Annotated in this window: 54 protein-coding genes, 1 pseudogene and 2 riboswitches (1 of these 57 running past the window's edge); of the genes and pseudogenes, 20 read left to right on the forward strand and 35 right to left on the reverse strand. The window is 73.0% G+C overall.

The annotated features are described in order from the left end of the window. Window positions 1-138 precede the first annotated feature (138 nt). Both BSB02_RS27385 and BSB02_RS27390 read left to right on the forward strand, forming a co-directional pair. A complete protein-coding gene (locus tag BSB02_RS27385) occupies window positions 139-477 on the forward strand; it encodes an ArsR/SmtB family transcription factor (RefSeq protein ID WP_084963383.1) in 339 nt (112 codons plus the stop codon). Then, window positions 474-1379 (forward strand): SRPBCC family protein, encoded by a 906-nt coding sequence (locus tag BSB02_RS27390; RefSeq protein ID WP_206184919.1) that lies wholly within the window; start codon window positions 474-476, stop codon window positions 1377-1379. The genes BSB02_RS27385 and BSB02_RS27390 overlap by 4 nt, the downstream gene beginning before the upstream one ends. A gap of 55 nt (window positions 1380-1434) precedes the next feature. Here BSB02_RS27390 and BSB02_RS27395 read toward each other — a convergent pair whose 3' ends face one another. The 4 genes from BSB02_RS27395 to BSB02_RS27410 form a co-directional block, all read right to left on the reverse strand. Beyond that, entirely contained in the window at window positions 1435-2466 is a 1032-nt protein-coding gene (locus BSB02_RS27395) for a DUF4037 domain-containing protein (protein ID WP_084963385.1), read from the reverse strand. A gap of 234 nt (window positions 2467-2700) precedes the next feature. Beyond that, window positions 2701-3438, reverse strand: a complete 738-nt coding sequence (locus tag BSB02_RS27400) for a GNAT family N-acetyltransferase (protein ID WP_206184920.1) — start codon at window positions 3436-3438, stop codon at window positions 2701-2703. Between the two features lie 8 nt (window positions 3439-3446). Next, window positions 3447-4910 carry an adenylosuccinate lyase gene (gene purB / locus BSB02_RS27405; protein WP_084963387.1) on the reverse strand — a complete coding sequence of 488 codons (1464 nt, stop codon included), beginning with the start codon at window positions 4908-4910 and terminating at the stop codon, window positions 3447-3449. Between the two features lie 41 nt (window positions 4911-4951). Next, the gene (locus BSB02_RS27410; protein WP_084963389.1) at window positions 4952-8116 is read right to left on the reverse strand and encodes an efflux RND transporter permease subunit; all 3165 of its coding nucleotides are present in this window, start codon (window positions 8114-8116) and stop codon (window positions 4952-4954) included. Window positions 8117-8202: 86 nt separating this feature from the next. Between BSB02_RS27410 and BSB02_RS27415 the strand changes: the two genes are divergently transcribed. After that, window positions 8203-8640: a MarR family winged helix-turn-helix transcriptional regulator gene (locus BSB02_RS27415; protein ID WP_084963587.1), complete on the forward strand. Its 438-nt coding sequence runs from the start codon at window positions 8203-8205 to the stop codon at window positions 8638-8640. Window positions 8641-8697: 57 nt separating this feature from the next. On the opposite strand, the gene BSB02_RS27420 is transcribed toward BSB02_RS27415, so the two are convergent. Continuing rightward, complete coding sequence (locus tag BSB02_RS27420) at window positions 8698-10983, reverse strand: HelD family protein (RefSeq protein WP_084963588.1); 2286 nt, start codon at window positions 10981-10983, stop codon at window positions 8698-8700. Between the two features lie 119 nt (window positions 10984-11102). On the opposite strand from BSB02_RS27420, the gene BSB02_RS27425 reads away from it, so the two are divergent. Next, complete coding sequence (locus BSB02_RS27425) at window positions 11103-11864, forward strand: SDR family NAD(P)-dependent oxidoreductase (protein WP_084963391.1); 762 nt, start codon at window positions 11103-11105, stop codon at window positions 11862-11864. A gap of 208 nt (window positions 11865-12072) precedes the next feature. Here BSB02_RS27425 and BSB02_RS27430 read toward each other — a convergent pair whose 3' ends face one another. Next, entirely contained in the window at window positions 12073-12777 is a 705-nt protein-coding gene (locus BSB02_RS27430; RefSeq protein WP_084963393.1) for an SDR family NAD(P)-dependent oxidoreductase, read from the reverse strand. 51 nt (window positions 12778-12828) lie between these two features. Beyond that, window positions 12829-13155, reverse strand: coding sequence for a cyclophilin-like fold protein (locus tag BSB02_RS41615; RefSeq protein ID WP_084963395.1), 327 nt, complete (start codon window positions 13153-13155; stop codon window positions 12829-12831). 237 nt (window positions 13156-13392) lie between these two features. Between BSB02_RS41615 and BSB02_RS27440 the strand changes: the two are divergent. Continuing rightward, window positions 13393-13872, forward strand: a pseudogene (locus BSB02_RS27440) (SDR family oxidoreductase); the annotation flags it as partial. 24 nt (window positions 13873-13896) lie between these two features. On the opposite strand, the gene BSB02_RS27445 reads toward BSB02_RS27440, so the two are convergent. From BSB02_RS27445 to BSB02_RS27455, 3 genes are all read right to left on the reverse strand, one after another. After that, window positions 13897-15099: a hypothetical protein gene (locus BSB02_RS27445; protein WP_084963396.1), complete on the reverse strand. Its 1203-nt coding sequence runs from the start codon at window positions 15097-15099 to the stop codon at window positions 13897-13899. A gap of 170 nt (window positions 15100-15269) precedes the next feature. Then, window positions 15270-15740 carry a pyridoxamine 5'-phosphate oxidase family protein gene (locus BSB02_RS27450; protein ID WP_084963397.1) on the reverse strand — a complete coding sequence of 157 codons (471 nt, stop codon included), beginning with the start codon at window positions 15738-15740 and terminating at the stop codon, window positions 15270-15272. A gap of 49 nt (window positions 15741-15789) precedes the next feature. Next, window positions 15790-16341 (reverse strand): CGNR zinc finger domain-containing protein, encoded by a 552-nt coding sequence (locus BSB02_RS27455; protein ID WP_240506678.1) that lies wholly within the window; start codon window positions 16339-16341, stop codon window positions 15790-15792. Window positions 16342-16437: 96 nt separating this feature from the next. Here BSB02_RS27455 and BSB02_RS27460 point away from each other — a divergent pair, with 96 nt between their 5' ends. Continuing rightward, complete coding sequence (locus BSB02_RS27460) at window positions 16438-17343, forward strand: SCO6745 family protein (RefSeq protein ID WP_084963399.1); 906 nt, start codon at window positions 16438-16440, stop codon at window positions 17341-17343. A gap of 31 nt (window positions 17344-17374) precedes the next feature. On the opposite strand, the gene BSB02_RS27465 is transcribed toward BSB02_RS27460, so the two are convergent. Genes BSB02_RS27465 through BSB02_RS27475 form a run of 3 tightly spaced genes read right to left on the reverse strand, consistent with a single transcriptional unit; the run spans window position 17375 to window position 19277 of the window. Further along, window positions 17375-17587 (reverse strand): hypothetical protein, encoded by a 213-nt coding sequence (locus BSB02_RS27465; RefSeq protein WP_084963401.1) that lies wholly within the window; start codon window positions 17585-17587, stop codon window positions 17375-17377. Window positions 17588-17618: 31 nt separating this feature from the next. Further along, a complete protein-coding gene (locus tag BSB02_RS27470; RefSeq protein ID WP_084963403.1) occupies window positions 17619-18254 on the reverse strand; it encodes a LysE family translocator in 636 nt (211 codons plus the stop codon). 51 nt (window positions 18255-18305) lie between these two features. Continuing rightward, window positions 18306-19277, reverse strand: coding sequence for a helix-turn-helix transcriptional regulator (locus tag BSB02_RS27475; protein WP_084963589.1), 972 nt, complete (start codon window positions 19275-19277; stop codon window positions 18306-18308). Window positions 19278-19321: 44 nt separating this feature from the next. On the opposite strand from BSB02_RS27475, the gene BSB02_RS27480 reads away from it, so the two are divergent. Both BSB02_RS27480 and BSB02_RS27485 read left to right on the forward strand, forming a co-directional pair. Further along, window positions 19322-20071: a DeoR/GlpR family DNA-binding transcription regulator gene (locus BSB02_RS27480; protein ID WP_206184922.1), complete on the forward strand. Its 750-nt coding sequence runs from the start codon at window positions 19322-19324 to the stop codon at window positions 20069-20071. Between the two features lie 120 nt (window positions 20072-20191). After that, window positions 20192-21358 (forward strand): MFS transporter, encoded by a 1167-nt coding sequence (locus BSB02_RS27485; protein ID WP_084963407.1) that lies wholly within the window; start codon window positions 20192-20194, stop codon window positions 21356-21358. Between the two features lie 42 nt (window positions 21359-21400). Here the strand turns inward: BSB02_RS27485 and BSB02_RS27490 are convergent, their stop codons facing one another. The 4 genes from BSB02_RS27490 to BSB02_RS27505 form a co-directional block, all read right to left on the reverse strand. Then, on the reverse strand, window positions 21401-22162 hold the full coding sequence (locus tag BSB02_RS27490) for a TSUP family transporter (protein ID WP_143591229.1): 762 nt from the start codon (window positions 22160-22162) through the stop codon (window positions 21401-21403). Window positions 22163-22255: 93 nt separating this feature from the next. After that, window positions 22256-23017 carry an ATP-binding cassette domain-containing protein gene (locus tag BSB02_RS27495; protein WP_084963411.1) on the reverse strand — a complete coding sequence of 254 codons (762 nt, stop codon included), beginning with the start codon at window positions 23015-23017 and terminating at the stop codon, window positions 22256-22258. After that, entirely contained in the window at window positions 23014-24057 is a 1044-nt protein-coding gene (locus BSB02_RS27500) for an ABC transporter permease (protein WP_084963413.1), read from the reverse strand. The genes BSB02_RS27495 and BSB02_RS27500 overlap by 4 nt, the downstream gene beginning before the upstream one ends. Before the next feature lie 55 nt (window positions 24058-24112). Further along, a complete protein-coding gene (locus BSB02_RS27505) occupies window positions 24113-25096 on the reverse strand; it encodes a sugar ABC transporter substrate-binding protein (protein WP_084963415.1) in 984 nt (327 codons plus the stop codon). 170 nt (window positions 25097-25266) lie between these two features. On the opposite strand from BSB02_RS27505, the gene BSB02_RS27510 reads away from it, so the two are divergent. Next, a complete protein-coding gene (locus tag BSB02_RS27510; protein WP_240506679.1) occupies window positions 25267-25902 on the forward strand; it encodes a TetR/AcrR family transcriptional regulator in 636 nt (211 codons plus the stop codon). Window positions 25903-25978: 76 nt separating this feature from the next. Here BSB02_RS27510 and BSB02_RS27515 read toward each other — a convergent pair whose 3' ends face one another. Beyond that, on the reverse strand, window positions 25979-26848 hold the full coding sequence (locus BSB02_RS27515; RefSeq protein ID WP_084963419.1) for an HpcH/HpaI aldolase/citrate lyase family protein: 870 nt from the start codon (window positions 26846-26848) through the stop codon (window positions 25979-25981). Next, window positions 26845-28032 (reverse strand): CaiB/BaiF CoA transferase family protein, encoded by a 1188-nt coding sequence (locus tag BSB02_RS27520; RefSeq protein WP_084963421.1) that lies wholly within the window; start codon window positions 28030-28032, stop codon window positions 26845-26847. The genes BSB02_RS27515 and BSB02_RS27520 overlap by 4 nt, the downstream gene beginning before the upstream one ends. Window positions 28033-28052: 20 nt before the next feature. Between BSB02_RS27520 and BSB02_RS27525 the strand changes: the two genes are divergently transcribed. After that, window positions 28053-28712 carry a GntR family transcriptional regulator gene (locus tag BSB02_RS27525; protein ID WP_084963423.1) on the forward strand — a complete coding sequence of 220 codons (660 nt, stop codon included), beginning with the start codon at window positions 28053-28055 and terminating at the stop codon, window positions 28710-28712. On the opposite strand, the gene BSB02_RS27530 is transcribed toward BSB02_RS27525, so the two are convergent. Beyond that, a complete protein-coding gene (locus BSB02_RS27530; protein ID WP_084963425.1) occupies window positions 28709-29479 on the reverse strand; it encodes a phosphotransferase family protein in 771 nt (256 codons plus the stop codon). The genes BSB02_RS27525 and BSB02_RS27530 overlap by 4 nt on opposite strands. Before the next feature lie 52 nt (window positions 29480-29531). On the opposite strand from BSB02_RS27530, the gene BSB02_RS27535 reads away from it, so the two are divergent. Further along, entirely contained in the window at window positions 29532-30272 is a 741-nt protein-coding gene (locus BSB02_RS27535; protein WP_084963427.1) for a GntR family transcriptional regulator, read from the forward strand. An 11-nt stretch (window positions 30273-30283) separates the two neighbouring features. Here the strand turns inward: BSB02_RS27535 and menD are convergent, their stop codons facing one another. Next, window positions 30284-31945, reverse strand: coding sequence for a 2-succinyl-5-enolpyruvyl-6-hydroxy-3-cyclohexene-1-carboxylic-acid synthase (gene menD / locus BSB02_RS27540; RefSeq protein ID WP_084963429.1), 1662 nt, complete (start codon window positions 31943-31945; stop codon window positions 30284-30286). A gap of 217 nt (window positions 31946-32162) precedes the next feature. Between menD and BSB02_RS27545 the strand changes: the two genes are divergently transcribed. From BSB02_RS27545 to BSB02_RS27560, 4 genes are all read left to right on the forward strand, one after another. After that, window positions 32163-33296, forward strand: a complete 1134-nt coding sequence (locus BSB02_RS27545) for an AMP-binding protein (RefSeq protein WP_169729443.1) — start codon at window positions 32163-32165, stop codon at window positions 33294-33296. A gap of 26 nt (window positions 33297-33322) precedes the next feature. Then, a complete protein-coding gene (locus BSB02_RS27550; protein ID WP_084963431.1) occupies window positions 33323-33643 on the forward strand; it encodes a hypothetical protein in 321 nt (106 codons plus the stop codon). A gap of 215 nt (window positions 33644-33858) precedes the next feature. Further along, complete coding sequence (locus BSB02_RS27555) at window positions 33859-35241, forward strand: RNA polymerase sigma factor (protein WP_084963433.1); 1383 nt, start codon at window positions 33859-33861, stop codon at window positions 35239-35241. A gap of 61 nt (window positions 35242-35302) precedes the next feature. Further along, entirely contained in the window at window positions 35303-36373 is a 1071-nt protein-coding gene (locus tag BSB02_RS27560; protein ID WP_084963435.1) for a DmpA family aminopeptidase, read from the forward strand. Window positions 36374-36403: 30 nt separating this feature from the next. Here the strand turns inward: BSB02_RS27560 and BSB02_RS41620 are convergent, their stop codons facing one another. Beyond that, window positions 36404-36835, reverse strand: a complete 432-nt coding sequence (locus BSB02_RS41620; protein WP_084963437.1) for a hypothetical protein — start codon at window positions 36833-36835, stop codon at window positions 36404-36406. 117 nt (window positions 36836-36952) lie between these two features. Here BSB02_RS41620 and BSB02_RS27570 point away from each other — a divergent pair, with 117 nt between their 5' ends. Beyond that, window positions 36953-37522 (forward strand): TetR/AcrR family transcriptional regulator C-terminal domain-containing protein, encoded by a 570-nt coding sequence (locus BSB02_RS27570; RefSeq protein ID WP_084963439.1) that lies wholly within the window; start codon window positions 36953-36955, stop codon window positions 37520-37522. A 193-nt stretch (window positions 37523-37715) separates the two neighbouring features. Further along, window positions 37716-37910, forward strand: coding sequence for a DUF5999 family protein (locus tag BSB02_RS27575; RefSeq protein WP_084963441.1), 195 nt, complete (start codon window positions 37716-37718; stop codon window positions 37908-37910). Here BSB02_RS27575 and BSB02_RS27580 read toward each other — a convergent pair. Further along, window positions 37870-38484: an alpha/beta hydrolase family protein gene (locus BSB02_RS27580; protein ID WP_084963443.1), complete on the reverse strand. Its 615-nt coding sequence runs from the start codon at window positions 38482-38484 to the stop codon at window positions 37870-37872. The genes BSB02_RS27575 and BSB02_RS27580 overlap by 41 nt on opposite strands. An 82-nt stretch (window positions 38485-38566) precedes the next feature. Here BSB02_RS27580 and BSB02_RS27585 point away from each other — a divergent pair, with 82 nt between their 5' ends. Beyond that, entirely contained in the window at window positions 38567-38911 is a 345-nt protein-coding gene (locus BSB02_RS27585) for a hypothetical protein (RefSeq protein ID WP_206184924.1), read from the forward strand. A gap of 30 nt (window positions 38912-38941) precedes the next feature. On the opposite strand, the gene BSB02_RS27590 is transcribed toward BSB02_RS27585, so the two are convergent. From BSB02_RS27590 to clsA, 9 genes are all read right to left on the reverse strand, one after another. Further along, window positions 38942-39652: a hypothetical protein gene (locus BSB02_RS27590; protein WP_084963447.1), complete on the reverse strand. Its 711-nt coding sequence runs from the start codon at window positions 39650-39652 to the stop codon at window positions 38942-38944. 130 nt (window positions 39653-39782) lie between these two features. Continuing rightward, the gene (locus tag BSB02_RS27595) at window positions 39783-40601 is read right to left on the reverse strand and encodes a tetratricopeptide repeat protein (protein ID WP_084963449.1); all 819 of its coding nucleotides are present in this window, start codon (window positions 40599-40601) and stop codon (window positions 39783-39785) included. 87 nt (window positions 40602-40688) lie between these two features. Continuing rightward, a complete protein-coding gene (gene gcvP / locus BSB02_RS27600) occupies window positions 40689-43526 on the reverse strand; it encodes an aminomethyl-transferring glycine dehydrogenase (protein ID WP_084963451.1) in 2838 nt (945 codons plus the stop codon). Window positions 43527-43700: 174 nt separating this feature from the next. Continuing rightward, window positions 43701-43792: riboswitch (glycine riboswitch) on the reverse strand. A 25-nt stretch (window positions 43793-43817) separates the two neighbouring features. Then, window positions 43818-44441, reverse strand: coding sequence for a MerR family transcriptional regulator (locus BSB02_RS27605; RefSeq protein ID WP_084963453.1), 624 nt, complete (start codon window positions 44439-44441; stop codon window positions 43818-43820). Window positions 44442-44587: 146 nt separating this feature from the next. Continuing rightward, a complete protein-coding gene (locus BSB02_RS27610) occupies window positions 44588-45058 on the reverse strand; it encodes a bifunctional nuclease family protein (RefSeq protein WP_143591249.1) in 471 nt (156 codons plus the stop codon). A gap of 172 nt (window positions 45059-45230) precedes the next feature. Next, on the reverse strand, window positions 45231-45884 hold the full coding sequence (gene ftsR, locus BSB02_RS27615; protein ID WP_169729444.1) for a transcriptional regulator FtsR: 654 nt from the start codon (window positions 45882-45884) through the stop codon (window positions 45231-45233). After that, window positions 45881-46393 carry an FHA domain-containing protein gene (locus BSB02_RS27620; protein WP_084963458.1) on the reverse strand — a complete coding sequence of 171 codons (513 nt, stop codon included), beginning with the start codon at window positions 46391-46393 and terminating at the stop codon, window positions 45881-45883. The genes ftsR and BSB02_RS27620 overlap by 4 nt, the downstream gene beginning before the upstream one ends. 206 nt (window positions 46394-46599) lie before the next feature. Next, window positions 46600-49095 (reverse strand): mannose-1-phosphate guanyltransferase, encoded by a 2496-nt coding sequence (locus BSB02_RS27625; protein ID WP_084963460.1) that lies wholly within the window; start codon window positions 49093-49095, stop codon window positions 46600-46602. A gap of 4 nt (window positions 49096-49099) precedes the next feature. Further along, on the reverse strand, window positions 49100-49831 hold the full coding sequence (gene clsA / locus BSB02_RS27630) for a cardiolipin synthase ClsA (RefSeq protein ID WP_240506680.1): 732 nt from the start codon (window positions 49829-49831) through the stop codon (window positions 49100-49102). 80 nt (window positions 49832-49911) lie between these two features. Next, window positions 49912-50024: riboswitch (TPP riboswitch) on the forward strand. Between clsA and thiC the strand changes: the two genes are divergently transcribed. Both thiC and BSB02_RS27640 read left to right on the forward strand, forming a co-directional pair. Further along, complete coding sequence (gene thiC, locus BSB02_RS27635; protein ID WP_084963462.1) at window positions 50017-51732, forward strand: phosphomethylpyrimidine synthase ThiC; 1716 nt, start codon at window positions 50017-50019, stop codon at window positions 51730-51732. It overlaps the preceding riboswitch by 8 nt. Then, window positions 51729-53552, forward strand: coding sequence for a heparinase II/III domain-containing protein (locus BSB02_RS27640; RefSeq protein ID WP_084963463.1), 1824 nt, complete (start codon window positions 51729-51731; stop codon window positions 53550-53552). Before thiC ends, BSB02_RS27640 begins: the two co-directional genes overlap by 4 nt. 4 nt (window positions 53553-53556) lie before the next feature. Here BSB02_RS27640 and BSB02_RS27645 read toward each other — a convergent pair whose 3' ends face one another. The 3 genes in view from BSB02_RS27645 to BSB02_RS27655 are tightly spaced (at most 54 nt apart) and all read right to left on the reverse strand, a layout consistent with a single transcriptional unit that may run on beyond the window. Continuing rightward, the gene (locus BSB02_RS27645; RefSeq protein ID WP_084963465.1) at window positions 53557-54147 is read right to left on the reverse strand and encodes a phosphoribosylanthranilate isomerase; all 591 of its coding nucleotides are present in this window, start codon (window positions 54145-54147) and stop codon (window positions 53557-53559) included. 54 nt (window positions 54148-54201) lie between these two features. Then, complete coding sequence (locus tag BSB02_RS27650) at window positions 54202-54882, reverse strand: response regulator (RefSeq protein WP_084963467.1); 681 nt, start codon at window positions 54880-54882, stop codon at window positions 54202-54204. Continuing rightward, window positions 54879-55754: the 3' portion of a sensor histidine kinase gene (locus BSB02_RS27655; RefSeq protein ID WP_240506681.1), read on the reverse strand. It continues 693 nt past the right edge of the window; only the last 876 of its 1569 coding nucleotides appear in the window; its start codon lies off the right edge, out of view — the gene reads right to left on this strand; the stop codon is at window positions 54879-54881. The genes BSB02_RS27650 and BSB02_RS27655 overlap by 4 nt, the downstream gene beginning before the upstream one ends.

The raw sequence follows: 55754 nt of genomic DNA on the forward strand, positions 1-55754 counted from the left end.
GCCCCGACTTGACAACACGCGGTGGGCCTTAACTACCCGGCATTGACCCTAGCCCCGCCCGGCCGCCTGGCGGGCGCGTGTTCACCCACAGCATTTTATAACCCTGTGGAAATATAACCGGTAGGCTATTTTGGTGGGGTGACGCACCCGTTCGACGTCCTGGCCGACCCGGCCCGCCGGCGCATCCTGGACCTGCTGCTGGTACGGCCCCGCCTGGTCGGCGAACTGACCGCCCACCTGGGCCTGAGCCAGCCGGGCACCTCCAAGCACCTGCGCGTGCTGCGCGAGGCCGGCCTGGTCACCGTCCGCAAGGACGCCCAGCGCCGCTGGTATGAGCTGCGTCCGGAGCCGCTGGCCGAGATCGACGCCTGGCTGGCCCCCTACCGGCGGCTGTGGAGCGACAGCCTGGACGCCCTGCAGGCGCACCTGGACGCCCTGCAGGCGCACCTGGACACCATGGAAGGACCACCCGGATGAACCCCGACATGAGCCCCGACATGAACGGCGGCGCGGACAACGGCATGAACGGCGGCATGAACGGCGGGATGGCTCAGGGGACAGGCGGCGAGGCGGGCGGCGAGATGCGCGAGGACCGCCTGACCGGCACCGCCCCCGCCCAGCTCCACATGCGCCGCCGCCTGCCCCACCCGCCGGACAAGGTCTGGCGCGCCCTCACCGAGCCCGAGCACCTGGCCGCCTGGTTCCCCGCCGAGGTCGCCATCGACGGCAACCGCATCCGCTTCTCCTTCGGCCCCGACGGCGTCATCACCGACCGCGACCCGCCCCGCCTGTTCGCCTTCACCTGGGGCGAGGACCACCTGCGCTGGGAGATCCTCCCCGACGGCGAGGGCAGCGTGCTGCTGCTCACCCACACCTTCGCCGACCGCTACGGCGCCGCCAGCTTCGCCTCCGGCTGGCACATCTGCCTGGCCGCCCTCAAGACCCACCTGGCGGGCCGCCCCCAGCCCACCGACCAGCCCACCAGCCAGGCCGTACCGGACCACACCGCCCTGCATGAGCACTACGTGCACCAGTTCGGCCTGCACCGGCCCGAGACAGCCGGCGGCCTGACCCGCGTGGAACGCCAGCTCACCGCACCCGCCGACCTGGCCTGGCAAGCCTGGGGCGGCCCGCGGGCCGCCCCAGGCGAGCCGCCGCCCGCGCCCTTCACCATCCCGCCGGTCACGCCCGGCCCCGTCACCCGTGCGGAGCCCGCCAAACTCCTGGAGTACGGCACCGCCCACGGCAGCGTCCGCTGGGAGCTGACCGAAGGCACCGGCCACGGCGCGCGCCTCATCCTCACCAGCGCCGACGGCGATCCGCAGGACTGGGCCGACCACGTCGACCGGCTCGCCACCGCCCTGGCCACCCACCGTTGACCCGCAGCACAGCCGGCCGGACGTGACCCACGGCAGCCGGCCGGCTGTGCTGCGGCTAGTCCAGGCCCAGCCCGGCGGCGGCCACCCGGCGGGCCAGCTGGGGCCGTACCAGCACCTCGCTGGCCTCCCCTAGCTGGTCCACACACCCCACCTCGGGCAACGCCCGCACGGCCGGGTCGGTCACCCGCGCCAGCAGCGCCTGGGCGAACCGCTCCCCGCCGATCACCCGGAACGGCCGGTCGTGAAAGGCGCGCACCCGCCCCTGCAGCGGCTCGGTCAGTCCCAGGCGGTTGTGCCAGCCGGCCAGCAGCTCATAGGCGGCGCACAACCCGGCCTCCCGATTCGGCCAGGATCGGGCCGCGAGCGCCGCCGCCAGCGCCTCACCCAGCTCCAGCGACCCCGGCACCCGCCGCAACGCGCTGCCCAGCCACTTGGCATAGGGCGGATAGCGGCGGCGCATCAGCAACGCCAGCCGCATCGCCTCTCGCACCAGCCGCGCCGTCACCACCGCCGAGCCCAGCTCATCGCCCACCTCGGCGCACCGGCCCGGAAACGATTCCTCCGCCGCCAGCCGCCGCCACTGGCAGGCCAGCACATACCGCCACACATCAGCCGGATACCAGCGCAACGCCGCCCGCACCGCCTCCAGCTCCCCCAGCCCGTCGTGGAACACCTCGCCCGCGGTCACCTCCGCCAGCCGCTGCCAGGGAACCGCCAGCCAGTCCGCCACCCCCACCCCCTCGCGCGGGTCGAACCCCAGCACCCCGCTCAGCCACGGCCCCAGCTCACTCACCGTCGCCCCCGGGCCCAGCACCCCGCGATAGGCGAACACCGTCCGATACCCGCCAAAGCGCTCCGGCAGCTCAGCCGCCACCCGCCCCCGCACCCGCTCGGCCGCGCCCGGCTCGACGAACACCAGCACCCGCGGCCCCCAGTCGTGATCCACCGACCGCGCGGTGTCGAAGGCCAGCACCTCCGACCCCGGCCCGATCAACGCCGCGCTGTGCCGTACATCCCGCAACAGCGGCGCCACCACCTGGGCGTAGAAGGCCCGCGACAGCTCCAGCCCGGGCACGAATCCGCTCATCACCCCGTCAACTGTGCCTGACAGAATCGAGGGATTCATCCGATTTAGCGCCCACCCACTGTCACCTCCGCGCCGCCCCTCACATGACCCGCCAACGTGACGGCAAGACGATAGGACAAGGAGGGGGAGAATGTCCCCGGTGGGCGACGCGCCGGCCAGGCAAAGGGGTTCCAGACGTCGGCGCGCACGCGGCACACCCGCACCGGAGAAACGGCCACAGGCACAGCGAGCCCGTCAGGCGGCCAGGGCGGCGGCCGCGATCCGGCGCCGCGTAAACCCCAGCCGCCCATACACCCGCAAAGCCGCCGCATTGTCGTCATCGACCATCAGCGCCGCCCGCCCATAGCGGGCCACCAGCTCACCCGCCACCCACCGGCACACCCGCTCGGCCAGCCCGCGCCCCCGATACGCCGCCACGGTCGCCACCCCCGCCACCAGCCCCACCGACGGCGCGCTCCACGCCTCGGCCGCCACCGAGGCCAGCTCGCCGCCCACCCGCACACCGGCCCAGCGCGCCACCCCCGCCATCCCCGGCACCGCATACGACTGCGGCGCATGCCGGGCCAGCAGCGCGGCCACCTCCCCTTCCGCCTGCGGCGGCAGCCACCCCACCCCGCCGGTCGCCCCGCCAGCCGGCGCCCGCGCCAGGCTCATCCACGAAAACGCCCCCGCCACCACCAGGCCCGCCACCTTCGAGGCCACCGCGGCGACCAGATCGGCCTCCCCCAGCGGCCGAAACGACGGCCCCAGCTCGCCCAGCGCGTGCTCCACCAGCCGCGCCGCACCCGCCGCATCGCCCCACACCGCCATCCGGTCCCGCCGCGCCAACCCCGGGCAGGCCGCCACCACAGCATCCCCCGCATCCCCCGCATCCCCGCACGCCCACACCCGGCCGCGCGACAGGTCCTGCGCCGCCCACATCACCAGGTCGTCATCCCCGCACGCGGCCGCCACCTGCGCCAGGGTGCGCAACCGGCGGATCACAAGATGGCGCCGGGCCGGTAGGCCGCCGCCTCCGGATGGGCCGCCACCACCTCGCCCACCCGCCGCGAGACCGCCTCCACCTGGTCGGAGGCCGCCCCCGTGAACGACACCCGATCCGCCAGCAGCCCCTCCAAAGCCGCCCGGTCCAGCGGGAACCGCTCATCGCCCGCCAGCCGCTCCACCAGCGTGTTGGCCGCCCCCCGCTGCCGCATCGCCAGCGCCGCCGCCACCGCATGCTCCTTGATCAGCTCGTGCGCCCGCTCGCGGCCCATCCCCGCCCGCACCGCCGCCATCAGCATCTTCGTCGTCGCCAGGAACGGCAGATAGCGGTCCAGCTCCGCCGCGATCACCGCCGGGAACGCGCCGAACTCATCCAGCACCGTCAGCATCGTCTCCACCAGCCCGTCGAAGGCGAAGAACGCATCCGGCAACGCCACCCGCCGCACCACGCTGCAGGAGACATCCCCCTCATTCCACTGGCCTCCCGCCAGCTCCCCGGCCATGGAGGCATAGCCGCGCAGCACCACCATCAGCCCGTTGACCCGCTCACACGAGCGGGTGTTCATCTTGTGCGGCATCGCCGAGGACCCCACCTGCCCCTGTGCGAACCCCTCGGTCACCAGCTCATGCCCCGCCATCAGCCGGATCGTCACCGCCAGCGACGACGGCGCCGCCGCCAACTGCACCAGCGCCGAGACCACCTCATAGTCCAGCGACCGCGGATACACCTGCCCCACGCTGGTCAGCCGCCGCGCGAACCCCAGATGCGCCGCCACCCGATCCTCCAGCTCGGCCAGCTTGGCACGATCCCCGCCCAGCAGATCCAGCATGTCCTGCGCGGTGCCCACCGGCCCTTTGAGACCCCGCAGCGGATAACGCGCCAGCAGCTCCTCCAACCGGCCGAAGGCCACCAGCAGCTCATCGGCCGCCGTGGCAAACCGCTTGCCCAGCGTGGTGGCCTGCGCCGCCACATTGTGCGAACGGCCCGCCACCACGCTCGCCTCATGCTCCTGCGCCAGCGACGCCAGCCGCCCCAGCAGCGCCACCACCCGGTCACGCACCAGCAGCAGGCTGTCGCGGATCTGCAGCTGCTCGACGTTCTCGGTCAGATCGCGCGAGGTCATGCCCTTGTGCACATGCTCATGCCCCGCCAGGGCGTTGAACTCCTCGATGCGGGCCTTCACATCGTGCCTGCTCACCCGCTCCCGCTCGGCGATGGAGGCCAGATCGACCTGCTCGACCACCTTCTCGTAGTCGGCCAGCACCCCCTCGGGCACCGCCACCCCCAGCTCGGCCTGCGCCCGCAGCACCGCCAGCCACAGCCGCCGCTCGGCGACCACCTTGGCTTCGGGAGACCAGATACGGGCCAGCTCCGGCGAGGCATAGCGGGCGGCCAGGACGTTGGGGATAAGCGGCTTCACGTTGCCCCAGCCTATCGCCGCCACCCGCCCACAACCCATCAGGGGGTACGGCCCCGCCGTACCCCCGGCCTACCCCGCGCTCACCCGACCGGCTGCAACTCCCCGGCCGGCGCCTGCCGCCGCGGCCCGCCCCGCCGCGGCCCGCCCCGCCGCAGCCGCTCCTTGGCCCGCTCCACCAGAACGTAGAGCGTCGGCACCAGCACCAGCGTCAGCAGCGTCGAGGACACCAGCCCCCCGATCACCACGATCGCCAGCGGCCGGGAGATGAACCCGCCCGACCCGGTCACCCCCAACGCCATCGGCGTCAGCGCGCAGATCGTCGCCACCGCCGTCATCAGGATCGGCCGCAACCGGCGCCGGCCACCCTCCACCACGGCCTCGACGATCCCCATGCCCTGCGCCCGATACTGGTTGACCAGATCGATCAGCACGATCGCGTTGGTCACCACGATGCCGATCAGCATCAGCATGCCGATCAACGCCGGCACCCCCAACGGCGTGCCGGTCGCCACCAGCAGCCCCACCGCCCCCGTCGCCGCGAACGGCACCGACACCAGCAAGATCAGCGGCTGCACCAGGCTGCGGAACGTCGCCACCATGATCAAAAACACGATCGCGATCGCCGCCAGCATCGCCATCCCCAAATCGGCGAACGCCTCCGCCTGATCGGCCGACACCCCGCCCATCTCATACTCCACCCCGAGCGCGTCCAGCTTGGCCGTCAGCTCCCGGCTCACCGCACCCAGATCACTGCCCACCACCTTGGCCGACACCGTCGCCGACCGCTCCCCGTCGATCCGCGTGATCTGCGCAGGCCCCGCCACCTGCTCCACCTCGGCCACCGACGACAACCGCACCAGCCCCGACGAGGTGGCCAGCTGCAGCCGCTCCAGCGCCTCCACATCCCCAGGCGCCTCACCGACCCGCAACACCACCCGGCTGGCACGCCCCTCCAACGTCAGCTCACCCAACGGCGCCCCACGGAACGCCTGCGCCACCAACTGCCCGATCTGCGCCTCCGACAGCCCCCGCGCCGCCGCCTTCTCCCGGTCCACCCGCACCACCACCCGCGGCGCGCTGTTTTCCAGGTTGGAGGTCACATCCCGCAGCCCCGGCAGCTCCTTCATCGCCGCCGCCACCGCATCGGCCGACGCCTGCAGATCCGCACCCCGCACGATCACCTGCACCTGATCGCTCGCCAGCCCGCCACCCCCGCCGCCGGCGGCGCCGACCGTGACCTCCCCCACACCGGCCAGGCCCGCGACCCGCCGCCGCAGCCGCTCCTCCAGCGCCGGCGTGTCGGTCCCCTCCGCCACGGTGATCGAATAGGTGACCCGGTCCGCCGAACCGCCCACCCCGCCCATCATCTGATTGCCGCCGCCCACCGTCACCTGATAGGACGCCACCCCCTCCAGATCGGCCAGCTCGGCCTCCACCTTCTTGGCCGCCGCATCGGAGGTGGCCAGATCCGTGCCCGCCGGCATCCGCTGCGTCATCGTGATCGTGTCCTGCCCCGAGGAGTCCAAAAAGTTGGTCTCCAACCGGCCCGCCAGGCCCATCGTCACCACGAAGACCACCAGCCCCGCCGCCAGCGTCACCAGCCGCCGCCGCGTCGCGAACCGCAACACCGGCACATACGCCCGCTGCAACGGGCTGCGCAGCTCCCGCTCCTGCACCGCCCGCGCCTGCTCCGGCGACAGCGGCGAAGCCTTCAAAAACCACAACGCCAGCACCGGGATCACCGTCAGCGACACCACCAGCGAAGCCAGCAACGCCACCGTCACCGTGATCGCGAACGGCGCGAACAGCTCACCCACCATGCCGCCCACGAACGCGATCGGCGCGAACACCGCCACCGTCGTCAGCGTCGAGGCCGTCACCGCCCCCGCCACCTCACGCACCGCCGCGACGATCGCCTCACGCTTGGCCTCGCCGTACCCCAGATGCCGCTTGATGTTCTCCAGCACCACGATCGAGTCGTCCACCACCCGGCCCACCGCGATCGTCAGCGCCCCCAGCGTCAGCATGTTCAGCGAGTAGTCACCCGCCCACAACGCGATCAACGCGATCACCACCGACAGCGGAATCGACACCGCCGTCACCAGCGTCGAACGCACCGACAACAAGAACACCAAGATCACCAAAACGGCGAACGCCAGCCCCAGCAACCCCTCGGTCGTCAGATCCTCAATCGACCGCTCCACATACGGCGCCTGATCGAACACCACACTCACCGCCGTGTCCGACGAATCCCCCAGCGCCCGCGTGAACTCCGAAAGCTTCCCCCGTACGGCATGCGAAATGCTCACCGCGTTCCCGTCCGGCGCCATCGTGATCGACACACCCAGGCTCGGCTTGCCGTCCGTCCGCGTCACCGTCGTCGCCTCGGCCAACCCCTGCTCGACCGTGGCCACATCACCCAGCCTCACCGGCTTGAGCTGCTGCCCCTGCGGAAGCCGACCCTGCTGCTGCCCCGAAGACGGCGGAACCTGAACCTGCCGCTGCGGCTGAACGGGCGTCAAAAACAGCCCCCTCAACTCCTCCAGCGAATCGACCCGCTCACCCACCTGCACCGTCAACGACCGGCCATCCTGCGCCAACGCCCCCGCCGGCACCGGCGTGCCATTGGCCCGCAACACCTCCGCGACCTGCGCCGGCGACACCCCCGCCAGCGCCATCCTCCCCAGATCCGGCCGGATCACCACCGTCTCATCCCGCACCCCGGTGACCGCGACCTCCCGCACCCCCTCGATGCCCCGCAGCTCCGGCAACACGATCCGCCGCAGCTTCTCGGCCATCGCCCGCGGATCACCCCCATCCCCCACCGCCAGCACCATCACCGGAATGTCATCGGTGTTGCCCGCCACCACCTGAGGCTCCACCGCCTCCGGCAAGGTCGCCCGCGAGATCGCCTGCTGCATCCGGCTCACCGACGCCTCGATGTCGGTGCCGTAAGCGAAGGCCAGCTGAACCTGCGAGACCCCCTCCCGCGAGGCCGACCGCACCTCCTCCACACCCTCAAGCCCCTTGAGCGCATCCTCGATCGGCTCGGTGACCTGCTCCTCCACGATCTCCGGCGACGCCCCCGGATACGCCGCCACCACGAACGCGCCCGGAAACGCCAGCGACGGAAACAACTGCTGCTTCAACTGCGGGATCGCGAACACACCGAAAGCGCTGAGCACCAGCGCGATCAACACCACCAGGCTGCGGTTCGCCAGACTCAGACGGGCCAGGGCAGTCATGCGCCCCAGGCTAACACTTCGCCTTGGGCGAATATTTAACGCCGCTGAACGTTCCTGATAACCTTCTCAGGAAACAAGGGGTGAGGGTGACCGACGAACGCGACGAACTGATCAAACGCATCAGCGAAACCCAACGCCACCTCAACCGCCTGTTCCTCCAGCACCGCTCCCCCCTGTTCACCAGCAACCTCACCGTGCGCCAGCTGCACGTCGTCATCATGCTCGCCGAGTACGGCACCGCCTCCGGCCAAGACCTCGCCCAACGCCTCGGCGTCAGCCTCGGCACCGTCACCGGCATCGTCGACAGGCTCATCGCCCACAACCTCGTCAACCGCTACGAAGACCCACGCGACCGGCGCGTACGCCGCATCGAGCTCACCGACACCGGCCGCGCCCTCGTCCGGGAGATCACCGACGCCGGCCTGGCCCGCTACCGGCAGATCATGCAGCGCCTCGACCTCGAGACGCTGCGCGCCCTCGACCACGTCACCACGAAGATCCGCGAGATCGCCGAAGACCTGTGACCTCGTTGCTAAAGGGTTTACGAGAGTGAGTCTGAGTGTTCTCCTATCCCCTTGGCTTTACATTGTAGATTCACAGTCGCGGAGCACGTCCGGCAGCTCCCTGTCGTAGGCGACGGTCAGCCGCCGCGTCGCCCTGGTCACCGCCACATACAGATCCCGCGCCCCCTGCGGCTGGGCCAGGATCCCGGCCGGGTCGACCACCACCACCGCGTCGAACTCCAGCCCCTTGGCCTGCGTCACGGTCAGCACCGCCACCGGCGCGTCCACGTCGTCGGCGCCCGGGAACAGCTTCAGCACCGCCGGATGCGCCGCATCCGAGCACACCACGCCCACGCGGCCCTCCTCGATCGCCGCCGCCTCCCCGGCCACCAGAGCGGGCAGGTCCTCCACCGCGCAGCGCACCGCCCGCGGCCGATCGCCGCCCGACCGCACCGACTCCGGCGGCTCCAGCGCCGGATCCACCAGGGCCAGCACCCGCCGCGCCACCTCCATGATCTCCACCGGCGTGCGATAGTTGATCAGCAGCCGCTCCTCCCGCCAGCGGCCCGCCAGGTAGGGGTCCAGCACCTCCCCCCACGAACGGGCCCCCGCGGCCGAACCGGTCTGGGCGACGTCGCCCACCACCGTCAGCGACCGCGCCGGCACCCGCCGCATGATCATCCGCCAGGCCATCGGCGACAGCTCCTGCGCCTCATCGACGATCACGTGCCCGTAGGCCCAGGTGCGGTCCGCCTTGGCCCGCTCGGCCGTGCTCAGCGCCGGACCGGCGTCCCGGTGCCGCTCGGCCAGCATGTCGGCCCGCATCTCCCGCAGCCCCTCGGCCGCCACGCCGGAGACCTCCAGCACCTCCCGCGCATACAGCTCGGCCTCCTCGCGCTCCTTGGCGGCCCGCCGCTCGGCCGCCCGCCGCGCCGAATCGTCCTCCCCCAGCAGCTCGGCCGCCTCATCCAGCAGCGGCACGTCCCCGACCGTCCACGGCCCGTCGGGGGTGCCGTGCCGCAGCAGGGCCTCCCAGTCCAGATCGGCGGGGGCCAGCCGGCCCGGATCGGCCAGCAGGCCGGCCACCAGCTGCTGCGGCGTCAGCTCCGGCCACAGCTCCTCGATCGCCGCCCGCACCTGCGGATAGCCCCACAGCGTCTCGGCCGCATAGGCCAGGTCGGCCTCGGTATCCTCCTCCTCCAGCACCGGCGGGGCCTCCTCGGCCAGCCGCCGCTCCAGCTCGGCCGCCTCGCGCTCGGAGAAGAAGTTCGTCAGCGCCGTCGCCTCCTCAAACAGCCGCGCCTGCGCCCTGGCCAGCTCCCGCAGCATCTCGGTGACGAACAGCTTGCGCGCCATGTTGTGCGGCAGCCGTACGGCACGCGCCCGATCCCTGATCCGCTCGCACACCGCGTGCTCCACGCGCAGGACCTCGCCCTCCACCTCGACCTCCAGGTCGCCGTCGGGCACCCGCTGCCGATCGGCCACCGCCGCGGCCACCAGCTCGGCCATGCGCGGATCGCCCTTGACCACCGCGGTGCGCGGCGGGTCCTGCTCGGTGGCCCTCACGCCCGGGAACAGCTCGCCCACCGTGGCCAGCACCACCTGCGTCTCGCCCAGCGACGGCAGCACCTGGCTGATGTAGCGCAGGAACATCGCGTTGGGCCCCACCACCAGCACCCCGCGCCGCTCCAGCGTGTCGCGATGGGTGTAGAGCAGGTAGGCCGCCCGGTGCAGCGCCGCCACCGTCTTGCCGGTGCCCGGCCCGCCCTGCACCACCAGCGCCCCGGCCAGGCCCGAGCGGATCACCCGGTCCTGCTCGCGCTGGATGGTGGCCACCACGTCGCTCATCCGCCCGGTGCGGCCCCGGCGCAGCGCCGCCAGCAGCGCGGCCTCGCCCACCAGCGTGCGCCGGTCCTCCTCGGCCATCCGCTCCAGGTCGAACACCTCATCGTCCAGGCCCACCACGGTCCGCTCGCGGGTGTGGATGTGGCGGCGGCGCACCAGCGACCCCGGGTCGCTCGGCGTGGCCAGGTAGAAGGGGCGGGCGGCCGGGGCGCGCCAGTCGATGAGGACCGACTCGTGGTCATCGTCGCGCAGGCCGATCCGTCCGATGTAGACGCTTTCGCCGTCGGCGTGGTCGATCCGGCCGAAGACCAGGCCCTCCTCGACGGCCTGCAGCTGGGCCAGGCGGCGGGCCTGCTCGGCGGCGGCCGCCTCGCGCTCGACCCGCTCGCGCGCCAGCACCGCATGGGAGCCGGAGGCATAGGCCTGACGCAGGGCCGAGGCGGCGCGTTCGCGTGCCGCGTCCAGCCAGCCGTACAGGAAGGTCACGCGGGCCTGTTCGAGCTTGACAGCTTGACGCATCGCCATTCCGTTGGTACTCTCCTTCTGAGAGGTTTGAAGACCTCTGTTTGGTGTGCGCGAGTTTCCCAATCGTAGCAGGGATCGTGTGCCTCCGCACATCCGCGCTATCGTTCCAGCTCGTGTCGGACTACCTGCGCGACCTGTTCTCCCTCCACGGCCGCCGCGCCCTCGTCACCGGCGGCAGCTCCGGCATCGGCTACGCCATCGCCGAGGCCCTCGGCCGCGCCGGCGCCGACCTCCTCCTCGTCGCCCGCCGCGAACAGGCCCTACGCCAGGCCTGCGACCGCCTGGCCCGCCACGGCGTGCGAGCCGGATGGATCAGCGCCGACATGGGCGACCGCACCGACCTCCGGCGGGTGTGCCGGCAGGCCGGCGACATCGACATCCTCGTCAACGACGCCGCCACCAACATCCGCAAACCCCTCGACCAGCTCACCGTCGAGGACTACGAGCAGACCATCGCCGTCAACCTCACCGCCCCCTACCTGCTCGGCCAGCACTTCGGCCCCGCCATGGCCCGCCGCGGCTGGGGCAGGATCATCAACATCGGCTCCCAGCAGTCCATCAGCGCCTTCGGCCACAGCGGCGCCTACGGCGTGTCCAAGGCAGGCCTGGCCGGGCTGACCCGCTCCCAGGCCGAGGCGTGGTCCTCCCGCGGCGTGTGCGTCAACACCATCGTCCCCGGCTTCGTCCTCACCCCCCTCACCGAACCCGCCCAGGCCATCCCCGGACGTGTCGACCAGCTCGCCGCCCGCCACATGACCGGCCGCAACGGCCTCCCCGAGGACTTCGCCGGCGCCGCGGTGTTCCTCGCCTCACCGGCTTCGGCCTTCGTCACCGGCCAGATGCTGTTCGTCGACGGCGGCTTCTCGGTCCACTGACCGCTCCCACGTCGGCCCGCGCCGGGGTTGCGGCCCGCCCGCCCGAATTCGACGAGGCCGAACAGGCCTTCCAGCGGCTGGTACGGCTACTCGCCGTCCGCGAGACCGGCGAAGAGGAGATCGTCCACACCTACGCCCGGCGCGCCATCGACGGCGGCGACACGGTGGTCGACGCGGTGGCCGACGACCACCGCGCGCCGAGTGGCGCTCAGGAGAGCGGAACACCCGTACGGTCCGCCAGCGCCTCGAGGAGCCGGGCCTGGAAGTCCGCCCGGCCCGCCGCCGGGTGCGGTGCCTGGATGCGCCGGTGGTACCAGTAGCCGCCGGTCGGCGGGATGACGTCGTCGCCGGTGGCGAGCCAGGCCTGGGTCCGGTGCCCGGCGATCAGGTCGTCGGGCGCGCCGCGGCCGCCCATGCGGGTGGGGACCCAGCCGGGGTCCACCGCGTGGCTGACAGTCCCGGCCCATCGGGACGCGCAGGCGAACGCGAGGGCGGTGACCCACAGTTTGGTGTCGGCGTAGGAGGCGGTGCCGAAGGCCAGCCGCCGCAGGTCGGTGGAACCGGTCCGGTGCATGGAGCTGCTGAGGTAGATGAGCCTGGCCGGCTTGGCCATCAACGCGGTGAGCGTGTACGGCGCGAGGATGTTGACGGTGATCACGTCGGGCGAGTCCAGGACGCCGGCGTTGTGGATGACGGCGTCGAAGCGGCCGAACGCGGCGGCCTGGCGGGCGACGTCGCGGATCTCGTCGATCTCGGCGAGATCGCCGAAGAGGGCGCCTTTCCACCGGGAGGCGTCGGTGAGGCGGCCCTGGTTGCGGACGTGGACAACCACGTCGTGCCCGTCGTCGGCGAGCGCGTGCGCCGTGTCGTGGCCGAGGCCGCTGGCCGCGCCGGTTACCAGGATCAGTGCCATATCGGTTCCCTTGTCGTACGGCAGGCGCGACAGACGATCGCCAGCCGATGATCATGGATCTGTCAGGGCGACGGTGACGTACCCGCCCTGGAGCCTGTCCAGCTGTTCGGTGGAGGCCCGGTAGGTGCCCAGGTGGATCACCTGGGCGGAGTGGCCGATGCCGGCGCTGTTGTAGTAGAAGCCGATGTTGCCCCACGGCACGAAGTAGATGAGATCGCCGTCTTCCGGGTCCGATCCCGGCGAGCCGGTGGTGTCCAGCCTGCGCGGAAGGTATCCGATCTTCTCGCGACCGCTGAACTCCTCCAACGTCAGGGTCAGCGGGAGCATCGACAGGAAGTCGCGGGTGGTGGCGTTGTCGGCGCCGAGGACCACGTCCACGGAGACACCGGCGCGGTGAAACGCACGACGCTGCCTTCGATCTGACGCGGGAGCGAGGCGGTGGCCGAAGACGTCGGGGCCGCAGTGGCGTTCGGCGTGCCCGCCGTACCGGCAGACGGGGGCGGGGACGCCGGAACGTTCGCTGAGGTAGCGGGTGCCGGCCGGTGGCGGCGGCGCAGCCGGCAAGAGCGAGCAGCATCGCGAGTGACCCGACGATGAGGGTCTAACGCCGGCGTCCAGATCCCGCCCAGCGACGCCGCCGACGAGGCCGTCGAGGTCTTCGACCGGGTCACCGCCGTCAACCTGCGCGGCGTCTGGGCCTCCATGAAGCACGAGCTGCGGCACATGCGCGCCCAGGGCAGCGGCGCCATCGTCAACTGCTCCTCCCTCGGCGGCCTGGCCGGCATCCCCGGCCGCGCCTCCTACCACACCTCCAAGCACGGCGTCATCGGGCTCACCACCAGCGCCGCCCTCGAGTACGTGCCGCGCGGCATCCGGATCAACGCCATCTGCCCCGGCACGATCGACACCCCGATGGTCACCGGCATGATCGCCAAAGGGGAGCTCGACCTCGCCGAGGCCGAGGCGAACCAGCCCATCAACCGGCTCGGCACCGCCGAGGAGATCGCCCAGGCCGTGCTGTGGCTGTGCAGCCCGGGAGCGAGCTTCGCCATCGGCGTCGCCCTGCCCGTCGACGGCGGCTACGTAGCCCGCTGACCGTGGCGGCTCAGCGTGTCGCCGCTAATCCCGCATCCGCAGCTCCTCCACCGGATGCGGCCCCTCGGTCTCCAGCCGGTACTCCCGGCCAGACTTGTCCCGGTTGTCCGCGATGACCTGCTCGCTCGGCGGCTCCTCACCACCATGCAGCTGCTCCTGCATCCGCTCGAACCGCTCATGGGCCTCCCGCACATACCCCGTGCCGAGCGTCGTGTAGTCGATCTGCGTGGCGATCAGCTCCCGCAGATAGCCCTTGTTCGGCTCGAACGTCACCGGCTGCGGCAGCCGAGGCGCCACCACCTGCTCCACCTCACGGCCGTCGTGCCTGCGAAACAGCTCCACCGCCAGCCGCAGGTGCTCCAGCTCCATGTTCAGATGCAGCTCCCAGATCGCCTTGACCTTGGGATCGGACTCGGTCTGCAGGAAGGAGTAGTACAGGTAGCACTCGTTGTACTCGTGGTTGACCAGCTGCTCCCACCACGTCTCGCCCGGATCCACCAGCGACTCGTAGTGCGTGACGTGCTCCTCCTCGATCAGCCCGATCTCCTGGTAGAGCTGACGCGCGATCGGCTCCATGTACTGCGGGCCGACGTTCATGTAGAAGTTCATGGTCTGCTGCTCCGCCGACATGATCGTCAGAGCGTGCAGCTTGGACAGCGGATCGGCGGCGGTCTTGTCGTACGGCTCGCGCACGTTGTCGATCGGATGCCGGTGGTGACGGATCGTCGGCCGGCCGGGCATCACCTCGGTCAGCTGGTCGACGACCTTCTCGGCCTTGCGATGCTCGATCATCTCGAACAGGTTGGCGTACCGGTACAGGTGGTCGAAGTCCTCCAGCACCCCGAACTCATAGGCCTGCTTGAGATACGGATCCGGCTCCATCCGCGCCACCCACGCCGTCAGGTCCACCGCGACCTGCTCATAGGCGAGCGTCGTCTCCAGCACCGAGGCCAGGCCCGGCAACAGCCAGTTGACCGCCTTCTGCTGCTGGGCCTCGATGTAGCGGGTCTGCGCGAGCTGCCGCTTGACCTCCGGGTCGGGGCAGTGCCGCGCGAACTGGTGGCTGAACAGGATCGCCTCGACCTCGATGCCGTTCATCGCGATCACCCGGCAGCGGGTGTAGGGATCGGCGTGGTCGGGGTCGAGCGGCGTCACGTTCAGCTCACGCCAGGTGCGCACCTGCCTGTCCAGCGGAATGCCTCTCTCCTGCAGGGGATTGAAGGTCATCGGTCCGTGCTCCCTCCGGATCGGCTGAGCTGGAGCCCTCCCGCTACCCCTCGACCCGGGCAGCCAACACCCGCCCTATCGCGCCGGCGCGCGATCCCCTGCTCCCTCGGCGCTTTCTGCTGTGTTTCATGTGGATAGGCACACAAAACCCGGCGCCTTTACATTGTAGATTACTTACGGCGGATCCGCTCCACCCCGCGCCCCGGATGCCAGCTGTCGATCACCAGCTCGTCGCCCTCCACCCGGGTCCACACGACCTCCTCCACCTCCACGCGGAACAGGTGCGGCCCCTCCCCGGGCATCTCGAAGCGCCGCAGGACCTCCGGATCGGTGACCTCCTGCGCCCGGCCCGCCAGCTTGGCGTCGCCCGCCCAGGCGGACGGATCGCGCTCGTCGGGGTCGGGCGAGGTGACGTGGAGCGCCATGCGCGGGTCGCGCCGCAGGTCCAGCGCCTTGACCGCGCCCGGCATCGAGCCGAGCCACAGCTCGCCGTCCCTGATCTCGCACTCGGTGCCGCTGACCCGCGGCGAGCCGTCCTTGCGGAGTGTGGCCAGCACCTTGTGCCGGTGCCTGCCCATCAGCTCCCGCACGGTCGCGGCGAGCTGCGGCGCGTCCTTCTCGAACTCGGCCCATGAACTCATGGCGCCCATCCTGCCGGGCGCCACCGACACTTCCGCCCTCGCCCGCGGCTCACCCCCGCGCCGCGCGGCGCGCCCGGTAGGCGCTCGCCTTGGCCCGGTTCTGGCAGGCCAGGCTGCAAAACCGGCGCGAGGCGTTGCGCGTGGTGTCGAAGAACACCGCCTCGCATCCCCCGGCCGAGCAGGAGCTCAGCCGCGCCGCCTGGCCCACCCCGATCACCATCGCCAGCGCGGTCGCGCAGTCGGCGGCGACGGCTTCCACCACGTCGCTGCCCTCCCGGTGGAAGGCCAGCACGGGCCCCTCCCCGTGCAGGTTGGGCACCGCGCCGTGCCGTACCAGCACCTCGTTCAACCCCGCCGCCACCCGCAGCAGGTCCTCGCCGGCGCAGAAGACCGGGCGCAGCTCCGCCGCCACCCCGGCCAGGCGGTCGGCGTCGCGGGCGGTCAGCCCCTCCCACGGCCGCCGCCCCGCCCCCTCCAGCGCCCCCTCCAGGGCCGCCAGCCGCGCCGGCCCGTCGGCGGGCGGCGCCGCGGTACGGCCCCGCACCCGCGTGATCGCCAGCGTGTTGACCAGGACGACGGCGAGCTCCACCCACCGATTCACATAACTGTCTATTTGGGGTTGACCAGTGATGCGCCAGGCGTCTATCGTCACTGTCATATCGTACCTAGACGGTGAACTTGAGGCAGTGAGAACCCCATGAGCCTGGCCCGCCGGATCTGGCACCACACCGAACCCATCCACGCCACCCTCTACTACGCGCCCCAGGCCTTCGAGGAGGCCGCCGCCCTCGGCTACGCCGTCGGCGAGCGCTGGCCCAGCTACTTCGCCTGGCGCGCCGCCCCGCTGGGCCCGGCCGGGCCGCGCCTGGTCACGGCCGCCTTCTACAGCTTCAGCCCCGCCATGGTCGCCCGCCACATCCCCTCCGCCTGGCAGGTCGCCACCCCAGGAGACGTGCTGGAGGCCCGGCTGCGCGCCATGGACCGAGCCCTGCGCCACCTGCTGGAAGACAATCAGGGGGACAAGCAGGGGGGCAAGGTCGCCACGCCCGAGCTGGCCGAGGCCGCCGAGCTGGCCAGGCGCGCCGCCGAGAGCGCCGAGGTCTCCGGCCGCCCGCTGGCCGCCGCCAATTTGGACCTGCCCTGGCCCACCGAGCCGCACCTGGTGCTGTGGCAGGCGCTGACCGTGCTGCGCGAGCACCGCGGCGACGGGCACCTGAGCGCCCTGGCCGCCGCCGAGCTGGACGGCTGCGAGGCGCTGGTCAGCTTCGCCGCGGTGGGCGCCGCGCCGCCGGCCACGTTCGCCTCGCGCGGCTGGAGCCAGGAAGAATGGGCGGCGGCCTCCGAACGATTGCGCTCCCGCGGCCTCATCGACGCCGATGGGCAGGCCACCGAGCGGGGACGGCGGCTGCGCGACCAGGTCGAGCGCACCACCGACCGGCTGGCCGCCCAGCCCTGGCGCGCCCTGGGGGAGGAGCGCTGCGAGCGGCTCATCCAGCTGGTGACGCCCGTGCTGGGCGCGGTGTTCCAGGCCGGGCTGCTGCCCATGACCACCACCCTGGGCATCGCCACGGTCAAGGCCCCCGACGAGGAGGAGGCGGCCTGACCTTCACCCGGCCTGACCCTCACCCGGGCCGCTAACGCCTGCCGTACTTCTTGTGGACGGCCTGCTTACTGACCCCCAGGGCGTGGGCGATCTGCGCCCACGCCAGCCCGGCGACCCTGGCCCGCCGTACGTGCACCGCCTCGATCCGCTCGATCTCCTTGCGCAGCGCCACGACGGCCTGCAGCGCCAGCAGGGGGTCCTCGGCCTCCGCCTGCCGCATCAGGGACGCCAGGTCCTCGCTCATGCGTCCACGGTAGACCACCGGCGCGGCCCGCTCACCGCGACTCGGTGATCAGCCGCACCCCCAGCCCGATGAGGACCAGCCCGGAGATCTGCTCCAGGCGGCGCCGTACGGCGGGGCGGCCCAGGAACGCCCTGGCCGCGGCCACCGCCCAGATCACCACGGCGTACCACAGCGTGTCGACCGCCACCCAGATCAGCGCCAGCGTCACCAGCGTGAGCGGGACGTCGGCGCCGGCCGGCACGAACTGCGGCAGGAACGACATCGCGAACACCGCCGCCTTGGGGTTGGCCAGGCACGTGCCCACCCCCAGCAGGTAGGACCTGCGCCACCCGCCCGCCACCGGCTCACCGGCCTCCGGGGCGACCGCGGCGACCTCGGCGGCCCGGCCCCGGCGCGCCTGCCACAGCGACTGGGCGCCCATGGCCACCAGCACCACGGCGCCGGCCACGCGCATGACGTCGTAGGCCAGCTGGGAGGCCAGCAGCAGCGCGCTCAGCCCGAAGGCGGCCGCCAGCGCCCACAGCAGCACGCCGGTCTCGTTGCCCAGCGTGGCGGCCAGGCCCGAGCCGCGGCCCGCCCGGATGGTCTGGCGCATGATGATCGCGGTGCTCACCCCGGGGACCATCGCCACCAGGACGCACGCGCCGACGAAGGCAAGCAGGTGCATGCGCCCATCCTCTCAGCGCCCACACCCGCCCGCCTCATGAATTATCCGTATCTATCCGTACATCTTGTACAGCTCGGCGGCGGTCTCGGCCATCATCGCCCGCAGCTCCGGCGGCTCCAGCACCTCCACGCCCGCCCCCAGCCGCAGCAGCAGCCACCGCGCGTGCGCCAGCGACTCCACCGGCAGCGTCAGCGTGCGCCACCCCTCGGCGTCCGGCTCGCCCGCCCCCTCCAGCGCCGCCCCGCCCACCTCGTCCCCGACCGTGTAGGTCAGCAGCCCCTCCAGGCCGGGCGCCAGGCGGATGCGGGCCGTCGCGGTGTACATCCGCTCGCGGAACTCCCGGGCGTACTCCCGCCAGTAGGCCGCCAGGTCGAACTCGCGCGGCCGCTCGAACCGCTCGGCCAGCGTCTCCACCGCCAGGATCCGCGAGACGCGGTAGGTGCGCGGCTCGCCTCCCGGCGGGGCGGCGACCAGGTACCACGAGCCGCCCTTGAGCACCAGCCCGTAGGGGTGCACGACGCGCTCGACGTCGGCCGGGCCCCAGCGGCGGTAGGTCATGCGCAGCACCCGCTCCTCCCACACCGCCTCGGCCACCTCGGCCAGGTGCGGCACGTCGTCCGCGCCGCGGTACCAGCTCGGCACGTCCAGGTGGAACCGCTCACGCATGCGGGCGGCGTGCGAGCGCGGCTCGGGAGGCAGCGCGGCCAGCACCTTCAGCTCGGCCTGGTGCGCCAGCCCCGCCAGGCCCAGCTCGGCCGCCGGCCCCGGCAGCGCCGCGAGGAACAGCCCCGCCGCCTCCTCGGCGGTCAGCCCGTCGAGCCGCGTACGGAAGCCGCCGAGCAGCCGGTAGCCGCCCGCCGGCCCCCGGTCGGCGTAGACCGGCACCCCGGCCGCCGACAACGCCTCCACATCCCGGTAGACGGTGCGGACCGACACCTCCAGCTCCCGCGCCAGCTCGGTCGCGGTCATCCGGCCGCGCGTCTGGAGCAGCAGCAGGAGGGACAGCAGACGGCTGGCGCGCATGCCCGCCATTGTATTGCGAACATAACTTGTGTTTGTATGAACACGTGGATCGTTTGGTAGCCATCATGAACACCCTGCGCGCGCACGACAGCGTCTCGGTCGCCGAGCTGGCGCAAGAGCACGGCGTGTCGGAGATGACCATCCGCCGCGACCTGGAGGAGCTGGCCAGGCGCGGCATCGTCCGCCGGGTCCGCGGCGGGGCCCTGTCGCTGCTGCTGCGCGGGGAGGAGTCCCCCTTCGGCGTGCGCGAGCGGGAGGCCGTGGAGGCCAAGCAGCGCATCGGCGCCGAGGTCGCCTCGCTCATCGCCGACGGGGAGGCCGTCCTGCTCGACGGCGGCACCACCGTCCTGGAGGCGGCCCGCGCGCTGGCCGGCCGCAAGCTCACCGTGCTGCCCCTGGCGCTGCAGGCCGCCTCCGTGCTGGCCGCCGCCCCGCGCGTGCGCCTGGTCCTGCCCGGCGGGGAGGTACGGCAGGGCGAGCTCAACTTCATGGGCCCGCTGGCGGAGAACTCCATCAGGGCGCTGCGGTTCGACACGGCCGTCATCGGCTGCTGCGGCCTGTCGGCCCGGCACGGCCTGACCGCGCACGACCTGCCCGAGGTGGCCGTCAAGCAGGCCGCCATCGCCTCGGCCCGCCGCGTCATCGTCGCCTGCGACTCGGGCAAGTTCACCCGCACCGCCTTCGGGGCGGTGTGCGAGCTGGCCGCGATCGACATGGTCGTCACCGACGACGGCATCCCGAAGGAGGAGCACGACGCGCTCAACGCCGCGGGCGTCACGGTGCGCATCGTCTGACCAGCAATTGAGCAGCAACCTCTGACCAGCAACCTCTGACCAGCAACGCCCAGCACGAGACGCCTTTTTTTCCGCGCGCCCGGCACCGGCGCCCACGGACCACGCACGATCGGAGCCCCCATGCCCACCGGCACCGCGCCCGCCACCGGCCGCCCCGCCGCTCTCCTGAAGGCCAGAACCGCCGGCTGCCTGCTGTTCCTCCTGGCCGGATGCGCCATCGGCACCTGGACCGCCCGCATCCCCGCCATCAAGCACGGCCTGGCCCTCACCGACGGCCAGCTCAGCATCGGCCTGCTGGGCATCGCCGCCGGGGCGGTCGGCGGCATGCAGGCCGTGGGCCGCCTGGTCGACCGCTTCGGCAGCACCCGCGTCATGATCCCCGCCGCCCTCGCCCAGGGCCCCGCGCTGGCTGCCCCCGCCTACGCCGTCGACCTGCCCACCCTCACCCTCGCCCTGGTCGCCTTCGGCGCCGTCCACGGCATGCTCGACGTGTCCATGAACGCCGGAGCCGTCGCCGTCGAACGCCGCTGGGGCCGCCCCATCATGTCCTCCTTCCACGCCGTCTTCAGCGTCGGCGGCTTCCTCGGCGCGGCCACCGGCGGCCTGTTCGCCGCCGCGGACGCCTCAGCCCGCACGACCTTCCTGACCGTCGGCGCGGCCATCGCGCTGCTGGCGCTGTGGGCGTGGCGCTGGGCGCCGCCCACCCCGCCCGCCGGCGAGCGGCCCGGCGGCGGGCGCGTCCCCCGCGGCGTGCTGTTCCTGGGCGTGCTGACCTTCTGCTGCCTGGTCGGCGAGGGCGCCGCCGCCGACTGGAGCGCCGTCTACCTGCGCGACAGCCTGGCCGGTTCCCCCGGCTTCGCCGCGGCCGGCTACGCCGCCTTCTCGATCACGATGACCGCCGGACGGCTCGCGGGCGACCGGCTCGCCGCCCGCCTGGGCCCCGTCCGGCTGGTACGGCTGTGCGGCCTGCTGGCCGCCGCGGGCCTGGGCACGGCCCTGCTGATCGGGCACCCACTCGCCGGGGTGATCGGATTCGGCTGCTTCGGCGCGGGCCTGTCGTGCATCGTCCCGCAGGTCTTCTCCGCCGCCGGCGGCCGCGACCCCGCCGCCGCCGGGCGCGCCCTGGCCAGGGTGGCCAGCATCGGCTACCTGGGGTTCCTGTCCGGCCCGGTGCTCATCGGCGGCCTGGCCGAGATCACCGGCCTGCCCGCGGCCCTGGCGGTCCCGGCGCTGCTGGCCGCCTTCGTCGCCCTCACCGCCACCGCCCTGCACCGGCCTACCGGCTGACCCACCGGCCGGCCCCATTAACCCAGCCCCATTAACAGGGCCTCACCCCCACTGCATCCAGGCCAGCCGTACCACCATCGCCGCCACTACGCACAACAGCACGACCCGCACGAACCCGGTCCCCCGGCGTAGCGCCATCCGCGCCCCCAGCTGCGCCCCGGCGACGTTGCACACCGCCATGCCCAGCCCCAGCCCCCACAGCAGGTGCCCCTGCCAGGCGAAGACCACCAGCGCCCCGACGTTCGTCCCCGTGTTGACGATCTTCGCCGTCGCCGAGGCGTGCACGAAGTCCAGCCCCAGGATCGTGGTGAACGCGATGATCAGGAACGTCCCGGTGCCCGGCCCCATGACCCCGTCGTAGAAGGCGATCCCCACGCCCCCGACCGCGACCGCCGCCGCCGTCCGCGCCCGGGTACGCAGGTGCGGGCTCGGCACCGCGCCCATCGCCGGGCGCAACGTCACCAGCAGCGCCACCGCCAGCAGCACCGCCATCACCACCGGGCGCAGCACCTTGGCGCTGACGGCCGCCGCGGCCAGCGCGCCCAGGCCCGCGCTGCCCACTGCCAGCACCCCGGCCGGCACCGCGACGCCGCGGTCCACCTTCGTGGTCAGCGCGTACGTCGCCGCCGCCGAGGCCGTCCCGAACACCGACGACAGCTTGTTGGTGGCCATCGCCTGCACCGGCGACACCCCGGCCACCATGAGCGCCGGCAGCTGCACCAGCCCGCCCCCGCCCACCACGGCGTCGATCCACCCGGCGCCCACCGCCGCCACCAGCAGCACGACCACCTGCTCCAGCGGCACGCCACTCCCCCGTCGTCGCCCGGCCATGAACCGCGACGAGGGTACTGACCTGCTTGTGGGTCAGCTCCAACGGGGGCGCCTTTACAAAGTAGATCAACCGCCTCGTTCGAGCTCGTGCGCCAGCTGCTCCAGCTCGGCCCCGCCCGCCATGAGCGAGGTGAGCTCCTGCCGGGTGATGTCGGCCTTGCCGTACTCCCCCAGGCTGCGGCCCCGGCTCAGCACCAGGAACCGGTCCCCCACCGGATAGGCGTGGTGCGGGTTGTGCGTGATGAAGATCACCCCCAGGCCGCGCTCGCGCGCCCGGGCGATGTAGCGCAGCACCACCCCCGCCTGCTTGACCCCCAGCGCCGAGGTCGGCTCGTCCAGGATGAGCACCTTGGCGCCGAAGTGAACCGCGCGGGCGATCGCCACCGACTGCCGCTCCCCGCCCGACAGCGTGCCCACGGGCTGGTCGACGTCGCGGATGTCGATCCCCATCGCGCGCAGCTCCTCGCGGGCCACCCGCTTGGCCGTGGCGATGTCGAAGCGGCCCAGGGACTTGCGCGGCTCGGAACCCAGGAAGAAGTTCCGCCACACCGACATCAGCGGGATCATCGCCAGGTCCTGGTAGACGGTGGCGATGCCGCGCTCCAGCGCCTCGCGGGGGCCGCTGAGCCGTACCTCCCGGCCGTCCAGCAGGTAGGCGCCCGAGTCGTGCTGGTGCACCCCCGACAGGATCTTGATGAGGGTGGACTTGCCGGCCCCGTTGTCGCCCAGCACGCAGGTCACCTGGCCCGGCTGGACCCGCATGGACACCCCGCGCAGCGCGATCACCGAGCCGAAGCTCTTGCCGATCTCCCGTGTCTCCAGGATCAATGTCTCACCTGCTCGGCGTAGCGGCGCACCAGCCGGTTGGCCAGCGTGGCCAGCAGCAGCATGGCGCCGAGGAAGAACTTGAACCAGTCGGCGTCCCAGCCCAGGAAGACGATCCCCTTGTCGGCCATGCCGAAGATCAGCGCGCCGATCGAGGCGCCGACGGCCGAGCCGTACCCGCCGGTCAGCAGGCAGCCGCCGATCACCGCCGCGACGATGTAGATGAACTCCTGGCCGATGCCGATGTTGGCCTGGACGTTGGTGAAGCGCAGCGCCATGGTGGAGCCCACCAGCCAGGCCGCGAAGGCCGTGGTGAGGAACAGCGCGATCTTGGTGCGGGCCGCGGGCACGCCCACCGCCCGCGCCGCCTGCTCGTTGCCGCCCACCGCGAAGATCCAGTTCCCGGCCCTGGTGCGCATCAGCACCCAGGTGGCCACCACCGTGACCAGCAGCCACCACAGGATCGCGACGCGGAAGCCGGTCTGGCCGATGACGATCGTGCCGCCGAAGATCGCGCGGGCGGTCTCGAAGCCGTCCGCGCGGGCCAGGCCGCCGACCTGGACCGTGCCGGTGAGGGCCTTGGTGACGCCCAGGTTGACGCCCTGCAGCATCAGGAACGTGCCGAGCGTCACGATGAAGCTGGGCAGCCTGGTCCGGGTCACCACCAGGCCGTTGAGCAGGCCCACCGCCAGGGCCACCACCAGGCCCACCAGCATCGCGGCCCACACGCTCAGCCCGAACCGGGTGGCCGTGATCACCAGCACCAGCCCGCTGGTGCCGGTCAGCACGCCCGCCGACAGGTCGAACTCCCCGCCGATCATCAGCAGCGCCACCGCGACGGCCATGATGCCCAGCAGCGAGGCCCCGTCCAGCCAGTTGGCCACGCCGCCGGGCGAGCGGAAGACCGGCGACTGGGCGGCGAAGAAGGCGAACACGACGACCGCGCCGACGACCGCGCCCAGCTCGGGGCGGATGAGCAGGCGCCGCAGCAGGCCCGTGCGGGCCAGGCGCTCGTCGGCCGCGACGCCTGCCGTTCCCCTCACGGCGCCTCTCCCGGGGCCTCTGCCGAGGTCTCTGCCGGGGTCGTCCGGGGGCGGGTCATCGCGTGCCGCCCTCGGCCAGCTTGGCGACCTGGTCGGCGTTGTCCTTGGTCACGAACCCCGGCCCGGTGTTGACCGGCAGCCCGCCGCCGACCGTGTTGAGGTTGGTCTTGTACAGGTACAGGAACGTGACCGGCAGCCAGCCCTGCAGGTACTGCTGCTGGTCCACGGCGAAGAGGATCTCGCCGGCCTTGACCGCCGAGACCACGTCCGCCGACAGGTCGAAGGTGGCCAGCTTGGCCTTCGACCCGGTGTCCCTGATGGCGTCGCGCGCCGCGATCGCCACCGCCGGGTTGAGCGCGAGCACCCCGTTGATCGAGGTGTCCGACTGCAGCCGCGCGGAGACCTTGGAGCTGACGTCGGCCAGGTTGGCGATGTCGACCTGCAGCCGCTCGACGGTGCCGCCCAGGGTTTCCTGCGCGCCCTTGCACCGCTGGTCCAGGCCGACGTTGCCGGCCTCGTGGATGACGCACAGCAGCTTGGTGACGCCGGCCGCCTTCAGCTGCTCGCCGGCGCCGCGCCCGGCGACGTCCTCGGACTGGCCGACGTGGGTCAGCGCGCCGAACTCACGCGAGCGGTCCACGCCGGAGTTGATGGTGACCACCGGAATCTTGGCGGCCACCGCCTTGCCGACGGCCTCCTTCAGCGCGTCGGGGTTGGCCATCGACACCACCAGGCCGTCGACGCGCTGGGCGACCGCCTGGTCGATGAGCTGGGACTGCTTGGCGGGATCGCCGTCGCCCTGGTAGGTGACCGTCACGCCGTAGCGGCGGCCCGCGGCCTCGGCGCCGTTCTTGACCACGTCCCAGAAGGCGTCGCCCGCGCTGCCATGGGTGACCACGGCGAAGCGCGCCTGGCTTCCGGCCTGTTGTTCCTGCTGTGTCTGCTGGGGTTGCTGCTGGGTCTGCGCCTGGCTGCCGCCGGCGGAACTGCATCCGGCCAGGGCCAGCACCAGGGCAGCGAGGAGGGTTGTGCGCTTCATGGTTACCTCCGGGACCGACACGTGTCCCTGTTGTAACCGTCTATTGCGACTACGTCAATGTTATGTATAGACATACGGACTACCTACCTTCGTTTTGCGTCATGACAACCGGAGCGCCGGGCAACAAAGAAAATAGAACGGAACTTTCTGTTCCCGGGTAGACTGGGGCCATGACGAGCCCACCCATGAGCGGCCGCCGCAGGCAGGCCGCACGCAACGACGAGCTCATCCTCCAGGCCGCCCGAGCCGTGTTCACCGCCGACCCCGGCGCCCCCGTCGCCGCCGTGGCCGAGCGCGCCGGCGTGGGCATCAGCGCCCTGTACCGCCGCTACCCCAGCAAGGACGCGCTGCTGCAGAAGCTGTGCTACGACGGGCTGCAGCTGTTCATCAAGGCGGCGCGCGACGGGCTGGCCCTCGCCGACCCCTGGGAGGGCTTCGCCCGCTTCATGCGCGACGTCGTGGACTACGACTCCCACTCCCTCACCATCGCCCTGGCGGGCACCTTCCCGCCCACCGAGGAGCTCTACCGCGAGGCGGAGCTGGCCGCCCGCCTGGGCGCCGAGGTCTTCGAGCGCGCGGCCGCCGCGGGGGTCATCCGGCCCGACCTCGTCGTGGACGACGTGTCGATGCTGCTTGAGCAGCTGGCGTCGGTGAAGCTGGGCGACGAGGCGCGCACCGCCGCCCTGCGCCGCCGCTACCTGGCCCTGATGCTGGAGTCCCTGCGCCACCGGCCCGGCGCCCCTCCTCTGCCCGGCCCGCCGCCCTCCCGCGAGGAGATCGAGGGCCGGTGGGCCTACCACGGCTGACGCGGGCGGGGCGCCTGGCCGGTCGCGGGCGCGCGGCGCGGGCGGGCGGCCGTTCCGGTACGGCGGGCGCCTGAGCTCAGCGGCCGTCCCGGCCGTCTGGCTGCCCGTCGACGCGTTCGGCTCCGTCGAGGTGTTCGGCGAGGTGTTCGGCGAGGGCGAGGACGGCACGCGCCCTGGCCACCACGGGAGCGTCGACGAACCGGCCGTCCGGCAGCGCCGCCGCCCCCGCGCCCGCGTGCGCGACGATCTCCCGCGCCTGCTCCACCTCGCGGGGCGTGGGGGCGAAGGCCCGCCGGATGACCGGCAGCTGGCGCGGGTGGATGGCGGCCCTGCCGTACATGCCCAGAGACCTGCCGTGCCGGGTGGAGGCCAGCAGCCCGGCCTCGTCGGCCAGGTGCGGGTGGACCGACATGGGCACCGGCGGCAACCCGGCGGCGGCCGCGGCCAGGACGACCTGCAGGCGCAGGTGGTTCAGCGCCGCCTCGGCGGTGACACCCAGCTCGGCGATCAGGTCCTGCTCGCCCAGCGCCAGACCGGCCACGCGGGGGTGGCGGGCGATGGCCGCCGCCTCCAGGACGCCCGCCGCCGACTCCAGCAGCGCATGCAGCGGCAGGTCGCCCAGCTCGTCCAGCACGCGCGGGGAGGTTACCTTCGGCACCCGCACCCCGTCCACCGCCACCCCGCCCGCCGCCAGCTCGGCCAGGGCCCGCGCGTCGGCCCTCCCCCGGCCGGTGGCCGGGTCGTTGATCCGCACATGGACGGCGGGGCCGCCGGGGGCCCGCCCGGCCAGGTAGGCCAGAGCGTTGGCGCGGGCGGCGTCCTTGGCCTCCTCGGCGACGGCGTCCTCCAGGTCGACGATCACCACGTCGGCCCCGGAGGCGGCGGCCTTGGCGAACCGCTCCGGCCGGTCACCGGGCACATACAGCCACGTCAGCGGCAGCCTCATGCGATCACCCCGGCGGCGCGCAGCTCGGCGATCCGCCCGGCGTCGTAGCCGATCTCCCGCAGGACCTTCTCGGTGTGCCGCCCGTGCGGCGGGCCGGGCCAGCGCACCTCACCCGGCGTGTCCGACAGCCGGAACAGCACGTTCTGCAGCGTCACCGAGCCGAGCTCCTCGTCGGGGACCTCGATGAAGGTGCCCAGCGCCCGGTATTGGGGGTCCTCGGCGATGTCCTTTACATCGTAGATCGGGGCGATGGCGGCCTCGGCCTCCTCGAAACGGGCGATCACCTCGGCCGCGTCCCGCTCGGCGATCCACGACCCCACGGCCTCATCCAGCTCCTCCACGTGCGCCACCCGCCCGGCCCCGGTGGCGAACCACGGCTGCGCGGCCAGGTCCGGCCGCCCCACCAGCCGCATCACCCGCTCGGCCACCGTCTGCGCGCTGGTGGAGACCGCCAGCCAGCGCCCGTCGCGGGTGCGGTAGGTGTTGCGCGGCGCGTTGCTGGAGGAGCGGTTCCCCGTACGGCGGGGCACCACGCCCAGCGCCCTGTAGGCGGTCATCTGCGGCCCGAGCAGGGCCAGGATCGGCTCGATGATCGCCATGTCGACGACCTGCCCGCGGCCGGTCCGCTCCCGGGCGGCGAGGGCCACCATGATCGCATAAGCCATGGCCAGGCCCGCGATGCCGTCGGCCAGGGCCAGCGGCGGCAGCGTCGGCGGCCCGTCAGGCTCGCCGGTCATGGCCGCGAATCCGCTCATCGCCTCGGCCAGCGTGCCGAACCCCGGCCGGGAGGCCATCGGCCCGCTCTGCCCGAACCCGGTCATCCGCGCCACGACCAGGCGCGGGTTGGCCTTGCGCAGGTCCTCCGGCGCCAGGTTCCAGCGCTCCAGGGTGCCGGGACGGAAGTTCTCGATCAGCACGTCGGCGCCCCCGGCCAGCCGCCGCAGGATCTCCTGCCCCTCCTCCCGCGACAGGTCGACGGCGGCGGTGCGCTTGTTGCGCCCCAGCGTCTTCCACCACAGCCCGACGCCGTCCTTGGCGGCCCCGTGGCCGCGTGCCGGGTCCGGCCGGCGCGGGTGCTCGACCTTGACCACGTCGGCGCCGAAGTCGCCCAGCATCATCGCCGCCGACGGCCCGGCGAACAGCGTCGCCGCGTCGATGACCCGCAAACCGTCCAGAGCTCCCATAGTCTTATATCTTATAAGATATGCAGGCGCCGCTCAGCAAAGCCGACTACGTCTACCGCGTGCTGCTGGAGGAGATCCGCACCGCCCGGCTCCCCGGCGGCACCGCGCTGCGCGCCTCGGCCATCGCCGAGCGGCTGGGTGTCTCGGTCACCCCCGTCCGCGAGGCGCTGCGCCGCCTGGAGCGCGACCGGCTCGTCCGCTACGAGCCGCACCACGGCGCCACCGTGGCCGACCTGAGCGAGGGGGCGCTGGAGGAGTTCTACGGCGTGCGGGCCGTGCTGGAGGGCTTCGCCGCGCGCCTGGCCGCCGCGAAGATCACCCCCGGGCAGCTGGAACGGCTGCGCGCCCTGCACGAGTCGATGGTGCGCGACCACGCCGAGGGCCGCCTGCAGGCGCTGGGCGCCAAAAGCCGCGAGCTGCACCTGGCCGTCGCCGACATCGGCGGCCCCGCCTTCCTCGGCCAGCAGGTCAGGGCCGTGCGCGAGGCCGTCCCGATCCCCGCCGAGGCCTCCCTGTGGCTCGACCCCGACCTGGCCGCCCGCCACCTGCGGGCCCACGAGCGCCTGCTGGCCGCCCTGGCCGCCGCCGACGGCGAGGCCGCCGAGCAGATCATGGCCGAGCACGTACGGCAGGGCGCCGCCGACCGCGTCGCCAGGCGCCGGCAGAGCCAGCAGACCTAGAAGACCCACTCCAGGTGGGCCAGCCCCGCCTCCAGGTAGCGGCGGTCGGCGCCCAGCCCGTAGGCCAGGTCCTCCAGCAGCGAGCAGCGGGCGTAGAAGACGATCCGCTCGGCGTCGGCCGTCCCCTGGTAGTGCGCCAGCGTCCGCTCCAGCACCCGCGGGCCCAGGTCGCGCAGCACCAGCGCCAGGTCGCGGGCCGGATCGGTGCGCGCCGCGTCGGACCAGTCGATGATCCCGGTGACCGTGCCGCCCTCGGTCAGGATGTGCTCGGCCCCCAGGTCGTTGTGGCACAGCGCCGCGTCCTGCGGCTCGGCCGGCGGCCGGGCGGCCAGGAACTCCTCCACCCGGGGCCGCACGGCGGGCGGCAGGTGGCCGGCGACCTCGCCGTACAGCTCCTGCGCCTCCTCCAGCCAGTCGGTGAGCGGATGGTCGTCGCGCGGGGCGGGGATCGGCGCGGCGTGCAGCACGCTGAGGAACTCCCCCAGCTGGCCGCCCACCCGCCCGGGATCGGCCACGCTCCCGCCCAGCAGGGGCCGGCCCGGCAGCTTGCGGTAGGCCAGCACGCCCGCCTCGTAGTCCACGTGCAGGGGCACCGGCACCGGCAGCGGCGAGACCTGGCCGACGGCCACGAGCAGCTCGACCTCCTCGCGCCGCAGCCCCGCCTTGCTCACCCGCACGATGATCTCGCCGTTGACCTCGTAGGCGACGTTGTCCAGGCCCTCGCCCAAGGGGACGACCGACCGCACCTCCACACCGGGGATCCGCATGACTCCACCGTAGCTGTTTGTCAGGACATTCTGACGCCGTTACCCTGATCGCATGACCGCGCACCTGGCGATCGACCTGGACCGCTCCAGCCCCGTGCCCCTCTACTTCCAGGTGGCCGAGCAGATAGCCGAGGCGATCAAACGCGGCGACCTGGCCCCCGGCGCCCGGCTCGACAACGAGATCCTGCTCGCCGACCGGCTGGGCCTGTCCAGGCCCACCGTACGGCAGGCGATCCAGTATCTCGTGGACAAGGGCCTGCTGGTGCGCAAGCGCGGCGTCGGCACCCAGGTCGTGCACGGTCAGGTCAAACGCTCGGTGGAGCTGACCAGCCTGTACGACGACCTGCGCAGGGCCGGGCAGGAGCCGGCCACCCAGGTGCTGGCGCTGGAGCCGCGCACGGCCGAGGAGGAGGTCGCCTCGGTGCTGGGCCTGCAGCCGGGCGACCAGGTGCTGTACCTGGAGCGCGTCCGCTTCGCCGCCGGCGAGCCGCTGGCCATCCTGCACAACTGGCTGCCGGTCGGCCTGGCCCCGCTGACCGCCGACGAGCTGCAGACGCGCGGCCTGTATGAGCTGCTGCGCGCCGCCGGGGTGCGCATGCGCGTGGCCAACCAGCGCATCGGCGCCCGCGCGGCCACCCTCGCCGAGGCCAAGCTGCTGGAGGAGCGCCGGGGCGCGCCGCTGCTGACCATGGTCCGCACCACCTACGACGACCAGGGCCGGGCGGTGGAGCACGGCTCGCACATCTACCGAGCCTCCCACTACTCGCTGGAGGTCACGCTCATCGAGCGCTGAGCGGGCCCCGGTCAGCCCAGGGCGGCCCGCAGCGCGGCGTGGGCGGCCTCGCGCAGCTGGGCGTGCAGCAGCGCGTTGGACTCCCGCTCGGTGCGCGCCTCCACGATCCGCACGCCCTCCCCGCGCAGCGCCTTGGGCAGCTCGGAGATGTCGCCCAGCAGCGTGTACGGCGTGCCGGTCGCCGCCGCCAGGTAGGCCAGGTCCACCCCGTGCGGCGTGCCGAAGACCCGCTCGAACGGGTCGCGCAGCGCCGCCTGGGGCAGCAGCGAGAAGATGCCGCCCCCGTCGTTGTTGACCACCACCAGGCACAGGTTCGGCCGCGGCTCGCGCGGCCCGAGGATGAGCCCGTTGTGGTCGTGCAGGAACGACAGGTCGCCCAGCAGCGCGTAGGCCGGCCCGTTGTGCGCCAGCGCCGCGCCCATCGCCGTGGAGACCAGCCCGTCGATGCCCGAGGCGCCGCGGTTGGCCAGGATCCGCACCCCCCGCCGCGGCCGCATGGCCTGGTCGAGGTCCCTGATCGGCATGGAGGAGGCGGCCAGCAGCAGCGAGTTGTTGGGCAGTGCCTCCACCAGGTCCCTGGCCAGGCGCGGCTCGCTGAGTCCCGAGGCGTCCAGCACCTCGTCGACCGCCCCGCGCACGGCCTGGTCGGCCCGGCGCCAGGCGGCCAGCCAGGCGTCGTCGCCCGCCGCGACGGGGATCTCCACGGCCTGGGCCACCTGGGTGGCCGAGCGGGTGGGGTCGGGCCAGCGGGAGGGGTCGCCGGCCACGACGATGTGCTCCTCGGCGCGTTTGAGCCACGACAGCAGCGGCCGCGACAGGCCCGGCCGGCCGAGCGTCACCACGACCTCCGGCCGGTGCGTCTCGGCGAACTCCGGCAGCCCCAGCAGGAAGTGGTAGGTGGAGACGGCGTGGTCGCCGTAGCGGCCGCCGCCGTGGGGCTCCGACAGCACCGGCCAGCCGGCCATCCCGGCCGCGGCGATGTAGCGGCGCACGTTGGCGGCGCCGTCGCCGATGACCAGCACGCCCCGGCGGGTGGGCGGCAGGTGCAGGGCGACGGGCGGCGGGGCGGTCCTGGCGCGCACCCACGGCCCGCCGTCGGCGTCGCCCGCCAGCGGCTCGCACCAGGTGGTGTCGCCGTCGGGGATGAGCGGTTCGCGGAAGGCCAGGTTGAGGTGGACCGGGCCGGGGTCGGCCGGGCCCAGCGCGCGGTGCCAGGCGCGGCAGGCCAGCGACCGCCAGTAGGCGACCTGGCCGGGCCGCTCCTCCGGCGCGCCCACCTCGGCGAACCAGCGTACGGCCGAGCCGTACAGCTTGAGCTGGTCGATGGTCTGGTTGGCGCCGGTGTCGCGCAGCTCGGGCGGCCGGTCGGCGGTCAGCACCAGCAGCGGCACGCCCGACTCGCCGGCCTCCACGACGGCGGGGTGGAAGTTGGCGGCGGCGGTGCCCGAGGAGCAGATCAGCGCGACCGGCCGCCCGGAGCGGCGGGCCAGGCCGAGCGCCAGGAAGGAGGCCGAGCGCTCGTCGATCCGCACGTGCAGGCGCAGGCGCGACTCGGCGTGCACGGCCAGCGCCAGGGGGGCCGAGCGGGAGCCGGGCGACAGCACCACGTCGGTCAGACCGCAGCGGGCCAGCTCGTCGACCAGGACGGCGGCCAGGGCGGTGGCGGGGTTCACGGGCGGGCCTCCTGCATCCGGCGAAGCCGGCGAAGGGACTGGACGCGGAAGACCACGGGCGTTTGCGCCGTGCTTCCCGGTTCGCTCCCAAGGTCGCTCACGTGCCCTACCTTACGGACGTCCGGGACCTCCCGACGAACCCGGTGCCAAGGTCGCCTAGTGTTCTCCCAGGTTCGGTGTTCTCCCAGGTTCGGTGTTCTCCCAGGAGGTGAGGCAGGTGGAGCGGGCGTTGCACGCGCTGGCGCTGCCGCCCGGCCCCCGGCTGGCCGAGGCCGTGCGGGCCGCGCTGGCCGGCGAGGGGCCCGCCGTGCTGCCGCTGCCGCCCGGCCAGGCCGAGGCGGCGATCCGGGCGCTCCGCCCCACCCACGTGCAGACCCCCGACGGGGTACGGCCCAGCCCCGGCGGCGCGGGCGTCCCGGGCGAGGTCGCCGTCGTCATCGCCACCAGCGGCAGCACCGGCGCGCCCAAGGGCGTCCAGCTCAGCGCCGCGGCGCTGCGCGCCTCGGCCGCCGCCTCGCTGCGCCGCCTGGAGGCCCGGCCCGGCGAGCGGTGGCTGTGCTGCCTGCCGCCCTCCCACGTCTCGGGCCTGCAGGTGCTCGTCCGGGCGCAGCTGAGCGGCACCGACCCGGTCATCGCCGGCCGCTTCACGCCCGAGGCGGTGCTGGCGGCCGGCGCCGAGCACGTCTCGCTCGTGCCCACCCAGCTGCACCGGCTGGTGGAGCTGGGCGCCGACCTGTCGGGGCTGCGCACGATCCTGCTGGGCGGCGCCGCCGCCCGGCCCGCGCTGCTGGAGCGGGCGCGCGAGCTGGGGGCGCGCGTCGTCACGACGTACGGCATGAGCGAGACCAGCGGCGGATGCGTCTACGACGGCAGGCCGCTGGACGGCGTGCGGGTCAAGGTCGGCGGCGACGGCCGCATCCGCATCGCCGGGCCGGTGCTGATGACCGGCTACCGCTTCGCGCCCGCGCCGATGGAGGGCGGGTGGTTCGTCACCTCCGACCTGGGCGAGCTGGACGAAGGCCGGCTGCGCGTGCTGGGCCGCGCCGACGACGTCATCAACACCGGCGGCGAGAAGGTCGTGGCCGCCCAGGTGGCCGCGGTCCTGGCCGGCCACCCCGAGGTCGCCGACGTGGCCGTCGTGGGCCGCCCCGACCCCGAGTGGGGCGAGGTCGTCGTGGCCGTCGTGGTCCCCGCCGACCCCGGCCGCCCGCCTGCCCTGCGGGAGCTGCGCGCCTACGCCAAGCACCGCCTGCCCGCCTACGCCGCCCCTCGCGAGCTGCGGCTGCTGCCGCGCCTGCCGCTGCTGCCCAACGGCAAGACCGATCTCGCAACGCTGAGGAACCTCACGTGAGGGGCGTGCGTCATAAGGTTGTGCCCATGAACCAGACCCGCAAGCTGTGGGTGTCCGCCGCGGTCGTCGGCGCCGTGATCGCCGGAGGCCTGTTCGTGGCGGCCACCGCCTCGGCTGGGGCGCTGGAGAAGATGCGTCAGGAGACCAGAGCCGTGGTGGAGGACCCCGCCCGCGCCACCCCGCCCGCCACACCGCAAAGCTCGCCGGACCCCTCATCCGACGTCGTGGTCTCGCACGAGCTCAACGACGATCCCGAGAAGGTCGTGCAGTACTGGTTCAAGGAGCGCATGGAGCAGGCCGAGCCCATGCCGATGCCGACCCTCGACGGGATCGACGTTTCGGAGTGACGCGCGCCATAAACATCCTGTGACGCCGAGGGAACAAAACCCGGATTCTGGCGTTATTGGTACTGGCGCGTTGATGAGGCCGTGCCCCACGGCGGTGTCCAGCAGGCGCCCCGCCGACCGGCCCAGGACGAGCCCACTCCCACCTGACGATACCCCAAACCGTGCCCCAAACCGTGCCCATGACTGTTTCCACTCCGCGAGGAGGAGGTGTCCTCATGCCCACCACCGCTGTGGCTGCCAGGCCGCACGCCACTCTCGACCAGCTCCTCGATCGAGGGCGAACGCAGGGTCACCTGTCCCTCGCCGAGCTGCGCGACGCGTTCGCCGAGGCCGGGATCAGCCCCGCCGAGGGCCGCGACATCCTGCGCGAGCTGACCGAGGCCGGGGTGAGCCTGGCCGCCGAGGAGGAGCCGGCCCCGGCCCGGACGAGCGCCGCCAAGGCCACCGCCAAGAGCGCCACGAGGAAGGCCGCCGCCAAGGCCGGCAAGCCCGCCAAGACCTCCTCGCGGGCCAAGAGCGCGGCCAAGGCCCAGCCGGACCAGGCCGGGGAGCCCGTGGCGCGGGCCGAGGACACCCTCGCCGTCGCGGACACCGTTCCCGTCGCGGACGCCGTCTCCGAGGAGCCGGAGCTGACCGCCGAGGACGTCGAGCTGGAGCAGGACGAGCTCGACCTCGACGACACCGCCTCGGTCATGGGCGACTCGGTGCACACCTACCTGAAGTCCATCGGCCGCCGGACCCTGCTGACCGCCGAGGAGGAGGTCGAGCTGGCCCGCCGGATCGAGGCCGGGCTGTACGCCGAGTACAAGCTCGAGACCCAGCCGGACCTGTCGCCGGAGTACCGCGAGGAGCTGGAGTGGGTGGCCCGCGACGGCCGCCAGGCCAAGGACCACATGCTGGAGGCGAACCTGCGCCTGGTGGTGTCGGTGGCCAAGAAGTACACCGACCGCGGCATGGCGCTGCTGGACGTGGTCCAGGAGGGCAACCTCGGCCTGATCCGCGCGGTGGAGAAGTTCGACTACACCAAGGGCTTCAAGTTCTCCACCTACGCGATGTGGTGGATCCGGCAGGCGATCCAGCGCGGCTTCGCCGACTCGGCGCGCACCATCCGCCTGCCCGTCCACGTGCTGGAGATGCTCTCGAAGCTGTCGCGGGTCGAGCGTGACATGCACCAGCGGCTGGGCCGCGAGCCCACGCCCGAGGAGCTGGCCGTCGAGCTGGACAAGACGCCCGACCAGATCGAGGAGCTGCTGCGCACGGCGCGCCAGCCGATCTCGCTCAACGCCACCATCGGCGAGGACGGCGAGACGACCATCGGCGACCTGATCGAGGACGTGGACTCCCCCGAGGCCTCGGAGATCGTCGACCGGCAGCTGCTGGCCGACCAGCTGCGCGGCGTCCTGGACAACCTCTCGCCGCGCGAGGCGCGCATCATGGCGCTGCGCTTCGGCCTGATCGACGGCAAGCCGCACACGCTGGACGAGATCGGCAAGCACCTGGGCCTGACCCGGGAGCGGATCCGCCAGCTGGAGAAGGAGTCGCTGTCCAAGCTGCGCCACCCGAGCAACACCCGCCCGCTGCTGGACTGGGCCAGCTGAACTCGCCGCCCGGGCCCCGGAGCTTGCATCGGCTCCGGGGCCTGGCGCATGTTAGGGACTCGTGAGAGCACGAGATCTTCCCATCACGCTGGACGGCGTCCCCGGACGCTGGAACGCGATCACCGACGTCCCCGGTGTCGAGGTCGGCTACGTCACCCTGACCGGGGGCGAGGCGCGCACCGGCGTCACCGCGATCCTGCCCCGCGGCCGCGAGCGGGTGGGAGTCCCGTGCGCCGCCGGCACCTACGCGCTCAACGGCAACGGCGAGATGACCGGCACCGCGTGGATCGAGGAGACCGGCGCGCTGAGCCTGCCCGTCATGATCACCAACACGCACGCGGTCGGCACCGTGCACCGCGGCGTGATCGACTGGGTCGCCCGCCGCCACCCCGCCCTGGCCGCCCAGTGGCTGCTGCCCGTGGTGGCCGAGACCTACGACGGCTACCTCAACGACATCAACGCCCCGCACGTCAGGCTGGAGCACGCCGCCCAGGCCATCGAGGCGGCCGCGGGCGGGCCGGTCGCCGAGGGCAACGTCGGCGGCGGCACCGGCATGAACTGCTACTCCTACAAGGGCGGCTCGGGGACGGCCTCGCGCGTGGTCGAGCACGGCCGCGACGCCTACACCGTGGGCGCCTTCGTCCAGGCCAACTTCGGCAGCCGCCACGAGCTGACCGTGGCCGGGGTCAAGGTGGGGCCGCAGCTGCTGGAGGACGACCCGATGGCGGAGTACTTCGCCGCCCCGCCCGGCGCCGGCTCGGTGATCGTCGTGCTGGCCACCGACGCTCCGCTGCTGCCCGGCCAGTGCAAGGCGCTGGCCCGGCGGGTGCCGCTGGGCCTGGCCAGGACCGGCACAACCGGCAGCCACTACTCCGGCGACCTATTCCTGGCCTTCTCCACCGCCAACGAGGGCGCCCTGGCCACCGGCTTCACGGTGGCCGAGGACTACCAGAGCATGCGCTTGGTGCCCTGGGGGCGGATGGACCCGTTCTTCGAGGCGGTCGTGCAGGCGGTGGAGGAGGCGGTGCTCAACGCACTGACGGCGGCGGAGGAGATGACCGGCCGGGCCGGGCACCGCTCCCCCGCCCTGCCGGTGGACCGCCTGGTCCGGTTGCTGACCGCCCCGCGATGACCCCGCGGCCGGGGTCCAGCAGGCGGCGGGTCAGTGGGCGGCGGCCCGGTGGCGCTCGTCCCGGACCACCCGGCCCACCGTGACCTCGGGCACCCGGGGGATGTTCCACAGCCGGTTGCGCTCGCGCAGCGTGCGCAACCGCTCCACCTCCGAGGTCCACATCGCGCCCTCGGGGGTGGCCTTGGCCTTGCGGCGGCGGATGCGGTCGTCATAGGCGTACACGCCGAACGTCGCCCGCTGCCCGGCCTCGGCCGCCCGCAGCGCCTCCGTCAACGCCTTGTCCAACGCCAGCCCGGCCTCGCGCAGCTCCTCGTCGGGCGCCTGCGCCGCCTGCAGCTCGCGCAGCCGCTGCTCGGCCACCCGCGCCTTGTCGAGCAGCTCGGGGAAGCTCTTGGAGATCTCCAGGTCCGCGTGGTAACGGACCTCGGCCTCGCGGCTGACCCGCGGACGGAAGAACGCCATGGACTGTGCACCTTTCACGCTCATGATGACCAGGGGTAAGCGTACGCCCTGGCCGAGGCGGAGTGGCACGCGCGTCGCCCTTTACAAAGTAAGCCACCGTCGGGCACGATGATCGCCATGCCCGCCAAGAGACCGCCCGTCCCGCTCTCCCGCGAGCGGATCATCGACGCCGCCCTGCACATCGCCGACAGCCAGGGCCTGCGCCGCCTGACCATGCGCCGCCTGGGCGACGCGCTGGAGGTGGAGGCGATGGCCATCTACCACCACCTGCCCCGCGGCAAGGAGGCGCTCATGGACGCCCTGGCCGAGCACGTCACCGCCGTCCACGCCGAGCCCGGCCCCACCTGGCAGGACACCGCCAGGGCCTGGTGCCGCGCCGCCCGCGAGGCGCTGCGCGACCACCCGGGCGTGCTCGCCCTCGCCCTGACCAAGCCGCCCAAGGGCGCCACCGCCGTGGCCATCAGGGAGCAGATCGAGCAGCTGGAGAGCTTCGGGCTGGCGGGCGCGGCGGAGGCCGTACGGGCCCTGCGGGCCTTCGTCTTCGGCAGCGTGGCGGTCGAGGTGCAGCAGTCGGGCTGGGCCGACCCGGAGGCCGACGGCTGGACCCGGCGCGACGAGCGGGCCGACGCCGACTTCGAGCGCGGGCTGGAGGCGCTGCTGCGCGGCCTGTCCGCGGGACCGGCGTGACGAAGGCGACGCGGGTGACGCCGGTGGCGGCGAGTGACCCACCTGGGTGAGCGCGCTGTCCCCGCAACCGCCCTAATGGGCTATGTCGTAGGGTGTGATCTGCGTCGCACACTATCTCCAAGACCCAGAAAACCGATCCGCTCGACGGGCCCACGCCCGCGAGCCCAGTCCACGAGATATCGGAGGCACGCCAATGTGCCCGCACGACCCGGCATGCCCGCCGGCCGACGCGCCCGACCGCGAGGCCGCGCGCACCCTCGCCTGCCACCCGGAGCAGGGCTGGAGCCTGCTCTGCAACGGGGTCGTCCTGTTCGAGGACACAGGCGAGCTCCTGCCCGACGGCGCCGTCATCGCCCCGCACCGGCCGGTGCCCGTCGGTAGTCCTTGATCCAGTCGGCGACGACCTCGCCGACCCTGACGGGGTGCTTGTTCAGATCGTGTCCCTCACCGGGCAGCACCACCAGGCGCGCGGCGTCGGCCGCGTCGGGGACGCCGAAGGGATCCCGGTCTCCGTTGACCACCAGCACGTCGACGCCGGCGCCGCGCAGCTCCGCGGCCCTGGAACGGTCCGGCCTGCCCGGCGGGTGCAGGGGGAAGGCCAGGGCCACCACCGCCGCCGCCCCGACCGTCTGGGCGGTACGGCAGGCGACCCGCGCCCCGTTGCTCCGCCCGCCCTGCACCAGCGGCAGGTCCGGCCAGCGCTCGCGCAGCCGCCCGACGACCGCCGCCCACGCCTCGTCCTGACGCGCCGCCGGCCCGGGGGCACGGGCGCCGGCCAGGCGGAACGGCTGCGTCACGCGCGCCACCGTCGCCCCCGCCTCCAGCGCGGCCTGCCGTACGGCCAGCAGGTCGGGGGCGTCCACTCCCCCACCGGAACCGTGGGTGAGCACCAGCAGCAGCCGCGCGCCCGCCGCCTCGTCGATCTCGACCAGGGCCGGGCCGCGTGGCGTGTCGATCCGCATGCGGCCACCGTAGCGGGGGACGAGGCCCGTCCCTCCCTCAGGGGGATGTCCGGCGTGCCGCCGGTGTGCGACAGTGGCTTGCATGGCTGACATGCACTCGGAGCTCCAGCGCGATCTCCGAGCCTCCCTCGATGCCCGCCGTGAGCTCGGGCCCGACTATGAGGCGGCGTTGGTGGAGTCCTTCGTCGAACGGCTGGACCAGGCCATCGCCGCCCGCGTGCGGGAGGAGGTCCGCGCCCAGAGGCCGAAGAAGGCCAAGGGCGGCGGCGGGAGCGGCCCCGCCGTCCCGGTGGCGATCTGCTCGCTGATCTTCGGCATCCCGCTCACCGCGATCACCGCGGAGAAGGCCGGGATCGTCGGCCTTCTCGTGGTGTGGATCGGCATCGCCGTGGTGAACGTGGCCGTGGCGCTGGCCTCGCGCGACTGAGCCGCCCCAGAGGGCGGCTCACAGGACGGCTCAGAGGACGGCGCAGCCGATGCGGACCGGGACGCGGGCCGAGTAGCGGCCCGACAGGGTGTCGTAGGCGTAGGCGTAGGCGTTGGCCGGCTTGCCCGGGGCCGAGCAGTCGAACTTGCCGGTCTTGTAGCCGAAGCTGGCGCCGGGGTGGCCCGTGTGGGACTTGGCGGTCACGCTGCCGTGCCAGTACACCGCGTCGTTGTGGCTCCACCGGATGACGAGCTTGACCTGGCCGAAGTTGTAGTGGCTGCCGTTGAGCTTCAGGCGGGCGATGTCGTCGGTCGAGGTGCGGGTGGCGGTACCGTCGCCGTTGTCCCGCGGGGCGATCGTGTACTTGGTGATCCACAGCTTGGCCAGGACCTTGCGGCCGGCGCTGGCGCGGTTGTCGTCGGCGGCCCGCTGCCGCTCCTGCACGCTCACGCAGACGTCGTCGCCGGGGAAGGCCTCACGCCACACGTACGGCACGACGCAGGTGTGCGGGCCGTAGGCGCCGTCGGTCCAGCGGCTGTGCTTGGCGGCGTTGTCCGCGGCGACCCTGTCGCGGGTCTGCGGGGTGACGCAGACCAGGTCGGAGGCGCGGGCCACGCGCCAGACGTAGCCCTGGCGGCAGGTCTCGGCGCCCGGGTCGGCCGAGGCGCTGGAGGCCGGGACGAAGGCGGTGGCCAGGCCGGCGACCGCCAGCGTGGCGAAAGCGAGTGCGGTGCGCTTCATGGGTACTCCTCGAAGTGGGTCCCGGCCTGACCGGTCGTCGTCCGGGCTCGCCACTCCGTTGTGCACGCTCGCGCCTGCAGGGCCCTTGCTCCCCGCTGTCATCCGTCACGGATAGTGACCTGCAAGCCGGTCAAGCCTGGTCGCGCTCGCGGCGCAGCCGTACCTGCTCGGCCAGCTCCGGGTCGGCGTGCCGCAGGCCGTAGGCCCACACCGCCTCGGCGTCGTCGGCCCGCCCGCGCAGCGGCAGCGTGCGGGCCAGCAGCTCGATGGCCAGCGAGACGGTCTCGGGATCGACGGGGTCACCGGCGTCACCGGCGTCGGCGGCGTCCTCCACCGCCCAGGCGAACTGGGCGCAGGCCAGCTCCAGGTGGGCGATGCCGAGCTGGACGCGCAGCCGGGCCGCCTCGGCGCCCGGATCGCCGTCGAGCGCGGCCTGCAGCACCCGTGCCGCCTCCTCCGGCTCGCCCCGCGCGATGAGCACGTCGGCCAGCCGCCGCGCGGCCGGCGGCGGGCCGCCCGCCGCCAGGGCGGCGCGCAGCTCCTGCTCGGCACGGTCCAGGTCGCCTTCCTCCTCGGCCAGCCGGGCCAGCGCCAGGTGGGCCAGCGGGACGTAGGTGGAGTTGCCGATGCCCAGCACCCGCTGCCAGGCCGCCCTGGCCTGCTCCAGGTCGCCCTCGCGCTCGAAGCCCTGGGCCAGGTGGCAGGCCGCCTGCGCGGCGTACTCCGGATGGCCCGTCGCCAGCGCCGTCCTGGCCGCCGCCCGCGCCGCCTCCGCGTCGCCCTGCTCCTGGCGCACCACGGCCAGCCCCACGGCGGCCTGCGCCCGGTCGGGGTCGTGGGGATCGGCCGCCAGCTCGGCGAAGATCGCGGCGGCGCCGTCCAGGTGCCCGCTCTCGGCCAGCCGCCGCGCGGACTCCAGCCTGGAGGTGTCGAGTTCCTGGGGGGTCAAGGGGCCTCCTTCACACGATGGCCCCGAGCCTAACGACTCGGGGCGATCATGTCTCGCCGCACGACGCGGCGAGTGCGCGGGAGCCGGTCAGTCCTCGTAGGCCTCCAGCGGCGGGCACGCGCACACCAGGTTGCGGTCGCCGTAGGCCTGGTCGATCCGGCGCACCGGCGACCAGTACTTGGCCTCCCGCAGCGAGGGCACCGGGTAGGCGGCCTCGGCCCGGGTGTAGGGGTGCTCCCAGGTGTCGGAGGAGACGTGCTCGGCGGTGTGCGGGGCGTTGCGCAGCGGGTTGTCGGTCCTGTCGTACTCCCCGGAGGCCACCTTGGCGATCTCGCCGCGGATGGCGACCATCGCCTCGACGAAGCGGTCCAGCTCGGCCAGGTCCTCGCTCTCGGTCGGCTCGATCATGAGCGTGCCGGCGACCGGGAAGGACATGGTCGGCGCGTGGAAGCCGTAGTCGATCAGCCGCTTGGCGACGTCCTCGACGGTGACGCCGGTCTCCTTGGTGATCTGGCGCAGGTCGACGATGCACTCGTGGGCCACCAGGCCGCCGCGTCCGGTGTAGAGCACCGGGTAGTGCGGGGCCAGGCGGCGGGCCAGGTAGTTGGCCGACAGGATGGCCTGCTCGGTGGCCGCCTTGAGGCCCTGCGCGCCCATCATCCTGATGTAGGCCCAGGAGATCGGCAGGATCCCGGCCGAGCCGTACGGCGCCGCCGACACCGGGCCCACGGGCGAGCCGTCGCGCAGCGGGTGGCCGGGCAGGTAGGGGGCCAGGTGGGAGCGGACGGCCACCGGGCCGACGCCGGGACCGCCGCCGCCGTGCGGGATGCAGAAGGTCTTGTGCAGGTTCAGGTGGGAGACGTCGGCGCCGAACTCGCCCGGCTTGGCCAGCCCCACCAGGGCGTTGAGGTTGGCGCCGTCGACGTAGACCTGGCCGCCGGCCTCGTGGACCTTGGCGCAGATCTCGGTGATGGTCTCCTCGTAGACGCCGTGCGTCGAGGGGTAGGTCACCATGATCGCGGCGAGCCGGTCGCGGTGCTTGGCGATCTTGGCGTCGAGGTCGGCCAGGTCGACGTTGCCCTCGGCGTCGCAGGCCACCACGACCACGCGCATGCCCGCCATGACCGCGCTGGCGGCGTTGGTGCCGTGCGCGGAGGACGGGATGAGGCACACGTCGCGCTCGCCCTGACCGTTGGCGCGGTGGTAGGCGCGGATGGCCAGCAGCCCGGCGAACTCGCCCTGGGAGCCGGCGTTGGGCTGCAGCGAGACCGCGTCGTAGCCGGTGATCTCGGCCAGCCAGCCCTCCAGCGTCCCGATCAGCTCCAGGTAGCCCTGGGCCTGGTCTTCGGGGGCGTAGGGGTGGATGTTCGCGAACTCCGGCCAGGTGATCGGCTCCATCTCGGTGGTCGCGTTGAGCTTCATGGTGCACGAGCCCAGCGGGATCATCGAGCGGTCCAGCGCGATGTCCTTGTCCTGCAGCCTGCGCAGGTAGCGCAGCATCGAGGTCTCGGAGCGGTGGGTGTGGAAGACCGGGTGGGTGAGGTAGTCGCTGGTGCGCAGCAGGGCCTGGGGCAGCGCCTGGTGGCCCTGCTGCGCCACCAGGGACTCATCCGGGGCCAGGCCGAGCGCGTCGCCGAAGGAGCCCAGCACCTCGGCCAGCTCGCGGGGGGTGGTCTTCTCGTCGCAGGCGACCAGCACGTGGTCGGCGTCGACCTGCCACAGGTTGACGCCGCGGGCCAGGGCGGCGGCGACCACGCCGGCGGCCTTGCCGGGCACCCGGGCGGTCACGGTGTCGAAGAACTCGCGGTGCACGACCTCCACGCCGCTCTCGCGCAGCGCGTGGGCCAGGGTGGCGGCCATGCCGTGGATGCGGGCGGCGATGCGGCGCAGCCCCTCGGGGCCGTGGTAGACCGCGTACATGCTCGCGATCACCGCCAGCAGCACCTGGGCGGTGCAGATGTTGCTGGTGGCCTTCTCGCGGCGGATGTGCTGCTCGCGGGTCTGCAGGGCCAGGCGGTAGGCGGGGTCGCCGTCGGCGTCGACCGACACGCCCACCAGGCGGCCGGGCAGCTGCCGCTGCAGCCCGTCGCGCACGGCCATGTAGGCGGCGTGCGGCCCGCCGAAGCCGAGCGGCACGCCGAAGCGCTGGGAGGAACCGATCGCGATGTCGGCGCCCAGCTCGCCGGGCGCGGCCACCAGCGTGAGGGCCAGCAGGTCGGCGGCGGCCACCACGAGGGCGCCGCGGGCGTGGGCCTGCTCGGCGACCGCGCGGAAGTCGCGCAGCCGCCCCGACGCGCCGGGGTACTGCACCAGCACGCCGAAGCACTCGGGCAGCTCGCCCTCCAGCGAGTCGAAGACCAGCTCGATGCCCAGCGGCTCGGCGCGGGTGGCCAGCACCGCCTTGGTCTGCGGCAGCGCGTCGGCGTCGACCACGAACACGTTGCCGGCCGACTTGCCGGCGCGGCGCGCCAGCGTCATCGCCTCGGCGGCGGCCGTGCCCTCATCCAGCAGCGAGGCGCCCGCCACGGCCAGGCCCGTCAGGTCGGAGACCATGGTCTGGAAGTTCAGCAGCGCCTCCAGCCGGCCCTGCGAGATCTCCGGCTGGTAGGGCGTGTAGGCGGTGTACCAGCCGGGGTTCTCCAGCAGGTTGCGGCGGATCACGGCGGGCGTGACGGTGTCGTAGTAGCCCAGGCCGATCATGGAGGTGACGACCTTGTTGCGGCGGGCCAGGGCGCGCAGCTCGGCGATGGCCTCGGCCTCGCTCGCCGCCGTCGCCCCCAGCTTGAGCCCGTCCTTGGTCCTGATGGCCTCGGGTACGGCCACCGCCACCAGGTCCGCCACCGACTCGAAGCCCACGGCCTCGAGCATCTTCTGCTGCTGCGCGTCGGAAGGGCCGATGTGGCGGCCGGCGAACAGCTCCGTCATGACTAGTGCCTCCCGAAGGCTTGGAGAACCGGCGCCCCTGTTGGAAACCACAGGCGCAGGCGCGTGCCGGATCTCCCCCTCTGTCATGGCGACCTGAGAGCTTCGCCCCCGGGAGCGGGGACTTGCACCGTCGGTGAGACGCGCCTGGCGGGCGCGCCTGCTTTCCAGAGTTGCCTCACCCGAGCGGTACGGTTGCCTGAGAGATTCCGGGGAGGGTTGCTCCTTCGGCGCCCCGGCCGGACCGGGGACTCTCCCGCACGGGGTCGTCGGCCTTCGGTCTTCAGCCTACCCTCAGCCGATGCGGCGTGCACGCCGGCGCAGGGCCAGCTCGTCAGCGGGATGATCGGCCGGGACGTCGTCGTCCTCGGCCGCCGCTTGTTCCCCCGGCAGCTCCGCCAGGGATCCCTCGACCTCGCGCCAGACCCTGCCCAGCGCTATCCCGAACACGCCCTGCCCGCCCTGCAGCAGGTCGATCACCTCGTCGGCCGAGGTGCACTCGTAGACGCTGACGCCGTCGCTCATGAGCGTGATCTGCGCCAGGTCCGCGACGCCGCGGTCGCGCAGGTGCTGGACGGCCGCCCTGATCTGCTGCAGGGAGACGCCCGTGTCGAGCAGGCGCTTGACCACCTTCAGGACGAGGATGTCGCGGAAGCTGTACAGGCGCTGGGAGCCCGACCCTTGGGCGGCTCTTATCGTGGGCTCCACCAGGCCGGTGCGCGCCCAGTAGTCGAGCTGCCTGTAGGTGATGCCGGCCGCCGCGCACGCCGTCGGGCCGCGATAGCCGATGTTCGCAGGAAGGGTGGCGGGCTCCTCGTCGAAGAGCAGACCCTGCTCACCGGCACGCTGCCGCGCGCTTTCGCGCCGCACCGGGTCTTCCTGGCCGGCCCTTTTTCCCTCGCCGCTGCTGACCGCCACGCGGACCTCCGGCTTCTCTCATCCCGTGGCCTGATCTGGGGGTTCGTTGCGGGCGACCACGGGTTTCACTTGCACCGTAGGACCGGGACCATGGTCAGTCAACGATCCCACTCGGCGCGTCGTGAAGCGTAAATGCTGTTATATGACTACCCGGCGCGGCCGAAGTCTTCGGGGGTGATCTGGTCAAGGAATTCCCTGAACTTCTCCACCTCGTCCTCCTGGTCGTCGGGGATGACCACGCCGGCCTCCTGGACGACCTCCTCGCTGGCGTAAATCCGCGCTCCGGTGCGCAGGGCGAGGGCGATGGAGTCGGAGGGACGGGCGCTCACCTCCACGCCGTTGGAGAACACCAGGTCGGCGAAGAAGATCCCGTCACGGAGGGCGACGATGTTCACCGCTCGCAGGCCGACGCCGAGCGCGCTGAGCACGTCGCGGAAAAGGTCGTGCGTCAGCGGGCGTGGCGGCGGCTCCTCGGCGGTGGCGTCGACGATCGCCCTGGCTTCGGTCATGCCTATCCAAATAGGCAGAAAACGATCCCCATTCGCCTCCTTGAGCAGGACGATAGGCTGATTTGTGGGCATTTCCACCCGGACGCCCACGACCTCCATCTGCACCACGGGTTGCTCCGAAATCTGACTGGCGAACGGTTCTTCCAACGTAACACCCTGGCGGCCCGGAATGTGCCCGCACCGTGGGGCGATGTGAACGGACGGCCGCCCCGGCGCGATCGGCCGGAGCCCCCCGCCCGGCAGGCACGCCGCGCCGAGGGCGCGGCAGCGGCAGGAGGGGTCAGCGGCCGAGCGCGGAGCGGACGGCGATGCGGAGCAGGGCCGCGTGGAGGTCCAGCAGCAGGCCCGACAGCTCGCGGGCGACCTCGTCGGCCTCGCCGGCCGCCCCAGGGGCGCGGCGCTTCAAGATGGGCGCGATCGTCTGCTCCACCAGGCCGCACTCCCGCTCGGCGGCGGCCCGGACGGCGCGCAGGTGGCGGGCATGCAGCCCGAAGCGCGCCAAGGCCCCGACCGTGCGCGCCACGACGAGGTCGTCCTCGCCGTAGCGCCGCGCGACCGGGGTGAGCAGGCCGTAGTCCTCCAGCTCGGCGAGCGTCTCCGCCTCCAGCCCGGCCGCCTCCAGCAGCTCCTCGCGGCTGAGCCGTACCTCCTGCTTGCCCTTAAGGGCGCGGGGCCGGGCCAGGTCCGCGGCCATCTTGTCCTTGATGACCCGCAGGGGCAGGTAGTGGTCGCGCTGCTCGCGCAGGATGTACCGCAGCTGCTCGACGTGCAGGTGCGTGAACTTGCGGTAACCGGAGGGGCTGCGGTCGGGCTCGATGAGCCCCTCACCCTCCAGGAAACGGATCTTGGAGATGGTCACGTCGGGGAACTCGGGCTTGAGGAGGGCGAGCACCTCCCCGATGCTCATATGCGAGCGGGCCGCCTGCGAACTCATGCGCCCGAGTTGCTCCGGGTGAGGAAGACGAGGCGGAACTTGCCGATCTGGACCTCGTCGCCGGAGTGCAGGGGCGCCTCCTCGATGCGCTCTCGGTTGACGTAGGTGCCGTTGAGGCTGCCCACGTCGCGGATGGTGAAGCGGCCGCCCGGGTGGCGGTAGAACTCCACGTGCCGCCGCGAGACGGTGATGTCGTCGAGGAAGATCGTGCTCTCCGGGTGGCGGCCGACCGTGGTGAGGTCGCGGTCGAGCTTGAACCGGCTGCCGGCGTTGGGCCCGCGGATCACGGTGAGCAGCGCCGTGCCCGGCTCCAGCTGCTCCACCAGGGCCCGCTCGGCCAGGAGGAACTCCCCGGTCTCCGCCTCATACGCCTCGATTCCCGCGACGGAGATCGTCGACGTGGTGTCCCCGCTGGCCTCGTACCTGGTCAGCGGTGACCCACAGCGGGAGCAGAAGCGGGCATCCTCGGGGTTGGCGTGCCCGCACTTCGTGCAGTAGACGCTCGGCATCGATCGGCTCGGCCTCCTACCGCGACGACGCGGCAACGGTGCTCGGGGCGCGCCTCGCTTGATCCAGTCAACATTGCGAATGCCGCAACTTACGCTGTAGCTCCGCAAAGGTCAAGGCGAGACGCTGAACGACGGGTTTGGACGGTGACAAAGTTACCGCCGCTCGCGGCCCAAGGTCCATCACTGCGGCGATGAGGCGGCCGAAATCATGATCCGGCCGCCTGCTCGACCACCTGGGCCCAGTGTTCGAGCAGGGCCTGGGCGGCGTCCACGTCCTGCGCCTCGGCCCACAGGTCGGTCACGGGCTCGGCGGCGGCGGGTATGATCAGCACCCAGCTGCCGTCGTCGGCGACGACGCGCACGCCGTCGGTGGTGTCGGTGGTCAGGCCCTCGGCCGCCTCGATGACCGAGCGCATGACGGCCCCCTTGGCCGCCCAGGGGGTCGGCACCGCCCGCTTGAGGAGCTTGGCCTCGGGGATGCGGGTGTCGATCTGGCTGAGCGACAGCCGGGTGCGGGCCACCAGGCCGAGCAGCCGCATGAAGATGGCCAGCCCGTCCACCGTGGGGGCGAACTCGGGCACGATGAAGCCGCCGCGCCCGTCCCCCGCGAAGATCATCTCGGGCTTGGTGGCCGCGGTGGTGAGCGCGTCCAGGGCGGTGGAGGTCCAGTGCACCTGGACGCCGTGGAAGCGGCAGACCTGCTCGGCGACCCTGGTGGTGGTCACCGGCAGGGCGACGCATCCGGACCGGCGTTCGGCGGCCACCAGGTCCAGCACCACCAGCAGCGCCCGCTCCTCGCTGATGAGCTGGCCCTTCTCGTCCACCAGGGCGATGCGCTCGCCGACCGGGTCGAAGCGGACGCCGAAATGCGCGCGCGAGGAGCTGACCAGCTCCGACAGGCGTTGCAGGTCGCGGCGGCGCTCGGCGAGGGTCTCGGTGGGCGACAGCTCGTCCAGGCGGGCGTTGACGGTCAGCACATCCACGCCGACGCGGCTGAGCAGCGTGGGCAGCACCAGCGAGGAGGTGCCGCCGGCGCAGTCGACCACGACCTTCAGCTCGCGCGCGCCGGTCATGTCCACCCGGCGCAGCAGCTCGTGCGCGTAGTCCTCCACGGCCCTGGCCGGGTAGCCGAGCTCGGCGATCTCGCCGGGGAAGGCGCGGCGGAACTCCTGGCGGGAGAAGACGCGCTCCAGCTTGCGCTGGGCGGCCGGGGGCAGGTCGGCGCCCTGGGCGTCCATGAAGACGATGTCGACGCTCTGCGGGTCCCCGGCGGTGGTGCGCAGGGCGATGCCCCCGGCGGCCGGCTTGCGCGAGGTATGGAAGCGCGCCACCGGCAGCGGCGTGGCCTCCAGGTCGATGACGTTGATCGCGCCGGCGGTCAGGGCGCTGATGACGGCCCGCTTCAGCGCGCTGGCGGCGCGGGAGGCGTCGCGGGAGGTGACGACCGTCTCGCCCTTCTTCAGCGTGGTCGCGTACGCGCTGGCCAGCCGTACGCACAGCTCCGGGGTGATCTCCACGTTGACCAGGCCGCTGACGCCGCGCGGGCCGAACAGGCTGGCCTGGCCGCGCGACTCCCAGATGACGCTGGTGTTGACGACCGCGCCCGCCTCGATGGTCTTGAACGGGTAGACCTTGACCCCGCTGGAGACGTACGCCTCGGCGCCGATGACGCAGTCGTCGCCGATGACCGCGTTCTCCTCCACGCGGGCGCCGGTCATCACGTCGCTGCTCTTGCCGATCACGCAGCCGCGCAGGTGGGCGCCGGGGCCGATGTAGACGTTGTCGTGGACCACGGCGCGGTGCAGGAACGCGCCCTCGCGCACCACCGCGTTGCTGCCCAGCACGGTGTACTCGCGCAGCTCGGCGCCCGCCTCGACCTTGGCGTACTCGCCGATGAGCAGGGGGCCCTTCAGCACGGCGTCGGGGTCGACGGCGGCCGTCTCGGCGGCCCACACGCCCGGGGCCAGCTCGAAGCCGCCGATGTCCAGCCGTACCCTGCCCGACAGGGCGTCGGCCTGGGCCTTCAGGTAGCTGTCGAGGGTGCCCACGTCCTGCCAGTAGCCCTCGGCGACGTAGCCGTACAGCGGCGCGCCGCTCTCCAGCAGCCGCGGGAAGACGTCGGCCGACCAGTCGACGGCCTGCCCCTCGGCCACCTCGGCGAGGACCTCGGGCTCCATGACGTAGACGCCGGTGTTGACGGTGTCGGAGAAGACCTGGCCCCAGGTGGGCTTCTCCAGGAAGCGCTGCACGCGGCCCTCTTCGTCGACGATGATGATGCCGAACTCCAGCGGGTTGGGCACGCGCTTGAGCCCGATGGTGACCAGGGCCGAGTTCTCCCGATGGAACCTGATCATGTCGCTGAGGTCGATGTCGGTCAGCGCGTCGCCGGAGATGACCAGGAAGCGGTCGTCGCGCAGCCGGCTGGCGGCGTTGCGGACGCTGCCGGCCGTGCCGAGCGGGCGGTCCTCGGTGGCGTAGTGCAGGCTCATGCCCAGCTCGTCGCCGTCGCCGAAGTAGGAGCGCACGAGCGCGGCCAGGAACTGGACGGTGACCACGGTGTCGGTCAGCCCGTGCCGCTTGAGCAGCCGCAGCACGTGCTCCATGATCGGGCGGTTCACCACGGGCAGCAGCGGCTTGGGCTGGTTGGCGGTCATCGGGCGCAGCCGGGTGCCCTCCCCGCCCGCCATGACGACCGCCTTCACCCGGTCACTCCTTGCTCGCCTTGCCCGCCCCGCCCTTGGCGGCGCTCACCAGCCGGCGGACCTGGACCACGTACAGCACGCCGGCCCACCAGTACAGGCCCACGCCCCACAGGGCGAAGGCCCAGCCGACGATCCTCGTGAATTCGGCATACCACGCCCCGGTATGGGACGCCAGGAACAGCAGCGGGAAGGCGTACATGAGGTTGGCCATGGCCGCCTTGCCCAGGAAGTGGACCTGCAGCGCCTTGTAGCCGTGCCGCCGCAGCACGGGGATGAAGCAGGCGACGAACAGCTCGCGGCCCAGCACGGCCGCCGCCAGCCACCACGGGATCGCCTCGCGCAGCAGCAGGCCGGCGACGGTGGCGAAGACGTAGAGCTTGTCGGCGGCCGGGTCGATGATCCGGCCGAGCCTGCTGGTCTGGTTGAACGCCCTGGCGATCTTCCCGTCGAGCCAGTCGGTGAGCGCCGCGGCCACCAGCAGCCCCACGGCCCAGCCGTCCGCCTTGGGCACCAGCACCAGCCACAGGAACACCGGCACGCCGAGCAGCCGCAGGAAGCTCAGGACGTTGGGGACCGTCCAGACGCGGCTCTCCCGGCGTTCGGCCGCGTCGGCCGCGTCGGCCGTGTCGGCCGTATCGGCCGTGTCGTCCCGCGCGTGGCTCTCGCCGAGAGCCTCCACCAGGGGTTCCCGGCGCTCGGCGCCGTCCCCGTGGATCTCCTCTGCCCTCTCCGTCACGTCTCCAAGCTACTGCGTGGGAGTCCCAGCTCAGCGGATGGGGCTTGCGCGGCGTGGGGGGCGCCGGGGTAGCGTTGCGCCCGACCGAACGCGGGAGCCCGGTGCGACCGGGCTGAGAGGACGGCTGAGCAGCCGCCGACCGCCAGAACCTGCTCCGGGTAATGCCGGCGAAGGGAGTTTGCGCGATGACGCGACCGCGCTTTTCCAAGATCCACGTCAGCGACCTGCGGGTCCCCATGCGCGAGGTGCACCTGTCCAACGGGCGTACGGTGACCCTGTACGACACCTCCGGCCCCGAGGAGCGCGACATCCGCCGCGGCCTGCCCCGCCTGCGGGAGGAGTGGATCCTCGACCGGGGCGACGTGGCGCGGTACGGCGGGCGCCAGGTCCAGCCGATCGACGACGGCTACCGCGACCAGGTGGCCTGGGCGCGCCGGGAGGTCTTCCCCGGCGCCGGCCGCCGGCCGCTGCGGGCGACGGGGGCGCCGGTGACGCAGCTGGCGTACGCCAGGCGCGGGGTGATCACCAAGGAGATGGAGTTCGTCGCGGTCAGGGAGGGCGTGCCGCCGGAGTTCGTCCGCGAGGAGGTCGCCGCCGGACGGGCGATCATCCCGGCCAACGTCAACCACCCGGAGAGCGAGCCGATGATCATCGGGCGGAACTTCCTCGTGAAGATCAACGCCAACATCGGCACCTCCGCCGTCACCTCCTCCGCCGCCGAGGAGGTCGAGAAGCTCACCTGGGCCACGCGGTGGGGCGCCGACACCGTGATGGACCTGTCGACCGGGCGCGACATCCACACCACCCGCGAGTGGATCATCCGCAACTCGCCCGTGCCGATCGGCACCGTGCCGATCTACCAGGCGCTGGAGAAGGTCGGCGGGCGGCCCGAGGAGCTGTCGTGGGAGGTGTACCGCGACACGCTCGTCGAGCAGTGCGAGCAGGGCGTGGACTACGTGACCGTCCACGCGGGGGTACGGCTGGCGCACGTGCCGCTGACCGCGCGCCGCAAGACCGGGATCGTCTCGCGCGGGGGCTCGATCATGGCGGCGTGGTGCCTGGCGCACCACCGTGAGTCGTTCCTGTATGAGAACTTCGAGGAGATGTGCCGGATCCTCGCCTCCTACGACGTGGCGTTCTCGCTCGGGGACGGGCTGCGTCCCGGCTCGATCGCGGACGCCAACGACGAGGCGCAGTTCGCCGAGCTGCGCACGCTCGGGGAGCTGACGAGGGTCGCCCGGGCCAACGACGTGCAGGTGATGATCGAGGGACCGGGGCACGTCCCGATGCACAAGATCAAGGAGAACGTCGAGCTGCAGCGCGAGCTGTGCGACGACGCGCCGTTCTACACGCTCGGGCCGCTGGTGACCGACATCGCGCCCGGCTACGACCACATCACCTCGGGCATCGGCGCGGCCATGATCGCCTGGTACGGCACGGCCATGCTGTGCTACGTGACGCCCAAGGAGCACCTCGGGCTGCCCGGCAGGGAGGACGTCAAGACCGGGGTGATCACCTACAAGATCGCCGCGCACGCGGCCGACCTGGCCAAGGGACATCCGCGGGCCCAGGAGTGGGACGACGCGCTGTCGGACGCGCGGTTCGAGTTCCGCTGGGAGGACCAGTTCGACCTGGCGCTGGATCCGGACACGGCGCGGGCGTTCCACGACGAGACGCTGCCCGCGGAACCGGCCAAGACGGCGCACTTCTGCTCGATGTGCGGGCCCAAGTTCTGCGCCATGAAGATCACGCAGGACGTGCGGCGGTACGCCGAGGAGCGGGGGCTGACCGACGCCGAGGCGATCGAGGCGGGGCTGCGCGACAAGGCCGGGCAGTTCCGGGCCGCCGGCGGCCGGATCCACCTGCCGATCGTCCCGGCCGGGGAGGGGCCGTCCGCGTGAGCCCGGACTGGGAGCTGGTACGGCGGCGCGTCGCGGCGCGGCCGTGGGCGGCGGCCATCGCGCGGCAGCTCGCCGACGACTTCGACCGCTGGCGGCGCGACCTGGTCATCCCGCCCCCCGGGCCGCCGTCGGCGTGGACGCACCACTACTTCTGCGACACCGACGGCGAGCCGCTGCGGTTCGACGCCTCCGTGCCCGACCGCCACGTCTGCACCGGGTGCGGCCGCCTCTACCGCGGCGAACCGTGGGACGGCGCGTGGCGCACAAAGATGCACAACGCGGCGGCGGCCCAGGCGCAACGCGCCGCCCTGCTGGCCCGCCTGGGCAGGCCGGGAGCCGCCGCCGAGCTGGCGCGGATCGTCGCCGCCTACGCCCGCGACTACACCCGCTACGAGCCGCACGGCGCCAACGCGGGCACCGGCCGGGTGCAGCCGCAGTCGCTGGACGAGGCGATCTGGGCGATCGGGATGCTGCGCGCGGTGCGCTGGGCCGCAGACGAGCTGAGCCCGAACACCCACGCGGCGGTGGACGGCATGGCCGAGGCGATCATCAGCCTGCTCAGGCCCCAGGTGGGGCAGATCCACAACATCCACTGCTGGATGCTGGCGGCGCTGGCCTGGTGCGCGGCCAGGCTGGGCGACGCCGAGACGCCGGCGTGGTGCCGCGACAGCGAGTTCGGGGCGCGGGCGCAGGTCATGCGGGGGTTCCACCCCGAGGGCCTGTGGTACGAGATCAGCCCCGCCTACCACTACTACACGGTGGCCGCGCTGCTGTCCTACCGGGAGGCGGCGGGAGCCGGCGGCCTGCCGGAGGCGGCCGTGCGGCGCCTGGCCTCGGCGATCAACGCCCCGCCCGCGCTGGCCTATCCCGACGGCCGGCTGCCCGCCTACGCCGACGCCTGGCCCTCCTGCTGGGTGGCAGACTTCGCGCCACAGGCGGAAGCCGCCTGGGCGATCCTGCCGGAGGAGCCCATCGACCTCGGCCTCTACTACGCCTGGCCACGCCCCGCCCCGGTCAGGCTCTGGTACGGCAGCCAGGAGCCGCTGGACCGCCCGCGTCCGCTGCCCGGCCGGTCGTCGGTGGCCGCCCTGGTCTTCGGCCCCGAGGAGGTCACGCCGCAGTCCCCGCCCGGTGGGTCGCTGGTGTGGCCCGAGGCCGGCATCGGGGTGCTGCGGTCGCCGCGGGTGCGGCTGGCCCTGCGGTTCGGCCCCGACGGCGGCGGGCACGACCACCGGGACAAGCTCAACGTCGACGTCGCCGCGGGTGGGTGGGCCAGCCTGGACCTGGGCACCAGCGGGTACGGCGCGGCCTTCACCGACTGGATGCGCTCGCCGTACGCGCACAACCTGCTCATCGTCGGCGGGCGGCCCCAGCCGCCGCACACCGGCGGGCTGCTGGAGCACTCGCCTCGCCGGCTGAGGGCCGAGTCGGCGTGGGGCGGCCACGTCATCCGGCGCGCCGTCGCCCTCACCGCCGAGGGGTGGACCGACGAGTGCGACGCCGAGCTGGCCGCGCCGAGCCTGGTCGAGTGGGTCTTCCACGGTGACGGCCTGTTCGCGCCCGGCGAGGGCGAGCCGGCCGAGCTGGACCTGCCGTGGCTGCGCGAAGTCCGCCGCCTTCAGGTGCCGCGGGACCGTGTGCTGACCGGGAGCTGGGACGATGAGCACGGGGTGCGGGTGGCCGTCACCGTGCCCGAGGGGTTCGCGGCGTACGCGGCGCGCGCGGACGGCAACCCGACCGGGCGCCCGCTCGGCCTGCTGCTCCTGCGCGGCCGGGCCGGCCGGGTCCGCGTCCACGCCGCCTTCGCCCTGGACGGGTAGCGGGTCAGGCGCGGGCGGCGGCCACGAACGCGCGGATCAGCCCGGCGTCCTTGACGCCCCTGGCCACCTCGACGCCGCTGGACACGTCCACCCCCCAGGGCCGGGCCGCCTCGATGGCCCGCCCGACGTTGTCCGGGGCGAGCCCGCCGGCCAGCAGCCAGCGGCCGGATGCCCGGCCGCGGACGGCGGCCCAGTCCCACGGCTCCCCCGCCCCTCCCGCCTTGGGCGCGTCGACCAGCAGCAGGTCCTCGTCGTAGGCCCCGCACCGCAGGTCGGCGTCGGGCGGCACGGCACGAACCAGCGTGACCCCCAGGTCCTTCAACGCCGTGAAGTCCGCATGCGGATGCCTGCCGTGCAACTGGATCCCCCGCAACCCGGCGGCCGTGACCGCCTGCCGTATCTCCTCGGGGCTCTCCCCCATGAACACCCCGACGGTCAGCACATGGGGCGGCACCAGGGCGGCCAGCTCGGCCGCCCGCTCCGGCGAGACGCGGCGCGGGCTGGCGGTGAGCATGAAGCCGACGGCGTCGGCGCCGGCCTCGACGGCCGCCTCGATGTGCTCGGGCTCGCGCAGCCCGCAGATCTTCACGAACACGCCACGAGCCTACCCGTGCCCGCGCGCGCCGTACGGCGGAGCGGCCTGTCGCCGTCAGGCGGACGGCGACAGGCCGCGCCTGGGCCGGAAGTCCCGGTCGACCAGGCCCATCCGGTGGGCCACCACCGCGGCCTGGGTCCGGTTGCGCAGGCCCAGCTTGTCCATGGCCGCCCCGATGTGGGACTTGACCGTGGTGATCCCGACGTGGAGGGCGTCGGCGATCTCGCCGTTGGACAGGCCCGCGCCGACCAGGGCGAGCACGTCGAGCTCGCGTTCGGTGAGCACGGCCGCCGGCTCGGCCTCCCGCTGCGGCTCGGCGGCCAGGGCCCGCTCCACGACCCGGCGCAGCACGCTGGGCGCGAGCAGCTGCTCGCCCGCCACCGCCCGGCGCACGGCCTCGACCATGCGTTCGGGCTCGTCGTCCTTGACCAGGAAGCCGAGGGCGCCCACGCGCAGCGCGGCGTACAGGTTGGCGTCCTCGGCGAAGGTGGTCAGCACGACGATGCGGGCGCTGGGCCGGGCGGCGAGGATGCGCCTGGCGGCCTCCAGCCCGTCGACGCGGGGCATGCGCAGGTCCATGAGGATCACGTCGGGGGCGTGGAGCTCGGCCAGCCGTACCGCCTCGGCGCCGTCCTGGGCCTCGGCGACCACCTCCATGTCGCCGGCCGCCCGCAGCAGCATCGTGACCCCGGCGCGGACCAGCGCCTGGTCGTCGGCCACCAGGACGCGGATCATGAGCGGCCCGCCGGCAGGGTGGCGGCCAGGCGCCAGCCGCCGCGCTCGTCGGGGCCGGCGGTCAGCGTGCCGCCCAGGGCGCGGGCGCGTTCGCGCATGCCGGCCAGGCCCTGGCCGGAGGAGGGCAGCGCCTGGCGGGGGCCGGGCGGGCGGTCGTTGCTGACCTCGACGTCGAGTCCCTGGCCGGTGGCGGCCAGCCGTACCCGGACGTGGGTTCCCGGTCCGGCATGTTTGAGCACGTTGGTCAGTCCTTCCTGGACGATGCGGGCGGCCGAGGCGCGGGCGACCAGCGGCGCCCGCTCCACCTCGGGGTCCACCTCGAGCTCGACCCGCAGGCCCGCGGCGGCGACCCGCTCGGCCGACTCCCTGAGCACGTCGGCGGGATCGGTCACCAGCTCGGGCTCGCCGGGGTCGCGCAGCACGGCCAGCAGGCCGCGCAGGTCCTCCAGCGCCTGGTGGCCGGTGTCGCGGATGTCGGCCAGCGCCTCGGCGACGGGACCGTCGGGCGAGGCGTAGCGGGCCGCGTTGGCGCGCAGCACCATCGCGCCGACGTGGTGGGCGACGATGTCGTGGACCTCGCGGGCGATGCGCTCGCGCTCGGCGAGCCGGTCGGCGCGCATCTGGGCGACGGCCAGCCGCTCGGACTCGCGGGCGCGCAGCCGCTCGGCCTCCCGGGCCGCCTGGCGGGCGCCCAGGTAGCGGCCGATCGTCACCGGCGACAGCACCAGCAGCAGCGTTATGGCGACGCGGAAGGGGGTGACCTCGGTGTCGCCGTCGACGACGGCCAGGCTGGCCAGGGCGCAGGAGGCCACGTACACCAGCCCAGTCCACAGCCAGGAACGCACCCGCATGGCGAAGACGCCGACGGCGAT

The sequence above is a fragment of the Thermoactinospora rubra genome (genome assembly GCF_002093975.1).
In the GTDB taxonomy this organism is placed as follows: Bacteria; Actinomycetota; Actinomycetes; order Streptosporangiales; family Streptosporangiaceae; genus Nonomuraea; species Nonomuraea rubra_A.

What these genes read in the sequence shown, in the direction of transcription:
- BSB02_RS27390 (WP_206184919.1), top strand. Translation starts at nt 474, where the DNA reads ATGAACCCCGACATGAGCCCCGACATGAACGGCGGCGCGGACAACGGC.
- BSB02_RS27395 (WP_084963385.1), bottom strand. Translation starts at nt 2,466, where the DNA reads ATGAGCGGATTCGTGCCCGGGCTGGAGCTGTCGCGGGCCTTCTACGCC.
- purB (WP_084963387.1), bottom strand. Translation starts at nt 4,910, where the DNA reads ATGGGTTGTGGGCGGGTGGCGGCGATAGGCTGGGGCAACGTGAAGCCG.
- BSB02_RS27410 (WP_084963389.1), bottom strand. Translation starts at nt 8,116, where the DNA reads ATGACTGCCCTGGCCCGTCTGAGTCTGGCGAACCGCAGCCTGGTGGTG.
- BSB02_RS27420 (WP_084963588.1), bottom strand. Translation starts at nt 10,983, where the DNA reads ATGCGTCAAGCTGTCAAGCTCGAACAGGCCCGCGTGACCTTCCTGTAC.
- BSB02_RS27430 (WP_084963393.1), bottom strand. Translation starts at nt 12,777, where the DNA reads ATGGCACTGATCCTGGTAACCGGCGCGGCCAGCGGCCTCGGCCACGAC.
- BSB02_RS27445 (WP_084963396.1), bottom strand. Translation starts at nt 15,099, where the DNA reads ATGACCTTCAATCCCCTGCAGGAGAGAGGCATTCCGCTGGACAGGCAG.
- BSB02_RS27450 (WP_084963397.1), bottom strand. Translation starts at nt 15,740, where the DNA reads ATGAGTTCATGGGCCGAGTTCGAGAAGGACGCGCCGCAGCTCGCCGCG.
- BSB02_RS27460 (WP_084963399.1), top strand. Translation starts at nt 16,438, where the DNA reads ATGAGCCTGGCCCGCCGGATCTGGCACCACACCGAACCCATCCACGCC.
- BSB02_RS27465 (WP_084963401.1), bottom strand. Translation starts at nt 17,587, where the DNA reads ATGAGCGAGGACCTGGCGTCCCTGATGCGGCAGGCGGAGGCCGAGGAC.
- BSB02_RS27470 (WP_084963403.1), bottom strand. Translation starts at nt 18,254, where the DNA reads ATGCACCTGCTTGCCTTCGTCGGCGCGTGCGTCCTGGTGGCGATGGTC.
- BSB02_RS27475 (WP_084963589.1), bottom strand. Translation starts at nt 19,277, where the DNA reads ATGCGCGCCAGCCGTCTGCTGTCCCTCCTGCTGCTGCTCCAGACGCGC.
- BSB02_RS27485 (WP_084963407.1), top strand. Translation starts at nt 20,192, where the DNA reads ATGCCCACCGGCACCGCGCCCGCCACCGGCCGCCCCGCCGCTCTCCTG.
- BSB02_RS27505 (WP_084963415.1), bottom strand. Translation starts at nt 25,096, where the DNA reads ATGAAGCGCACAACCCTCCTCGCTGCCCTGGTGCTGGCCCTGGCCGGA.
- BSB02_RS27510 (WP_240506679.1), top strand. Translation starts at nt 25,267, where the DNA reads ATGACGAGCCCACCCATGAGCGGCCGCCGCAGGCAGGCCGCACGCAAC.
- BSB02_RS27515 (WP_084963419.1), bottom strand. Translation starts at nt 26,848, where the DNA reads ATGAGGCTGCCGCTGACGTGGCTGTATGTGCCCGGTGACCGGCCGGAG.
- BSB02_RS27520 (WP_084963421.1), bottom strand. Translation starts at nt 28,032, where the DNA reads ATGGGAGCTCTGGACGGTTTGCGGGTCATCGACGCGGCGACGCTGTTC.
- BSB02_RS27525 (WP_084963423.1), top strand. Translation starts at nt 28,053, where the DNA reads ATGCAGGCGCCGCTCAGCAAAGCCGACTACGTCTACCGCGTGCTGCTG.
- BSB02_RS27530 (WP_084963425.1), bottom strand. Translation starts at nt 29,479, where the DNA reads ATGCGGATCCCCGGTGTGGAGGTGCGGTCGGTCGTCCCCTTGGGCGAG.
- BSB02_RS27535 (WP_084963427.1), top strand. Translation starts at nt 29,532, where the DNA reads ATGACCGCGCACCTGGCGATCGACCTGGACCGCTCCAGCCCCGTGCCC.
- BSB02_RS27550 (WP_084963431.1), top strand. Translation starts at nt 33,323, where the DNA reads ATGAACCAGACCCGCAAGCTGTGGGTGTCCGCCGCGGTCGTCGGCGCC.
- BSB02_RS27555 (WP_084963433.1), top strand. Translation starts at nt 33,859, where the DNA reads ATGCCCACCACCGCTGTGGCTGCCAGGCCGCACGCCACTCTCGACCAG.
- BSB02_RS41620 (WP_084963437.1), bottom strand. Translation starts at nt 36,835, where the DNA reads ATGGCGTTCTTCCGTCCGCGGGTCAGCCGCGAGGCCGAGGTCCGTTAC.
- BSB02_RS27570 (WP_084963439.1), top strand. Translation starts at nt 36,953, where the DNA reads ATGCCCGCCAAGAGACCGCCCGTCCCGCTCTCCCGCGAGCGGATCATC.
- BSB02_RS27575 (WP_084963441.1), top strand. Translation starts at nt 37,716, where the DNA reads ATGTGCCCGCACGACCCGGCATGCCCGCCGGCCGACGCGCCCGACCGC.
- BSB02_RS27580 (WP_084963443.1), bottom strand. Translation starts at nt 38,484, where the DNA reads ATGCGGATCGACACGCCACGCGGCCCGGCCCTGGTCGAGATCGACGAG.
- BSB02_RS27585 (WP_206184924.1), top strand. Translation starts at nt 38,567, where the DNA reads ATGGCTGACATGCACTCGGAGCTCCAGCGCGATCTCCGAGCCTCCCTC.
- BSB02_RS27590 (WP_084963447.1), bottom strand. Translation starts at nt 39,652, where the DNA reads ATGAAGCGCACCGCACTCGCTTTCGCCACGCTGGCGGTCGCCGGCCTG.
- gcvP (WP_084963451.1), bottom strand. Translation starts at nt 43,526, where the DNA reads ATGACGGAGCTGTTCGCCGGCCGCCACATCGGCCCTTCCGACGCGCAG.
- ftsR (WP_169729444.1), bottom strand. Translation starts at nt 45,884, where the DNA reads ATGAGTTCGCAGGCGGCCCGCTCGCATATGAGCATCGGGGAGGTGCTC.
- BSB02_RS27620 (WP_084963458.1), bottom strand. Translation starts at nt 46,393, where the DNA reads ATGCCGAGCGTCTACTGCACGAAGTGCGGGCACGCCAACCCCGAGGAT.
- thiC (WP_084963462.1), top strand. Translation starts at nt 50,017, where the DNA reads ATGACGCGACCGCGCTTTTCCAAGATCCACGTCAGCGACCTGCGGGTC.
- BSB02_RS27650 (WP_084963467.1), bottom strand. Translation starts at nt 54,882, where the DNA reads ATGATCCGCGTCCTGGTGGCCGACGACCAGGCGCTGGTCCGCGCCGGG.